Origin of the sequence: Pantoea leporis (assembly GCF_028048155.1) — a bacterium.
Lineage (GTDB): Bacteria > Pseudomonadota > Gammaproteobacteria > Enterobacterales > Enterobacteriaceae > Pantoea > Pantoea leporis.
On record NZ_JALMEU010000002.1, the window covers coordinates 690,254 to 747,505 of the forward strand.

The following is a 57,252-nucleotide window of genomic DNA, read 5'->3' on the forward strand; positions in this document are numbered from 1 at the left end:
GGCGGCGCTAACTGAAGCAGAGAAAAAACAGGCGATAAATAGTACTGCCTGAAGTTTACAGGACATACCTACTCCTTCGTAAATCAATAGGGTTAACTCAGAGTATAGGCATTGTCATTGCGCTGATGAGACATCTGTTGATTTGATGCCTTTTTAACTCAGTGCAATATTTGTGATGCTTCTATCGGGCTGTGAGAAAAATTCCGAACGTCCGCTTCTCACTATGAGTTCAACCGATGGATGCAATACACTTATTGAACCGTTCTGCGGGTGATTTATAGTCTGGCGTTTTTCTCGGCCTTTAAATTAGCTGAGTGGCAACACTGTAGGTCTTTGCTGGCTGTTAACAGACAGGTCAGTTCATTTGGAAAATATTGTCTGAGCAGCCTGTTAGTATTTTCATTTGAGTCACGCTGCCAGGGAGATTGAGGATCACATAAATAAATCTGAATGTCTGTCGCTACAGTAAATCGAGCGTGGCTGGTCATTTCAGCGCCTCGATCCCATGTTAATGCTATATAAAGCTCAATAGGTAATTCGCGCGCTTGTTTGATGAGTGCAGATATAACAATTTTGTTTTTGTTGTCCGTGATTATGGTGAGCATAACAAAGCGGAAACGGCGTTCAACGAGGATGACGAAAGAGGAGTTTTTAGAGCCCTGGATCAGATCACCTCCCCAGTGGCCAGGTATGGTTCTGTCTGCGGCTTCAGCTGGCCTTTGGGTGACAGATATCGCATCCGGGATTGATCCCAATCCTTTCCCTTTAAGTGAAGACTTTGGGGATCAACGTACCGTTCTTCCGCTTCTGAGTCATTGATGCAGTTGTTTTTTAATGCTCCACGGATTTGTATAAAATGCGTTTTTTAAACCATTTTGTGTGACACATGCATTTCCTGATTATCTGGATAACAGGGTTTCAGCCAACCGGCGATTTATTCCGGCGACCAGTCCTGATGCATCTTCTCAGCAATAATTTTACACAATGTGGTGCTTTCATTAGCTTGCAGAGTTTTGGTCTCAGAGCACTTTCCCACGCGGCAGCATTGGCTTTTGCTGCCCGGTATTGTTTTGCACCTCTGTACCTCCTGATCAAGCGGCTGATCGCTGAGGGGGCTCTTGATAAGTTGTTTGCGATCGCCCTGATGGTGATTTTTGCTACCAGCCCTCTGGATATTTCCTCTCTTTCAGCAAGTGAAAAAGATTACCGATACCGTTTTCTCACCAGGGGGCGATACCCACCAGTCTGCTGAATAGTGTGCATAATAGAAAAATGATATCTGTCGAACATTCTGGCGATATCATGCAGGAAATCACCTCGCGATTATCTGGCCCAGACAATCGCTTTCTGTTCTGTCGTGTAAAAAGTGAGCGCTCTTTGTTTCATGGCAACGTCCCCCCATGGTTAAGGATAGCGTTGAACTCACAACCCGAAGCGAACATTGCCTGGCTTCATTGTACTACAGCCTGATAATGGATAAGTGTTACCTGCCTGTGGGGATAGAGGGCTCGAGTACCCATAACAACAAGTTGACCAATTAGTTTCGGCAGCGCCACTCTTTATCTTACTGTGCATTCGGATTTCCTTGTGTGAGCCGGATAAGCTCAGGCAGCCGTATGTACCGCCGGCTGTCTGATTTTGTCAGCACTTAGCCCAGTTGTCGTCGCTACTGTGGAATGTTTCAGACAACGGCTTTTACGTTACCGGCTGCATAACAAGTCTGCTGTTGTGTAGCTTAACTTCTGGTTTAAGGATAGAAACGCCTTCACTAATAGTAAACGCTGAGACCATGCCATTCAGCGCTTCAGCCTGTTCGGTCAGTGAATGGGCAGCGGCGGATGCTTCTTCGACCAGCGAGGCATTCTGTTGCGTCACGTCATCCATCTGATTGATCGCCTGATGCACCTGGCTTATTCCCAGAGACTGTTCCTGCGCGGCAACCGAAATTCCGTCTATCAGCTCATTGACCTGACGAACAGCGTCATCCATCCGCGTCATGTTCTCACCAACTTCGCTGGCCTGTAACGTACCCGCCTCAACAAAAGCAATGGAGGATTCAATCAGCGCCTTGATTTCACGGGCAGAGGCGGAAGAGCGCTGTGCCAGGTTTCTGACTTCGCCAGCCACAACCGCAAAACCACGACCCTGCTCACCGGCGCGGGCGGCCTCGACCGCTGCGTTAAGTGCGAGGATATTGGTCTGGAATGCCACGCCCTCAATCAGGGCTATGATGTCTGTGATTTTGGCCGAGCTGCTCCGGATGTCTGACATAGTACCAATCATGGTGCTGACTTTGACGGAACTGTCATCAGAAATCTCACGGGCATTTTTCGCCAGCTTACTGGCCAGCCGGGTGTTTTCGGCCGTCTGCCGGACCGTCTCGCTGAGCTGATACATGCTGGCTGCGGTTTCCTCCAGGGAGGCAGCCTGCTCTTCGGTCCGCGAGGATAAATCATCATTGCCCGCGGCTATTTCGCCTGAAGAAACGCTGACGGAGTATGCCGCCTGCCCGACGGTCTTAAGTGAAGTGTCAACCTTGCTTACAAGTTGATTAAACGCTTTCGCGGTAAGCCCTATCTCATCGCGACGAGACTCATCTGCCCTAAGGGTTAAATCAAGATTTTCACTTGCGCTCTCCATTACGGTACGCATGCCATTCATATGGCGGCGAATAGACAGAATGGTTCTTACCGTGAAATAACCCAGTATCACGATACCCGCGGCAGAACCCGCGATGAGTGTCCATAAAGTCTTATGATAAGTACGGGTGTTATGCGCGTCGAATGCGTTGCCGATGCCGACGTTAAGCTGACGCTGCTTCAGATAGTCATAAATCAGGCTACGGGTGGTAGCGCCTACACCGTCATTTCCCTGCAGGTCGGGCATCGCCACATCATCATTGTGCGCTCTGGAACCAGCAAAAAAAGCCGGTAACCTGGCACGCATTTGCTGAATAATGGCAAGTTCACGCTCAGTCATCTGTCGATCTTCGTCGTTAGAAACGTTCACCTCAAGATAGTGCCGGGTACCTTCCGTCAGCTGGTCGATATTTTCATTAATCTCTTTTTCAAACTTTGCCTGCTGGCTGAGGATTTTTGAACTCTGATGCCGGTAAAGACTAATGATAATTTTGTTGCTCGTGTCAATCAGGTCGTCAATATCTGTAATGGAAGGGATAGTGTTTTCTTGCACGTACTTAAAACGTGCCTGAAATCCGGTCACCACATTAACGGATGTGGTAACGAGTGCGATCAGTGATATCGCCAGTAGCGAGAAGGTCAGGAAAAGCCGCTGTGAAATGGTCATTACGTGCTCCGATGTTTGCTGTGTTTGGTAAGTTATTGCTTACTTTCATCAACAGTTTCGGGCGAAATAATGCGGGCTTTAGTTACAAGTGTATGCAGATGTGTTAGCTGATTGTTGCTTTCAGAAGAGGCCATCAGCAATGTGCCAGAAGCGGATTTAGCAACCATTATGTTAATTTATCACCGGGAAATAATCGGGCCAATGCCTGTAAGCTTACGTTGAAGAACAGGCCAACCGCCTTTCACTACTTAATCCAGATAGCCTTTTCAGGCTTAAGGAGCGCAGCACAGCCGACGATTTTTTGGCCAGGAAGGTGGTCATGGTTCTTGAAAAAGTTGTGTAATGGCTTACTCTAGTGCACTAGAAGATATCGTTCGAGATAATGATGACTATGTCCCGCAGCGTTGGTATGCAGCTCTCTTTTGCTCTCTATGGGGCAGCTAACCGTATGGCCCGGATGCACAAGCCGTTCCTGGAGCCGTTAGGGCTGACGTTTCCGCAGTACCTGGTAATACTCGAACTCCTGAACGGATCGCCATTATCAGTTGGCACGCTTGGCACCTCTCTCGATATGGACACGGGCACTATCACGCCGCTTGTCAAGCGTCTTGAGACAGCCGGCTTTGTTACTCGTACCCGAGACCCGAACGATGAACGACGTGTGCTGGTCAATCTGACCCCACGTGCCGAGAATATCCGGGAAGAAATCTTGGGCGTTACTAAGAAGATCAAGAGTGCCTGTAAGCTGGACGAAGCTGGACTTATTTTGCTTCGCGAGACTTTGCAGGACCTCTGTAGACCTCGAAACGATTAAAGAGGCCGACTACAGTCTGTTTTTGCTAATTTATCTAGTACGCTAGAGTCTTGCTGACTAGAGATGTTTGGGCGGAATATGACCCGCCATTAAGGTCATCTGATGATCGAAAGAAACTGTCGCCCAGGGCCGTCGTGTCCATGACGTTATGGTTATGGCTACCTGACAGACACTCACCCTAACAAAGGAAGCAGTTATGACTATGAATCTCATTCATTCCAGCGCCGAAACCTCACCAGATGAAACGCTGTCGTTCAGAGAAACTATCCGCACGCGTCGCTCTGTCCGTGGCTTTCTCGATAATCCCGTGCCTTTAAGCATTATCCGGGAGGTGCTGGAAGATGCTCAGTACGCACCTTCTAACTGCAATACGCAGCCCTGGAATACGCACATCGTCCGCGGCGAGAAGCTCAGGCAGCTCTCCAGAATTCTGCACGTCAAAAACGATGCTGGAGAATTCACACCGGACTTTACTTTCGACCAGAACGACTATTACGGCGAATATCGTAAGCGTAACGACGCGCTAGGCAAGGCCTATTATGAAGCCATGAACGTGATGCGCGAGGACAAGGAGGGGCGGCATCGCGTGGGCGCGATGAACTACTCGTTCTTTAATGCTCCCCAGGTCGCGTTCCTGTTCATGCCCTCATTTGGTGACAATGTGCGCGTTGCAGGAGACATCGGTATGTATGGACAGACCTTCCTGTTGTCGCTCGCGGCGCGTGGTCTCGGTGGTATTCCCCAAACTTCGCTTGGTTTTTTTGCCCAGACAATCCGTGAATTCCTCGGCGTGCCTGACGAATTAAAACTGCTCTTTGGCATATCTTTCGGCTACCCGGATGAGGCGGCGCCCGGTAACCGGTTCCGCATGGATCGTGTACCGGTCGACACCAGTGTCACCTTCCACGACTGACAGAGGATGGGGCGTCATTGTTTTATCCGCCCCGTCCTCCACCGCATCGATTACACAGCGATTAATCGTAACGAGGATGAGATCATGAATATTGGCATACTGGGCACCGGCAATATCGGTAAAACGCTGGTTATGAAACTCAGCGCTGCTGGTCATGACGTCAAGGTCGCCAATTCACGCGGTCCTGACACGATCGAAGGCGAAATCCTGACTCATGGCGCCCGTGCCGTCACGGCCACTGAAGCCCTGACGGGCGTCGACGTAGTGATCCTGTCGACACCACTCAGCGCCATTCCGAAGATCGCCCCGCTGTTCGCCAGCGTGCCTGACAGCACCGTTATAATCGACACCTCCAACTACTATCCAAAACGTGACGGTGAAATCGCTGACATCGAAGCCGGCCAAACCGAAAGCGAGTGGGTTGCAGAGCAGCTTGGCCGCCCCATCGCCAAAGCGTGGAACGCCATTACTTCCGCTTCCTTTGCACAGAAAGGCCTCCCTGCAGGGACAGCCGGGCGGATCGCCATTCCCGTTGCTGCCAGCGGCGAGCGTGAACGGGATGTGGCGATAAGGCTGGTCGACGAGACCGGGCTCGACGCTGTTTATGCGGGACCGCTCAGCGAATCATGGCGCCAGCAACCAGGCTCGCCAGGCTACTGCACGGACCTGACGCGCGATGAACTGACGGATGCTCTGACCGCGACAGAGCGGGCCCGCCTGCCGAAACGTCGTGACCTCGCCATCGAGGCGATTATGGAACGGGTTGGCGACAGCACCACTAATCCCGACTCGGACTATGCCGTGCGTCTGACGCGCGCGCTCTTTATGTAGCTCACGCAGCGACCCGGGTATGCAGCCGTTGTGGCCGGTTCAGACATGCCCTTTCCTGAAACGTGTCGACGCTCTGACGCTCTATCAACAAACTGAATAAGGTATTGAACTCATGGCAATGCATCAGAAGCCCGTCGTACTGATTCTGGGCGCTACCGGAACTATCGGTAGCCATATCGTCAAAGAACTCGACGACAAAGAGGTTCATCTTCGTATCGCTTCACGCAAGCAAGACACGGTAGACCAGCTGCGCAGGGATGGAAAAGATGGCGTTTATCTCGATCTTGATAAACCGGAGACCTTCGCGCTCGCGCTGGCGGGCGTAGATCGCGTTTTCCTCTTAACCGGCTACAGCGTTGCCATGCTCACGCAGAGTAAAACCCTGGTGGATGCAGCCAAAAAGGCAGGTGTGAGCCATATCGTGCATGTGGGTGTGTTCGCTGAATGGGATACCACGGATGCCCACTTTGTATGGCATCAGATGATTGAAAAATATATCGAGGCGAGTGGTATTGCCTGGACGCATCTCCATCCAAATATGTTTATGAATGTATTCACCGGCCTTTATATCCCCAAAAATTTCACCTACACGACTTACTGGGGCGATCGGAGAGTCGGCTATATCGCGCCCGAGGACATTGCCGCCGTAGCCGCAAAAGTGCTCTTCGATGGGCCTGCGCGTCATGCCGGTCAGCATTACTGGCTGAGCGTGGAAAGTTTGAACGGTGAAGAAATTGCCGCGCTGATGAGTAAGGTGACCGGGCTTGAAATCAGGTGCGAAGACAAAGGACTGGAAGGATTCCGTCAGTTGATTGATTCACTTATCTCTCAAGGGGCTGACAGCTGGTACGCAAACGCAAACATTGATTTCGTTACCCAGATGCTTGATGGCAGGATGTCCTATATGTCGATGGTGCAAAACGATCTTCCTTATATTCTCGGCAGGCCAGCGAAAACGGTGCGGGAATATTTGACTGAAAATAAAAGTGCGCTAATTGCTTCAGCAAAGAACCTCCAATAAGAAAGAACCGGTGCTCGTAAGATGCTGGCATTTTATTCACGAGCACGTTTTTGCCAGCCTTGTTGAGTTATGATTTTTTGCGGCAGGTTCCCTGCCCGGACGCAGACACGCGTGACTTAGCGCGAGTATAGGCCTCTCAGGCCTCATTTAAAGCGTCTCACTCGACAATAACCAGCGGCTTTATTTTCTCAGGCATTCAACAACGCATCTGTTTTTGCTCATGAACATGGGTAACAAGCGATGCGTAATTTAATGATGCACCGGGACCAATCCAAATGAAAAGTTTTACCCGCGATCTCATTATCTGGATTGAAGAGAATCTTGATAAAAAAATCATCCTCGACGAAGTGGCAGAGAAGTCCGGTTACAGTAAGTGGCATCTCCAGCGATTGTTTCGCCAGGAAACGGGCATGAAGCTGGCCACCTACATTCGCGAACGCAGACTGTCCGAATCGGCCATCCTGTTGAAAATGACCAGCGCACCTGTTATCCATGCGGCTGAAAAGTTCGGCTTTACCAATCAGCAGGCTTTCACCCGGACCTTTACAAAATATTTTTGTCTGCCCCCGGCGCGTTACAGGCAGACCAGGGAGTGGCATTTTCGCGGCCTGCAGCCCAGTCTTTTATCAACCGCTGGCACCATGTCGGAACCGGAAACTACATGGCTTAGCGCGCCCGCGCTTTCTGATGTGACCTTCAGCTACCAGTGTGAAAGCGCCGACCTTTACAGTATTGATTTCCACACGGAGCAGCGTGATCAGGGCCTTAAAAAGGCGGCGCGCCTCCTTCGCGGAGAATCCCCCACCTGGTTCGCAGAACGTTTTGAGCCTGACAGCTCCTCCGGCAATATTCGATTGACACTGACCTTTGGCTGTCGCGAGGATAAAGATGAGCGTGGCGGGAAGAAGACGTCCAGTCCATGCATGTTCCTGCGCTTCCCGTTTGAAGGTAGTGCGGCAGAACTAACTGAAATGCAGATGAATGTTTACCGGCACATTCTGCCGCGCCGTGCTGAAGCCCGGCGGGACGGGCACGACTTATTCATTATGGGGCCGGGCCATGAGGCAAACCTTATGTCATCTCACTTTCAGGGGGATTATTACATACCGGTGACAGCAATCTAAACGCGTTGTGGGCCGGTTTCCTGACTTCTTAAAGGATATTTAACGCAGCTATGAATTAATCTTTCAGATGAAATACTAATAAGCCTTGAAAAATTTATTTCCGGCAAAATACCTGGTGGGAATATTGCACGGGGCACGCATTTTGTTCCAGTAGATACGCAGATTGCATGTCGATTGTTTCTTATAAACGTGCCGGTAGCTGCCTATATACAGTGTAAAAATTGAGTATATGCAAGTTAAAGTTGGTAAACGTCCGCTGTTCGCTCACAGCAGACCTTGCCACGCGAGCATGTCCGCTCAGTGCCAAAAGCGAACGTTAGTATTTGCACTGATCAATGCGGGTAATAGCCTTAATTTGTGTTAGAAAGTTGTTTCAAATTTCAAGGGCGCTGTTTCTAAACTTGATGGAGCAAAAATGAGAACGCAAAAACGATGCATGGGATATGTGGCCATCGTGGTCGATGACTATGACCGAGCAATTGAGTACTACACCGACAAGCTGGGATTTACGCTGGTAGAAGACACGCCGCAACCGGGTAAGCGCTGGGTCGTTGTGACGCCAAATCCCGAAAGCGACTGTAATCTTCTCCTGGCCCGTGCTTCAAATGAACAGCAGGAAAGCTTTATCGGTAACCAGTGCGGCGGGCGTGTATTCATGTTCTTACAGACAGACAACTTCTGGCGCGACTATAACGCTATGAAGGCTAAGGGCGTTCACTTCTGTCAGGAGCCACGTGAGGAAGAGTACGGGATGGTTGTTGTGTTTGAGGACGTCTACGGCAATCGCTGGGATCTCTACCAGAATAAGCAAAATTAAAGCTTTAGGGATCAGGTTACCACGCATAACTGGTTTCAATGCCCGGTCCGCTGTTCGTTTAAAATTGCCTCTAATTTCCAACCGCGCTGAGGAGCGGCGGCGGTTCTGTGAAGAACTCAGGCGTTAAATTTTCAGCGCCACTCCAAGTCATAAAGAGAGAAATAACACCATGACCGAGACGATTCGAATCGCAGCGATTAGTGATGCAGAGGCTGTTACGGCACTTACCAGAATGGCTTACGCCAAGTGGGTGCCTGTGATTGGTCGAGAACCTCTTCCGATGACGTCAGATCATGCTGCATTCATCAAAGAACACAGAGTTGACCTTTTGTTCTGTGGCAAAGATCTGGCCGCGCTCGTTGAAACAATTCAGCGCAAGGAAGATATCCTCATTGAAAACGTAGCAGTTAGCCCGCGTTTTCAGAAACGTGGTTATGGAAGAAAAATGGTGGCTCATGCAGAGCATTTGGCAATTCAGGCCGGTTTAGATATCGTCCGGCTTTATACGAACTCGCTATTTGAAGTGAATCTTCACCTGTACGCATCATTAGGCTATGAATTTGAGCGCAGTGAAGAACGCAACGGCGGAGTCGCTATCCACATGCTCAAGCGCTTGGCCTAGACGATATCGGATGTGGTCAGGCAGGATGTCTGCTGGGAAAACGGCATCACCAGACCATGATGCGCAGCAGGGATTGGCGCGCTCCCTGTTCGATAACACATCGCAACGTTAGTAATACATCCTTCGCGGTAACAACCATTGCGAACATCCGCACCTCGCTCATAGCGGACCGTTCCCGGTCTTAGGTCCGCTTAGTGCCAGAAGCGGACATCGATTAAAATTGCTGTGAATTAAACGCCACGAGATTTCTCTAATTTGATGTCAGTGCCATTGAGATCTGTTTCATTACCCCAACCGAGCTGCATATAAAATTTCGCCGCTCGACTATTTTTATCGGTTTCCAACCAGGCAATCTCATGATGTTGGAATAACTCCTGCTCAGCTAGCCTAACAAGCCTGCGACCTATTCCTTTGCCTTCATATTCAGGCAGAACAAAGGCTGCAAACAGACAGCCTTCATCCGGCAAAATCATGGAGAAGCCAATAATTTTGTTATTTTCAGTCGCAACCCATGCGCAAAGACTTTTTTCAATCATATCGCCTACGACGCCTTCGGTAATACCCATCTGCCGCATCTCTTCACGACTCAGGTGATTCTCCATTACCGATGTTCTGACGTCGAACATACCCTCGATATCAGAGAGTTGAGCTGTTCTTAGGTAGATACTCATTAGTCTAACTCCATGTATGACAGAATAATTTTCATAATAATGTCAAAATAAAATCAACGGAATATAAAGTTTAAGGTAGCTAATTATGTCCGCTGTTCGCTCATAGCGGATTTCCCGAGGTTGCAGCGACCTATGCGCAGCCGTTACGTTGTCTAATTGCATGCGGATGAAGGGATTACAGTGGTGGTGTACAGTTAAATTTTCTTACCGTGACGACTGTTCCTCAACCTCGCCTTTTGCTAGCCTATGCGGCTGGACTGCTTCCAGCCGCATTAGCGTTGCCGGTTAAGGAGTTTCCATGTCGCCTTTCAATAAACACCGCCCCTTCATTTCCCTTTCTCGTCGTCAGCGTCGTAAAAAAGTCATCGAACTTAAAAACCGTATCTATCGTGGACGTCAGCGTTGTGGCGGGTTGTTCTATGATGATTGCGATATCCAATACTACAAAGATAACCCTGACCATATTTGGGCATGGAGTGATATCTATTTTGTCGGCCGCGATCCCGCCGATCTCTGGAATGCTGAAATCATCACGGCTAAGTTGGCGTTTCAAGATGCGGTACATGATCGCGCATTCAATGAAACCTGGGCGATGCTCAGTCAGCAGGAACAAGAAGAAGAGGCGCGATATGAAACAATTCCCAATGTGAATAGCAAAGGCAAAATCGTTAGCCGTACCTTTCTACACCGAGAAAAACAGGCTTATGCGATTTTTGGTGGGCTGACATTTTGGCAGTTTGTTGAGAAGCGTGAGCAGAAATAGGACAAGATGAACAGCAGGATGTATGTTGTAGTTATCAATTTCTGCCGGGGTTCGCTTATGGGCATGGGCTACGGATGGTTGTTGATGCTGAGGCGCTTAGTGTGCCAGTTATTGAGGCTTCGATTGGAGATTTTTTGAAAAGAGTGAGTGATGTGCCTAGGGGACAGCGATTTATAAGTGGGAGGATTTAAGATGCGAGTGTCCATTAATTAGGGAATAGGAGGGAGTTAACCTTTATCACCCTCCCATATTATTATTTCCCAGTGGATTTACTAGGTTTTAATCCTGGAGTATTTCCGGGAGTATCTTTGTTGTCACGCCGACGCTGATCAGGCTTTCCTGTCGATTTAGCTATTGGTTTTGGACCAGGTTTAAGACCCATGATATTTATCCTTCTAATTTAAGAGGGGCTGCCCTCCTATTCGGTTTTATGGCATAGCTCAAAAAATAACAAGTGGATTAATACGTCACATGCCAGTTAAATTATTATTTTTGATCAGTGTCATTTTATGGCATGTAGCGGGCTTTCGAATGGAGCATTATTCACCATTTGCTATGCGGTTCTAACTAATATTGATGAGCCGGGGTTGTTAAGCTGGTTATCCCTCTTAATGCTTTCTTCTTACGTGCATCACAATCTCTTTCTGAATTCATATCACGCTGAAACAATAGGATTTATCATTTTCAAACCATAGTTATCAATGAGGCCATCTATGAATAGCACAGTATACGATGCTTTCCGCTGCCTGAACTTACTTGCGACAGCGACTCGTCCGCATGGAATTCGTGAAATGGGACGGGAGCTTGGACTGGATTCAGCTAAGGTTACGCGATTGATACAGACCTTGCTGACATTGGATATGGTACAGCGCGATGCCAACCGCAAATACAGTTTAGGTATCGGTATCCACCGCTTGTCGGCTCACGCGATTCACAATTCAGCATTTTACAATGCGGTAATGGACTTACTTGAAGAGAGCGGGAATCACGCCATCTCCATCGTGATCGGTGTTCTAAGTGGAAATAAGGTGGTCTATTTGATTCATACCCGCGGCGGAAAGAGTATTGCGCGTGCCATAGGCAATTATGAGTCCTATCCGGTCCATGATTCGGTGATCGGCATTAAGCTTCTATCAGCGATGAGCGACGAAGAGATTATCAGCCAGATTGGTATCCACGATTATCAACTGCTGAGAAATGATATTGACGAGTCGCGTCGGCATCAGGTGTTTGCCAAAAATTTTGGTGCGGGAGATTACCGTCTGGCATGTAATATTCCCGGCATGCAGGCAGCGATCGCACTATCGAATATCAGCAGTGAAAAAATGGATATTGAGAGCTTACGTTTGTACCTTACGTCGGCAGCGAAGAAAATTAGCGGAGAATCACTGCCGATGCTGCAGCAGTAACTCGCAACGAGCAGCTGTCTCAGACACGAGCTGCCCGGTTTTATATAGCGTAGAACCCAGTCCCACACTGTCGTAATAACGCAGGAACTCAGCTGCATTCTCCACCCCTACCCCGCCCACGGCTGAAAAGCTTACGGGCTGAGAGAGTGGACCTTTCACCAGTTGAGGGTAATTTTTCGGTAGCGAACAGGCCGGAAAAACTTTCATCACATCCACTCCCAGATCGATAGCAGTGAATATTTCACTCGGCGAAAACACCCCCGCGTACACTACAAGTCCATATAGTTTAGCCTGCGCAATCACAGCCGGGTTTAAATTAGGAGTCAGAATAAAATCCGCAGCGGCTGCAAAACTGCGCTGCACCTGATCTTCTGTGGTGACAGTTCCCACGCCAAGCTGGATATCATTCCCAAAGCGATGGCGGACTTGTCGCAGGCTGATTTCCCAGTTAGGTGAATTAGTAGTGATTTCTATACGATGAATGCCCTGCTCAACCAGGCAGGCAATATGCGGCACTGCGTCTTCTGGCGTTATCCCGCGGAGGATAGCGATGATTTGCTGATTATCCACCATAACTAAATACCCCATTTAATCCGGCTATGATTGCGTCTTCGGCGGCTAAGAGTTCATAACGACGATGCAAAACCTCACATGCCAACCGATAACGTGGCAAAAGCATTTCACTACCAATAAAGCATACCGTTTTATCGCCGCTGGGATGTCCGCATGCAACTTCGTATCCAATGAGCAATCCGGAAAGCCAGGAAGCGGCCTGTTCCTGTGCCAAAGCACCAAGAATATAACGGCCCCGGCAGCGAAACAGTTCCGTCACCAGTTCAACTTTTTCATGCACCACTGATAGCGCGGTTTCGACTCCCGCCTGAAAAGCGGCCGGTGAGTGAACTTGCTCCGGCAGCCCTTTACCCACCACGGATTGATTGAGTAACAAATGATAAAGTTCGCCAGTCATCAAGGTCTGCATCTCAGTGACCTGCTGCTGCGAGCGTTCAACCCACAGCCATTTGCTGTGGGTGCCGACGGCGGCGAATGTGGAGGCATCAGAAAGCGTGAGCGCACCCGCCAGTTGAATCTCTTCACCACGGCAGATCTCATTCACTCGTTTATCGCAAATACCGGGCCGTATGGTCAGCGGATTTGGCAGGATACCCGGCAGTTCCAGGCCTTTACCCAGCAGTTGCGAAAAACTAAGTGGCATGTTGAGGTAACCGGCGTCAGCAATACCGATATTGCTGCCAATCATGCCGCAGAGCAGCACGGGTATTTGTTCATCGTAAGCATCCTCTAGCCGATGCAGCTGCTGCTTTAAAATCTCAGGCAACGCTGAGCGCTGGCACTTGCCGACGCCGCAGCTGTCTTGCACAGATTTAATCACTACGCCATCGCGCACGCTGAGGGCGCGAAAGTTGCTGGTACCCCAATCCACCGCGATATAGTTCATGGACGTCCTCCTAACACGGCGAGAGGCAGGAAATTCGTGATCTCTTTCAATTCCCGACGCGTGGCGTCATCCAGACTTTTCGCCGGCTCACGTACATAATCGCTGGCAAAAATCCCTGCCTGATGCAGCACTGTTTTATGTATGGCTACCCCGATCCCCGGTTGCACTCCATAGCGCAGGAAAGGTAGATAGCGATAAAACAGCGCCTGCGCTTCCTGACGATCTTGCTGCCATGCCGCCAGGATGGCGTTAATCACGTCCGGGAATTCGCAAGCAGGCATGGTGCCCGTTACACCACGGCATAACTCCTCAAAGAGGAAACCTGCGTTCAAGCCGCCAAACAGGCCTACGCTATCTCCAAGCGCCTGTTTTAACGCAGTGATTTTCAACGTCGTCGGCGGTTGTTCCACTTTGATATACCTGATGGCAGGAAAGTCCTGACACAAACGCACCAGCGTCGAAACGGGAATGTTAACGCCCGTCATCAGAGGCGCGTCCTGGATCATGATATCGATTTCGCAGGCCTGGCATATGTCTCGCCAGAAGTGATAGATCTCCTCCGGACCGGGCTTAACCACCGAAGGCGGATTGACCATCGCCACCTGAGCTCCCCAGCGATGCACCCGGTTGATGTCTTCAATGGCAACAGCGGATGAAGCACCGCCAGCAGCAGCCACCAGCGGTAAATCCCCCACCAGCTTTTTGACGCAAAAGAACAGGATCTGCTTTTCATCCTGCGTTAAGGCGTAGCCTTCGGAAGCATTGCCAAACAATGCAAGACCATCAATGCCTTGTTGCAGCAGAAATTTCACCAGACGTTCAATGGATGCCAAATCCAGCTGGCCCTGCTCATCAAATGCCGTGGCGAGAATGGGTATGTTACCTTTTAACATGCAGCCTCCATCATCACGTCGCGCACGCGATCTTCATCAATTTCAATGCCTAACCCTGCGCCCTGCGGCAGGTGATACTCACCGCGTTCGCAAATCAGTGGCTGCTTGAGCAGTTGATTAGCGATGGCAAAAACTGGCGGCTGATATTCGAGCATAAACAGGTTGGGTATGGCGGCGGCAACATGGATCGACGCGGCGATGCAAGGACCTAGACCCACGCTTAAATGCGGTGCCACACGTAAATTCCATGTTTCGGCCAGCGACGCGATATGCATCAGCTCGCTAATGCCGGTTCTGCCGACATCGGGCTGAAGGATATCTGCAGCGCGCTGTTCAATCACTGCTTTGAATTGATAACGCGTACGCTCGGTTTCACCTAACGCAATGCTGACCGCACTTTTGGCACGTAATTCGCGATGGCCAGCGATATCTTCTGGCAGCAGTGGTGCTTCGAGAAAGCCGACGCCCAGCGTGTGCAGTTGCGCTGCTAAATCAGTAGCGTCTGCCACACCGTAATTCCAGTGCGCATCAATGAAGACTTGCGCCTCATCGCCGAGCGTTTCACGAATGGCTCGAATATTTTTAATGTCTTCTCGCACGCCGTAGCCCAGAGCTAACTTAACGGCATTAAAGCCTTTCTCCTGCCATTGCCTGGCGAGGCGGCTGCGGCTTTCAATATCAGGCTCAGGTAAACCCGAGACATAGCAAGGGATCACATCGCGAAAGGCACCGCCGAGTAGTTGATGGACCGGAAGACCAAGAATTTTGCCCTTGAGATCCCACAATGCGATATCCACTCCTGCAATAGCGTCGATATGATAACCACCGGTATGTCCACGATCGCGCATGGAGTCATACATTTTTGAGTTGAGCACGCCGCCAGAGAATGGTGATTCCCCTATCAACAATGGCGCGAACAGCTGCTTAATCAGTTCTGCGATCACCTGAGGCACCACGGGCGCCAGGGCTTCTCCCCACCCTACATGCCCTTCGCTACTGGTAATTTTCACCAGGCAGGTTTCCATCTTGCGTGAGTAGACGCAGCGGTATTCTGGACGATAGTAATAATCCGGGCCGGTTCCGTCCGGCTTACCGCCGAGGTAGGCATGCTCCGGGGTGATTTTGAGTGGGAAACACTCCACTTTCGTTATGTGCATAAAGGCTCCAGTTTCCGTTAATTCATCACTTTTCCGGCAGTTTCTTTTGCAAACCACACTGCAATGAATGAAATTAGCGCGGTGATCATCACGTACCAGGCGGGTGACAGCGGATCTCCCGTTAAGGAGATCAGGCTGGCCGATGCCAGGGGTGTTACACCGCCAAACACCGCCACAGTCAGGTTGTAGGACATCGCGATGCCGCCATAGCGAATCGCCGTCGGGAACAGTTCGACCATTGCTGCGCCACAGCCACCGTTAAACAACGCAACACACACACCCAATACACTCATTGCCGCGATAGAGCTGCCCACCGATCCCTGTGTCATTAGCAGCATGGCGGGATAGGTCAACAGGATGAAACCAGCGCATGCCACCAGCATCAGCGGCCGTCGTCCCCATCTATCAGACAAGTAGCCCGTGATTGGCATGCAAATAGCGACGCTCAGTAAGCCCAGCGTGGTGATGAGATAAGAATCAGTACGGCTGTAGTGCAGATGCGTAGACAAATAGCCGGGCATAAAGGATTGCAGCACCCAGCTGCTGACCGCTTTGATCACGACGAAACCGGTACAAAACAGCAACGCCGACAATGAGGTTTTCAAGGCAGTGCGCAGTGGCGATTTTTCGATTTTGCCGGTGGCTTTTAACTTGTGAAATTCAGCCGAATCTTCCATGTTGCGGCGCATATATAACCCACCCAATCCGAGCGGTGCTGCGAGCAGGAAAGGAATGCGCCATCCCCAGTCATTCATTGCCGTCTCACCCAACCAATAGGTCAACAGCAGCACCAGTCCAGAGCCGCAAACAAACGCCATGAAACTGAAGTTCTCACTCCAGCAGGTAAGCGTGGCGCGACGATGCGGCTCAGCGCTTTCTGCCAGATAGGTAATTACGCCGGAACTCTCACCACCTGCGGCGAATCCTTGTACTAATCGAGTCACCACCAACAGCACCGGTGCGACAATTCCCACCTGATGCCAGGTCGGCAGAATGCCCATCACAAATGTAGATATTGAGGTGATGACAATTACCGTCACCAACACTTTGCGTCGTCCCAGACGATCGCCCATGGAACCGAAAAAGAAGCCGCCTAGCGGACGCATTAAAAAGCCGGATCCAAATACAGCAAAAGATTTCAGAAGTGCGGTAGCAGGGTCAGAACTGACAAAGAAGTTGCTGGCAATAATCGCCGCCAGGGTGCCGTATAAGCCAAAATCGAACCACTCGATAAAATGACCAACCCCGGCTGCCATCATGATTTTGGCAGTACGCTTTGGCGGATTATTGGTTTTTGTCGCCACGTACTCACCGCCATACTGACGGGTTGAATTCTCCATACGACCTCCAGAGGGTTAATGTCGCGCCATAGGAAGGCGCGTCATGTCTTGGAAGTTAGCGTATGAATTTTGATGAGATATTGCGCCGGCGATGAGAGATAGCGTGAAGCCAATCAAAGAACAAATCCGGCAATTGCTTCACATAGTGAAGCAGAGAAGAGATCCCTTACAAAGCGCCTAATGTAAGCCGGGTTTATAGTTATCAGACCAAGCCATTACCTATAATCCCAAAGCTTTGCCTATGCTGCCGGTGGTTTTATTCAATGCGTATATTTCATGTCCGTCCACCAAAAAACCGAATCGAAACATATGGTGTCAGCACATATCTCCTCGTCATTGAAACAGCGCTAAACGAGCTATCCTTCCATAAGGAGGAACAACCTATGTGCGGAAGATTCACACAGTTCCAGAACAGAGATACCTATTTTGATGCCCTTAGTGTAGCTGATGGTGACTACATCCATGATCCTGAACCTATCGGGAGGCCGGGCTTTTTGATCCTTTTATCCGTCTCATTGTTCGTATTGTAAAAGGCGATCCGCTTAAAGTGATGATCGGCACTGCTATCCTTGGTATCAGCGTGGCGCTCGACGGCGACGGTGCCACCACCTATCTCATCTGTACGGCAGCACTTCTTCCACTGTATCGTCGGCTGGGAATAAAGCTTCAGTACATGGCCACCGTACTGCTGCTTTCAATCGGCGTAATGAACATGCTCCCGTGGGGAGGACCAACAGCGCGCGCTGCCAGCGCCATGAAGGTAGACGTTGGAGAGCTCTTTATGCTGCTTCTGCCCATTATGATCTGTGGCCTTGCCTGGGTAGTGCTGGTTGCCATTATTTTTGGACTGCGCGAACGTCGCCGGCTTGGGGTAATTAAAATCGATCTGAGTGAAGAGACCGGGCAGGTTACATCTGTAACTAATTATCGTTATCTCTTTAATTCAGCGCTGACCATTGCCCTACTGGTTATGTTAATTCTGGGCATGCTTCCTATGGCAACACTGTTTATGATCGCCTTTGCAGTGGCGATGCTAGTGAATTTCCCTAACCTGAAGCATCAGAAGGAGCTCCTTGCCAAACATGCAGAGAACGTGCTTGCCATTGTTTCTCTCATTTTTGCAGCAGGTATTTTTACCGGCATCCTGTCCGGAACAGGTATGGTAGATGCCATGTCTAACAGTCTTGTAAATTCACTGCCAGCCTCAGCCGGCCCCTGGCTCGGCATCCTCACGGCGCTGATCAGCATGCCGTTCACCTTCTTCATGACAAACGATGCGTTCTATTTTGGCGTTTTACCCATTCTTGCGCAGACAGCGACAAGCTACGGAATCTCGCCTATGCAGATGGCCGTTGCTTCATTGATTGGACAACCTGTTCATCTGCTCAGCCCGCTTGTTGCGTCAACTTACCTTCTTGTCGGCATTCTTAATCTGGATTACGGGCTGAATCAGCGCGCAAGCCTTAAATGGGCGGTGGGAACAGTATTGTGCATGCTGTCAGGCGCTATCGTGCTTGGCACATTACCGTTACACAACTGATCTATACACGTTAATTAATTCGCTGTGATTTAACGCTGCCCTTATTATTTATAAGGGCAGCGTTAATGTACGCATTTCGCTAAAACCAGACATTGGGCTCGCGTCGTCCGCTCTTTTCACTAAGCGGGCTTTGCAAACATCACGGTTTTAATTAAAGGATAACAGCTAATAATATGTGGGTCTCATTGGCTGCGTTCCATTAATTCAAGCGTCTGACCATCAGGACTTTGTAAATATATTACTCTGGTACCCTGCATGGGTCCTGACGACACTGTTTGAGGTTTACCCGGCGTCTTCCAACCGTAGTCCGATACTTTGCCTAAGAGCCTATCAAGATCCTCAACCATAAAAGCAAGGTGAGCGTAGCCTGGGATATAGGGCGCTGAAGGTTCTTCTGGCTGCTCAATGTTATTGTATTGGAGTAATTCAATTCGGATATCAGCCAGTTCAAGCAAAGCCATCCGTACATCAGCTCCCCTTGCACCTGTAACCTCATCGATTATAGGCCCAGACATTTTTCCTTCACGTAATAATTTACCGCCAAGAATCTGAGTCCAGAATAATAATGAGTCTTCAATATTTTTAACTGAAAAACCAACGTGATTGACACTTAAGATCATGTGATTACCTACTGATTTTTGAAAGTCCATCAGCCAACTATATAAAAAGAATGCTTTATTTCTACACCATAAATGCGCGAACGTTTTACAAGCCTGCATCCTTTATCGATAAATTGCGAATATCCTCTTTTCGCTCAAAGCGGTCTCTAATTTCCGATCGCGCAAAGGGGCTGCAGCGATTCAGTGAAGCACTTTTATGTTGAAAGAGAGCATACGGTAGGAACATTTGAGGATAAGCAGAATGCTACTGGAAAAGCTCAGGTTGCTTTAAGTTTGGAGGAAGGACAGTGAACTCTGGTTTTTCACCAGGGAACGCCAGCAGCACAGGGTGCTTAGGTTCAAGATGCGGTGTTATGTTTGATGTGACAGAACTACCTAAGCCGTCATCATTTTGACGTCCGCTTTTGGCTGTATTATCAGCCGAAAATCTCATCCTAACCAGCTACTGATAACGGCATTTCGCCGTTAAGAGATGCGCTTTCATGCAGCAAGCCCCAACGCAACTGCACCTAAACAATGCATTCGGCAAAAAGCTGATCGGCACTTTTCACAACTGTCCTCCTTTTTAAAACCACATGAATATCTATGATCGGCCACACATTTTACAATCTGTTTACCTGACAGCGGCGAAAATCTGTGCAAAGTAGTGTCCAGCGGCAAACGAGATTTATGCCCTGGCACGTCAATTGCTTTAGCTAACCAATGTCAGCCGCAGCAACCTGACAACCTGTGCGCGTTATTAAATCCATCAAATTGATTTAATAAAACACCCTCTTTTTGCATCAAGGCGGAAAACACCATGAAAATCCGATTCAACCCAGTCATAAAAGGTTGTTTTGCAGCAGTTCTGTTAGCCAGCGTAGGCAGCGCGGTAGCGGCAACCACGTTGAATGCATTGTTTATGACGCAGGCGGCGTATAGCGAAAATGATATCCGCGCCATGACGCAGGCGTTTCAGAAAACGCACCCAGAGGTGCAGGTTAATCTTGAGTTTGTGCCGTACGAAGCGCTGCATGACAAAATTGTTGCGGCGCGTGGCGCGGGCGGTAACGGCTACGATGTGGTGCTGTTCGATGCCATCTGGCCGGCAGAATTCACTAAGTTCGATCTGTTGCAGGACGTCAGCAGCCGCATCAGCGCTGATGAAAAAGGGCAGATTTTCCCCGGCGCAATGAACACCGTTGAGTTCAAAGGCAAAACCCTCGGCATGCCGTGGATCCTCGATACCAAATATCTCTATTACAACAAAGCGATGCTGGAAAAAGCCGGTATCACCACGCCGCCGCAAACCTGGCAGCAGGTGATGGATGACGCGCGCATCATCAAGCAGAAAAACATCGTGAAATATCCGCTGGTGTGGAGCTGGTCGCAGGCGGAAGCGCTGGTGTGCGATTACACCACGCTGGTATCAGGTTTCGGTGGCAAGTTCTATAACAACGACAAACTCGATTTCTCCTCCCCGGCCTCGTTGCAAGCGGTGAAGCTGATGAAAAGCTCGCTGGATGAAGGCTTGAGCAATCCGGCGTCACGCGAATATCTGGAAGAGGATGTGCGTAAAGCCTTCTCCAATGGCGATGCGGCTTTCGCGCTCAACTGGACCTACATGTACAACATGGCCAACGATCCTAAACAAAGTAAGGTCGCCGGCCAGGTGGGCATCGTTCCCGCGCCAGGCGATGCGCCGGGCAAATTCGGTGCGGTAAACGGTTCGATGGGCCTTGGCATCACTAAAGGCAGCACGCATGCGGATCAGGCATGGCAATACATCCGCTACATGACTTCACAGCCGGTACAGAACCAATACGCCACGCTGAGTCTGCCGATCTGGAAAAGCTCGTATCAGGATCCGGCGGTGCTGAAAAACCAGGAAAGCCTCATCGCGGCGGCGGATAAATCGCTTAACGTGATGCTGTCGCGTCCGGAAACGGCTGACTATTCGCGTCTCTCCAACACGCTGCAGCAGCAGTTGCAGCAGGTGCTGGTGGGCAGCGCAACGCCAGATGCCGCGCTGCAAGCGGTGGATAAGAGTGCGGCGCGTCTGCGCTAAGGGGCAACAATGCTGAGTTTGCGTCAACGCGAACAACGGCAGGCATGGGTGCTGCTGGCACCCATGTTGTTGGTGATGCTGTTGCTCACCGCATGGCCGCTGTTACGCACCATCTGGCTGAGTTTCACCGATGCCGCCCTGATCGGCAGCGGTGAAGCGCCGGGCTGGATTGGCTTTGAAAATTATCTGTTCGCCATCACCGATGCGGATTTCCGCAGTTCGCTGTGGCGCACGCTCTATTTCACCGTGGTGTCGGTGGCGATTGAAGGCGTGATCGGCGTGCTGGTGGCGCTGTTGCTGAACCAGAAATTCGCCGGTCGCAACGTGCTGCGCGTGCTGGTGATTTTGCCGTGGGCGCTGCCGACCATCGTTAACGCCATGATGTGGCGTCTGAATTTCAACCCGGATTACGGCAGCATCAACGCCCTGCTGACGCAGTTAGGGGTCATTGATGGCTATCGCAGCTGGCTGGGTTCGCCGGATTCGGCGCTCAACGCGGTGATGTTCGCCGATATCTGGAAAAACTATCCGCTGGTGACCTTACTGGTGCTGGCGGCGCTGCAATCGATCCCCGACGATCTGTTTGAAGCCGCACGATTGGATGGCGCATCGGCGTGGCGGCGTTTTCGTGCTATCACCTTCCCGGCGATTGTTGGCCCGCTCAGCGTGGCGCTGGTACTGCGCACCATCGACGCCTTCAAAATTTTCGACATTATCTACGTAATGACGCGCGGCGGTCCGGTCGATAGCACCAAAACCCTGAGTTTCTACGTGTATCAGGAGTCGTTTAGCTACCTGCGTGCCGGCAGTGGCGCGGCCTACGCGATGTTGATGACCTTACTGTGCGCGGTGCTGATCACGCTTTACATGTTGTTACTGTGGCGCCAGCGCCGCAAAGGAAGCGCTTATGAAGGTTAAATTGCGCCATGTCGGTAAATACGCCGCCGCGCTGCTGGTGGCGTTCTCAGTGTTAGCGCCGATGGGCTGGCTGTTTTTGATGAGCGTCAGCGCCGCCAGCGATCTCACCCGCGTACCGCTGGAGTGGCTGCCGCGCCAGTGGGATTTCACCCGCTACGGCAAGCTGCTGTCGCTGGAGCCGGGCCAGCCTGGCGTACTGTTTCTGCATGCACTCGGCAACAGCCTTTTAGTGGCCACCGGCGCGACAATCATCTGCTTACTGCTGGCCATTCCTGCAGCGTTCAGCTTCTCGCGCTACCGCGGGCGCGACGGCTGGCTGTTTGCCTCGCTTGCCATCTATATGGTGCCGCCGGTGGCATTCGTGTTGCCGCTCTACTTCCTGTTGCAGCAGTTCGATCTGCTCAACACGCGGCCCGGATTGATCATCGTTTACTGCTCGCTGATTCTGCCGTTCCTCACCTGGATGCTGAAAAACCAGTTCGATACGCTGCCGCAGGATATTGAGCAGGCGGCGCGGCTCGACGGCCTGCGCGTCTGGCAAGTGCTGTTACGCATTACGCTGCCGCTGGCGAAGCCGGTGTTGGGGGCCGCCGCACTGTTTGGCTGGCTGCTGGCGTGGGACGAATTTTTCTATGCGCTGCTGTTTACCAGCAATATCGCCGCACAAACCTTACCGGTCACCATTGCCGGATTTACCGCCGGACGCGCCACCGATGATGGCTTGATCGCTGCCGTTGGCATTCTGGCGTCGGTGCCACCGCTGTTTATTGCCATCTGGCTGCAGAAGACGCTGGTTAGCGGCCTTGCCAGTGGCGGGAGCAAAGGATGATGGAGCAGAAACTCACCGCCACGCTGTATGTGGTGGGTAACATTAATGTCGATTTGATCATGGGCACGCTGGATAACTGGCCGCAGCGCGGTACTGAAGTGATGCTGAATCACAGCGAACTGCGTCCTGGCGGCTCGGCGGGCAACTGCGCGCTGGCGCTGGAAGCGATGCAGGTGCGCCATCGCGCGGTCGCCAATCAGGGCAATGATGGCCTGAGCCCCTGGCTGGCGAGTCATTTTCCGCACAGCGCTGCGCACTGGACGCGCTACAGCTGCGAAACCTCGCTTACCGTTGGCGTGACGCATTCGGATCACGAACGCTCTTTCCTGAGTAATCTCGGCCATATCGTGCAACTCACCGCGCAGGATGTGCTGGATCAGCTGCCGGCTACCGCGTCTGACGGCGATATCGTGCTGCTGTGCGGCACCTTTTTGTGTCTGCATCTGTATGACGATTATCCGGCGCTGCTCGCCGAGCTACAGCAGCGAGGCTTTGTCACCGCCGTCGATACCGGCTGGCCGCCGCAGGGCTGGACAAACGAAGTGCGTCAGCAGGTCACGCATTGGCTGCCGCTGTGCGACTGGCTGCTGCTCAATGAAGTGGAAACGCTGGGATTAGCGGCGTCAGACGACTTGCCCACCAGCGCGCAAATGCTGGCGCAACAGCTAAGCGGACGCGGCGGCTGCGTGGTGAAATGCGGCCCGCAGGGCGCCCGCTGCTGGCAGGCAGATAACTCAGTAAGTCAGCCTGCACGTCCGGTCACGGTGGTGGATACCATCGGCGCGGGCGACAGTTTCAACGCCGGATTTCTCACCGCCCTGCTGCATCAGCAAGATCTCACCACGGCTTTGCAATGGGGGATTTCGGTGGCGTCACTGGCTATCAGCACCTTGCCGCGTCGTTACCCCGACTGGCATCAACTGCAACTTTCCCAGGAGTTTTAAATTATGGCCAGTGTTGAACTCGTAAAAGTGGCCAAACGCTACGCAAAACAGTCGGTGCTGCATCCGCTCGATCTCACCATTCCTGACGGCAGTTTTACCGTGCTGGTTGGCCCATCCGGCTGCGGAAAATCGACGCTGTTGCGCTTGCTGGCCGGGTTGGAGAGCTTGTCGGATGGCGCGATCCTGATGGACAAAGTACAAATCAACGACCGCGATCCAGCCGATCGCGATATCGCCATGGTGTTTCAGAGCTATGCGCTCTATCCGCACTTAACCGTGGCGGAGAATCTGGCGTTCCACATGCAGGTGAAGAAGGTGAAGCGCGAGGAGCAGCACACTAAAATTGCGCGCATCGCCGGGATTCTTGGCATCGATAAGCTGCTGCAACGCTATCCGCGTGCACTGTCAGGCGGACAGCGTCAACGCGTGGCGATGGGCCGCGCGATGGTGCGAAATCCCAAAGTGTTCCTGTTCGATGAGCCGCTGTCGAACCTCGATGCGCAGCTGCGTATGGAGCTACGCGCCGAGATCAAATCGCTGCATCAGCGTTTCAAAACCACCATGGTTTATGTGACGCACGATCAGATTGAGGCGATGACGCTGGCCGATCAAATTGTGGTGATGAAGGATGGCCGCATCGTGCAGCAAGGCGCGCCGCTTTCGATTTACGACCGTCCGGCGGATACCTTTGTCGCACGCTTTATCGGCTCACCGCCGATGAACCTGTTACCGGCACAGCTGATTGCCCGCGATGGCGTGCCCGGCGTGCAGTGCCAGGATCTGTGGCAGCCGTTGCCCGCGCGTTGGCAAGCGGCGGCGCGCGAACGTGCTGGCGCAGTCGTGACGCTCGGGGTGCGCCCGCACGATCTGCTAGAAGCCAGCAACAACGCCGCAGCGTTGGTGAGAGTGGTGGAGATCACCGGCGAATCCACCTTGTTGCATCTGGAATGGCACGGTCAGCCGTTGCATATGCAGATCGCAGGCCGTCATGCGGCTGTCAGCGGCGAGAGCATTATGCTGGGCTTCAACCCCGAGAAAATTCATCTGTTTGATGCCGAGACGGGGCTGAGGTTGGCTGAGTCGCTCTAGGTTGGTGCTCAGGCCAGAAAAGGCCAACCCGTTGAGATGAACATCGCTGTTGATGGTGCGATTTGGAAAACCGCAATGAATCGCCATCAAGGAGGAAAAGGTGGACAGTGGAGTAAAGCGTCCGCCGCAAGGATGCGGCGGCCGAGGCTACAGGGATGTATTCACGCCGTCTTTACGCAACGCCCGCCTTTTCCGACTGAAACGCACGTTTTTACCTAACAAATAAAAAAGCCACCCAAACCTGGGTGGCGAAATACAATTTATCACATGCATAACAACGATATTGGCGAACACTCATTCCTTAAGCATTTCACAACGGCTATTGTACTCTGCTGGCTATTTTATTCCGTCTTCGCCGTTTAAAGATAATGTAAAACCCCTCTCAACCTTTAACGAATTAAATACATCTACCAGGTTTTACCAATATTAAACTGGAACTGCTCCGACTTATCGCCCTCATATTTTTTAATCGGCAACGCATACGAAAACACCAGCGGACCCAGCGGTGACTGCCATTGCAAGGCCACGCCACTCGACACGCGAATCTGGCTGGGATCGCCATAATCGGGAATCCCCGCCGCTTTAGTGGCTGCGGTATTCTGCCAGCCGGTATCCCATACGGTGCCGGCATCAACAAACAATGAAGTGCGCAGCGCATCGGCATAGCGCTCGCTGATAAACGGCGTAGGGACAATCAGCTCCGCGCTCACCACCGCCATCGCATTACCGCCCACCGCATCATCCGATTTCTCCACCGGGCAAGCACCGTAACTGCTTTCGCTGCCGCTGCAGCGGTAATAGGCGGCTTTTGGCCCGATGGTGTTGGAGGAGAATCCGCGTACCGAACTGGAGCCGCCGGCATAGAAGTTATCGTAGAACGGCACTTCTTTGCCGCCTAAACCGTCGGCGTAACCGGCTTTACTGCGGCCCATTAGCACCCAGCGATGGTCGCTGCTCAGCGGCACGTAGCCGTTTGCGGTCAACGTGCTTTTGTAATAACTGTTGGTGGAACCTGGAATGGTCACTTTGGTGTTGAAACCTGCGCTCACGCCCGAGGTAGGGAAGAAGCCGCGATCCAGCGAGTTGTAGCTCCAGCCTATGTTCCAGAAGAAATCGTTGGCGGTAAATTTGTCCGCCACGGTGGCGTCGTCATCGTCGTCATCGCTGGTGATGACTTTTGGATGAATGCCCTGCGAACCCAGATAGCGCCACATTGCTAACTGCGGTGCCATATTGCTGACGCGGTTATAGACGTAATCCAGCCCGCTGTTCACGCTGCTGTTTTCGCCGATTGGGAAGCTTAACGTGCTACTCGCGCCGAAGCTTTTCAGCGTGTATTCGGAAAGATCGTTATCTTCCGCGCTGTAATCGTTGTAGAACAGTTTGCCGCCAAGACTCACGCCATCCACGGTGAAATAGGGATCGGTAGCGGCGATTTCGACATAGGTTTGATAGCTGTTTTTCGTGCCGCTAAAACTCACGGTATTGCCGGTACCCATCCAGTTATCCTGGCTGACACCAAGCTGATAACTGATGCCGCTGTCGGTGCCGTAACCCAGTCCAACGTTGAAGGTGCCGGTATTGCGCTCCTTCACTTTGTACACCACGTCCACCTGATCCGGGCTGCCCGGCACGCGCTGCGTATCAACATCTACGCTTTCGAAATAACCGGTACGATTAAGGCGCGCCTTGCCCTGCTCCACCTGATTGCTCGCCAGCCATGCGCCTTCCATCTGACGCATTTCACGACGCAGCACCGCATCTTTCGAGGTGTCATTGCCCGAGAAACGCACCTGTCGCACTGAGAAGCGCCGCCCGGCATCGACATTCACGTGTAGCTGCACGGTTTTATCGCTGTCGTCTATTTCCGATTGCGTATTCACCTGCGGGAACGCATAGCCGTAACGACCGAGCAGGCTTTTAATCGCCTCTTCGTTTTGGCTGATTTTTGCCCCGCTGTATAAGCTGCCCGCCGGCATGTGCGCCAGTTTTTCAATTTCGGCGGAATAGCCGGCCATATTTCCGCTCAGCGTTACGCCGCTAACATGATAAACATCGCCTTCATGAATATTTATCGTGACGTAAATATGCTTTTTATCCGGCGTTAAACTGACTTGTGTGGAATCGAGGTTAAAGCGTGCGTAACCGCGATCGAGATAATAACTGCGTAGCGTCTCTAAATCGCCTGAGAGTTTCTGTTTCTGGTATTTCTGATCGGCGATCAAATTCCACCACGGCACATCGTCGCGCAGCTGGAAATGCGAGATCAGTTCATCAGCGGAAAAAGCGTGGTTGCCGACAATGTTGATCTGCTGAATTTTCGCCGACACGCCTTCGGTGAAAATGAACTTCAGATCGACACGGTTGCGCGGCAACGGCGTGACGACCGCTTTGACGCTGGCGGTATATTTCCCGGCGCTGAAGTAGAAATCTTCCAGCCCTTTTTCCATATCCGATAGCGTGGTGCGGTCCAGCGCTTCACCCACGCGCACGCCCGAGGCATCAAGGTTTTGCTTGAGCTGATCCTCTTTAATCGCTTTGTTACCAGAGAATGAGATGCTGGCAATCGCCGGGCGCTCTTTGACTTTGATCAGCAGCGCATCCCCGTCACGCAGCACCTGCACATCGTCAAAATTGCCGGTGGCGAACAGCGCGCGGATGCTGTGGCGAATATCATCATCATTGACGCGATCGCCAACACGCAGCGGCATATGCAGCAACGCCGCGCCGGGTGCGACGCGCTGAAGCCCAGCAAAGTAAATATCCTTTAGGGTGAAATCATCTGCACCAAAGGCAGTGGTGGTTACCATTAAAAGTAACCCGGTTAACATCTTCTTCATCTGTTGTGAGCCTGCCGTTTTTCCTGTGCCTGATTCAAGCGCCTTGCTTCCGCACCACATAAAAACGGGCTGAACACGAGGTTCAGCCCGTTAACTGCGGCGATATGTTCCGGAAAAAAGACCGCCGAGCCAAAGGTAAATTCATCGCGACCCGCGGATTTTCGGTTGTTTTACAATAAGCTGCATCGCTCCTGCCAAAATCCCCGCATAAGAATTACCCTTCTGCCGTTACCGGCTGAAACGTACGGCGATTGAGGCTGGTGAAGATCACCAGCAATGCCATCATCACCAACTCAACGCCGAGCGTACCGGTGATTGCCGCCAGATGATTGCCGTGCGTATAGATCTGCGTGAATACACCGCCCAGCAGCATCGGGCCTAAACCTAACGCCGATTGCTGAACCGTCGACAGCACCGCGCTGCCCGCGCCCGCCTGATGATGCGGCACGCCGCTCATGCCAATGCGGTAGAAGGTGCTGACGATAAACGACTGACCAAAGCCAATCAGCACCGTGGCGGGAATTAGGGTGAAAATACCGACCTGCGGCCAGGCGAGTTGCAGCGTGGCGATAAGGGCCACCAATCCAACCATCTGAATACCGCAGCCCATCAATAAGGCGCCGCGCTTACCTAAACGCTCGACGATGCGCGTGGATTGCATCGCCCCGATAAAATAGGCCACGCCAAGCGCGATAAACGCATTCCCGGATTGAAACGCCGTCAGCCCTAAACCGGCCTGCAGCGTCAGTGCCACAGAGAACATAAAGCCGCTCCAGCAGGAGAAGAACAGCACCGCCAGCGTCAGGCCAAAACGCACGCTCGGCAGACGCAGTAGTGAAGGCGGCAACAGCGGCGCGCCGTTGGCCGCTTCCAAACGCAGCGAACTCTGGCGCAGACGATGCAGAAACAGCGGGAACAGCACCAGCAGCAAGATGCACGGCCACGACCAATGCAGCAGCGGACCGAGCGCCAGTGCCAGCATCAGGCAACCAATCGCGCCCGCCAGCAGCAAGGTTCCGCTAATATCCACCGGTACGCGCTGCGTGTTCTGCGTCTCCGGCACAAAGCGGCGCGCGGTGATCAGCACAAACAGGCAAATTGGCAGGTTAATCAGGAAAACGCTGCGCCAGCCGTAGCCGCCGATATCCGCTTTGATGAGAAATCCGCCCAACACCTGACCGATGATAAAGGCCAGCCCGCCAATGCCGCCATACAAACCGATGGCGCGCGCATGCGCTCTGCCCTTCAGCGTGATGTGCAGCGTGGCGAGGATTTGCGGCACGATAAAGGCCGCGCCCACGCCTTGCAGCGCGCGGGCAAACATCAACAGGCCAACGCTGTTGGCGATGCCGCATAATAAAGATGCAATACCGAAGATCCCTACTCCGGCAAGGAACACGCGACGGCGACCGTAGTTATCGCCGAGCCGTCCGCCCATCGCCAGGCAGATGGCAAAGGCGATGCCGTAGACCGCGACGATCAGCGCCAGCTCAATCGCCGTGGCCTGCAGCGTGTGGGCCATCGCGTCTAACGCTACGTTAACGATAGAAAAATCAATCATGGGCAGCAGTTGCCCGGCAAGCAGGACCATCAATCCTGTGCGTTGAAGTTGCGATGTCTGCATCGGTTTTACCTTGTTTTTGCTGTCAGTACGGCATAGCATCACCTAACCGTTAAACGGGTACCAGTTCTTGATTATCATGGTATAAACACTACCCGTCTTGTCGAAGGATCTGCTTATGAACCTGGCATCCGCGCCTGTTACCACCGAACAAAACAACCGTAAATTACTCGGCACCTTTCTGCGCACGCGCCGGGAAAATCTCGATCCCAATCGACTCGGTTTACCCCGCATGCGCCATCGTCGCACGCCGGGTTTACGCCGTGAAGAAGTCGCGCAGTTAGCGGATGTTGGCGTGACCTGGTATACGTGGCTGGAACAGGGACGCGATATCAAAGCCTCGCCGAAAACCCTGACGGCGATCGCTAGCGCGTTGCAGTGCAACGATGTGGAAACGCAGCACCTGTTTTCGCTCGCCGGGCACGCATTGCCCTCGGTGCGCGTGGTAGCCGCCTGCTGCAAAATTGCCGCGCACAATCAGCAGATGCTCGATGCGATCCAGTTACCGGCGATTATTGAGACGCCGCGCTTTGATATTATCGGTTACAACGCCGCGTGGTGTGCCTTGATGGGCGTGGATTTAGCCGAAATCGCGCCAGAAGATCGCAACTGCATCTGGCTGGCCTTCAATCACCCAACCTGGCGCAAAGCACTGAATGACTGGGATGAAGTGATGCCGCAGATGGTGGCGATGTTTCGCGGGCAGATGGGCGAGCACCTTGGCGATCCACACTGGGAAAGCTTTCTTGCCCGCTTGCTGAACAGTTCAGATGAGTTTGCGCACACCTGGCAGCGCTATGAATTGGGCCAGGTGGAGAATCGTTTAAAACGATTTTACCGCGACGAAGTGGGTGAAATGACGCTGCGGCAAAATAACTGGTGGTCGGCGTCACGCAACGGCGATCGCCTGCTGGTGTATGTACCGGACGATGAAATCAGCGCCGCGGCACTCCAGCAGTTGATCAATCCGTGATGCGTTATGCCTTGCTCGTCAGTGCCGGAACCGGTGTTTGCGGGCGGGCGCCCTTCTGGCTGTTTAACAGAATCTGACCCAACAAGCTGTCTTTGTTCACCACGCCATATTTCAGGTTGGTGTCGAGATATTTACGATCAAATCCCGTCAGTTTGGTCAGCGGCGGCAAGACGGCCGGCAGACGATCGACCATCAGCATGCGGCTCAGCTTCACCGGACGCCACTCCACCAGGCTTTGATACAGCAACGCGCTGGCTTCGCATTTACGCAGATAGAAGTTGTACTGATTGTTCTCACGCAGCGCCTGCTGCTGCGCGAGATACACCACCAAATAATCCGGTGGCGTGATGCCCTGCACAATGGTTTCGTAATTGGGCAGCGCGAGCAAACGACGGAAAAACTCGTCGGCGCCCACTTCAACAATCGGGCGGAAAAAATGCAGCCAGCGCGCAATAAAGGCGTTATTTCTCGGCGCGGCCAGGAACCAGGATTCAATCACCGGATAGTCTTTATCCAGCGTCGAACTGTCGCGATAAAAGGCGATCAGGTCATAACCATCGTCAACGTTCACCGCCAACAATTCGTCCATCGTGCGGTTGAGAATGATGGTGGCATCCATCCAGATTCCGCCATAACGATGCAGCAGTTCCAGCCGGATTACGTCACTTTTATGTGAAGGGCGCATATCCTGATGCACGAAGTGCAGATCGGGCAGATAGTGCTGAATATTCAGGTTATTGATGACGGTTACGAGATAGCCGGGATTTTCGCGCACGATTTTATCAACAAAAATCTGCACTTCTTCCGGTAGCGTTTCACTTTCCCAGTACATCCAAATCTGACGCGGAATGGCAGCGGGCGCGGTCTGGCGTGCAACTAAATTGATATCCTGCTCTGCGGCAGGATTGTAATCGGGCAGCGTTCTGCGTTTGGTCAGCTTTTTTTCCGCCAGTAAACCTAGTGAAACCAAATGGGTTTTAATTTTATTCTTTTTCATCGTTTCTCCAGCAGCACAGCCGCCAGTTAACTACTTATTGCTGTTAAAAAAGGCACACATCAGCCCTGCACCTAATGCTGCAGAAAGCCGACAAAAGCCCGGAAAATTGGCTCAAAATTATCAAACAGCACTCAGCGCGACAATTTAATAAACCGCTAAAACCTCACTTTAAGAGAATACGTAGAGCGCAGGGTTTGCGGAATCTGGCTTTGTGAAACGTTACGCAAAGCCGAACATCTTAGGTGAACGGTTAAAAATAATACTGGATATATAAACAGTATTGCGTATACTTATTCAACAGCCACGAGGCTGAGTAAGTCTTCAAGAGGTGATAATGATGATGATCTCAACGGAAAGTCTGTCTGCTTTGAATGCATCAATGATGATGAGCAGCCGCGAAATTGCCCATGTCACGGGCATTACGCACGGCGAAGTGAAGCGCCTGGTGAAAAGCCTGGAAACTGCACAGCGTCTTTCCCAGCCTTTGACGGTGAATCTCTATGAGCATCAGGGTGAAGTGCGTCAGGAGTTTCATCTTAACAAGCGCGATTCATTACTTGCCGTTGCCCGGCTTTCGCCTGGCTTCACTGCGGAATTACTCGATCTCTGGCAGCAGCGTGAACAGTTTACTCATCTGCCTGATTTCACCAATCCGGCGGAAGCGGCCCGCGCCTGGGCGGAGCAATTTGAGCAGCGCCGTGCGGCTGAGCAGCAACTTGCGTTGTCGGCCCCTAAGGCTGAATTTTTTGATCGCTTTGTCGAGATCGAAGATTCGCTCGGCTTTCGTCAGCTGTGCAAGATGTTGAAGGTAAAGGAAACTGAGTTTCGTGAGTTTTTGTTAGAACGCAACATCATGTATCGCGAAAAAGGCATGCTGGCACCGCAGCAGCACCATATACAGGCGGGATATTTCACCCTGCGCTCCGGACGTGGCGAGAATCAGCATGCTTTCTCCCAAGCGCGTTTCACCGCCAAAGGCGTGAAATGGGTGGCCAGTTTATGGGCGGGACATCTGTCGGCTCAGCCGAAAGGTGTGGCTGCATAAAGTGTGCGCATGTGTCCTAGCGGCGTAATTTATTGCGCGATAAATCGCGCCGCCAGGGAATGTGCGATCATTGAATGCTTAGCGTTATATTTACCTGTTGAATTACAGTTTCATCAGCATCTCATGCCACGCCATGCCACCGTGGTCTGACTCAGACGGCTTGATGTATTGATAGCCCCATTTTTTATACAGCTCAAGGTGCTGGGTTTTGCACATCAGATGAATGGTTCGCTTATCCATTCTCTTCATCAGCTCGATAAACTGGCGCATCAGCAGCGATGCATAACCTTTGCCCTGATAAGCGGGATCAAGCACCACCGACATAATCACGGCGTTGGGTGCTGCCGGATCGTGGCCGATTAACTCTTTGAACGCTTCATCCGACATCACCACCTCCCACGCACAACCGGCGTTGATAAAACCAATCACCTTGCCATCGGTTTCCATACATAAAAATCCCTGTGGATACTGCGCAATGCGGGTAGCAATTTTTTCACGCGTGGCGGCTTCATCACCTTCGTAAGCCTCAATTTCAATCGCGTAACAGCGATCCACATCTGCCAGCCTGGCTTCTCTAAATACTAACGTTGACACGATTAAACCTCTTAGATTCCTCTATGAACGGCGGTCATTCTAACAGGCCGAATGTGTCTTTGCGCATAAGTACTCCCCTCAAACCATTAAAGTCGCCATCTAAAGTGATCAAAAAAATTAACGCCAACATTTATCCTGGTTGTAAATAAAATCTATTAAATTTTTATAACTCTCAGCGTCTTTTTTACGACATTTTTACGGGTTGGTCGGTTAGATTAATTTCATCGACAGCCCTGAAGGATTCGGAGAGGTAGCGCGAGATGAAAAGTATCGAACTCACTAATAGCGGTTCATCCGCATAACGTCAGCGGTCAACACGCACCGGTCCATTAACGCCTGTGAGCGTAAATCATGAGCGGCATGCTGCAATTTATACTGCGCCAACCTTTTTTAAATTCTCTGCCAATGATTCATGGGCAGATTAAGCAACGGGTCAAAACTATGTCAGGCTTGATTTTGGTATCACACAATCAAAATAATCACTCAACGCTTTCTAACATTTATGAAAGCATATTGACGCGTCGCGGTGGCATGTGGGTGAAATGGAGTGGCGAGTTTGAATCATTTACCACTGAACCTCATCGTGAGCTGAATTTTACTAGCGGCAAAGCATTCGACACGCTGACATTTCGCTTAACCAAAGCAGAATATGAAGAAGGTTATCATCAATATATTCATCAGGGATTGTGGCCGGTATTTCATCAGCGCCCCGACATGGCGCGTTTTTCCACCAGCAGCCAAATCGGTTATATGAAACTGAATGAAACCTATACGCGCGCCATCAGTGAATATGCCATGCCCGATGATGATATTTGGTTGCAGGATTATCACCTGATTCCCAGCATTAAAATGCTGCGCGATGCCGGCCTGATAAATCGTATCGGCTTCTTTTTCCATCAGCCTTTCCCAGCAGGACAATCTTTTGAATCGGTGCCGAACTGGCGCTATCTGGCCGATGCATTATTGTGCGCCGACTTAATTGGCTTTCAGACCACCCAAGACATGAACAATTTCACCGCCTGGATTGAATCCCGCTTCCGTTGCGAGCGTCTAACGCCTTACACGCTGCGTATCCACGGCCGTCAGATTCGCGTAGGCGTATTCCCGGTAGGCATTGATACCGTGGAAACCAGCGCGCTAGCTGAAAGCAACAGCTGCCAGTATATGGAGCAGCAATGTCGCGCAACCTTACCGGAGAATCTGATCCTCAGCGGTGGCCATTTTGACGACAGCACCGGCACGCCCTACCGCATCAGCGCCATAGAAGTTTTACTGCGTCAACACGAGGAGTATCACCACAAGTTTTCCATGGTGCAACTGGCTTCAGCGGCGTCAGGTTATAGCCATCGCATTAAAGAGTTATCGCGCGATTTGGAAACCCGCTGTGGCGAAATGAACGGCGTGCATGGCGAGCTGAACTGGTATCCGGTGCGTTATTTGAGCAACCATTATTCACATGAAGAACTGTGCGGATTTTACCGTGCAGCGCGTGTGGCGTTGGTCACACCGCTGATAGCCGGGATGAGTTTGATGGCGAAAACCTATGTGGCGGTGCAGGATCATGCTAATCCCGGCGTGCTGATTCTGTCGCAGTTTGCCGGCGCCGCCGAACAGATGCAGGGCGCACTGTTGGTCAATCCTTACGATCCCGATGCCATCGCCGATGCCATTCATACCGCGCTTATCATGCCGCTTTCGGTGCGTCGCGAACGTCACGCCAGCCTGCTAAAAAACCTGCATCTGCATGATTGCCACAAATGGGCCGATAGCTTCATTAACGCGCTGCAGCCGCGAGAACAGGAATGCGATTTAACCCTGAAATCGGGGGCGATAATTTCGAATGGTTTCAGTGGCCGACTGCGTTATTAATCAAAAAGGAATGAGGCCGCCTGCGGGCGGCAATCATCCCCCGTTATTGCGCCGCCGGGAAATTACGCTTGATGGGCGCAAACGCTTCCACGCTTTTGCCCAGCAGACGCTGCGGACGGAAATCGCTCAGCAGCTCACTTGCCACATCGCCGATCAGCTCTTCAGCCACCAGCTTGCCAATCAATGGCGAAAGGGTGATACCGCTGTGTGTCACCGCCACATACACGCGCTGATGCGCGGTGACATAACCCAGCGCCGGTAAACCATCGGCAGGTCTTGCACGTTGCCCCACCACAATTTGTTCAATCTGCAACTCGCCCGCATCCGCAAACAGCGCGTGGTAACGCGCGCGGAACTGCGCGGCGATATCGCTGGTGATTGAGGGTGGCGCAGCAGAATCGGCCAGATGATCCAACTCTAAAGCTTGCAGCAGCAAACGTCCGCCGCCGTCCGGGCGTACGTTAAGTTGCGGAGAGATGAGATTGGCATTGAGCGATAACGGCTGCGGCGCGGTACGCACCAGGAAACTACAAGCCACCGCGTTCGGTTTGCTGGTATCCAGCAACGCCAGATTAAGTCCCAGTGAATTTAGCAGCTGATTGGCCCAGCGTCCGGTGGCTAACACAATACGATCGCCCTGCCACTGCTCACCATTTTCCAGCTGCAGCGTAACCCGATCGGCACTTTCACTGATGCTATTGATGCGCTGATGCTGGTACAGCACCGCACCGCGCGCTTTGGCTTCTGACCATAAGCGCGCCAGATAGAGCGCCGGATGCAGCACCGATTCTGTCGGGAAATGCCACACGCTGCCGCTGATGGCCTGCGCCCGCAGCTCCGGAATATCGCGCAGCACATCTGCTGGCGACACTTCACGTGCCGCATAACCCGCCGATTGCAACGACGTGGCACGCTGCAGCAAACGTTGCTGCGCATCGCCCTCGGCGGCCCACTCCCATGTACCGCCAGTTTCCAGCCAGCGCAATCCGTTCGGCTGCGCTTGCTGCAGTTTGAGGTGCTCTTCCATCGAGAGCGCATTAAGCAGGTGATAACTGCGCGGCTGTTTGCCATTGGAGTTTACCCAGGCAAACGTCGTGCTGCTGGTGCCCGCGCCAATGTGCTGTTGTTCGAAAACGGTGACTTTAACGCCCTGCAACGCTAAGGCGCGCGCCACCGCTAATCCGATAACGCCGCCGCCAATAATTGCAATTTTCTGTGCTGTCATAATGGGCTCCTGAATTAAGTGCCGATATCATAACAGCCTGGCTGAACGAAAATTGCTATCGCTAAATAGGGATTATTACGCAGGATATAAGAATTTCGTCTTAATCCGGATGCTTAAATTATACCGATGTCAGAATCTTCCCATCGGCAAAATAGGCCCGTAAATTCTCCAGCACATTATTGGTCATTTGCGCACGCGTTTCGTGAGTTGCGCTGGCAATATGCGGCGTTAATAGCACATTATTTAGTTTACGCAGCGCGGGATTAATTTTTGGCTCATCCGGATAAACATCCAGCGCCGCCCCTTTAATGATTCCCTGCTGCAGTGCAGCGATCAGATCGGGTTCATTGATTACTGTGCCACGCGCAATATTGATCACTACGCCCTCTTTGCCGAGCGCCGCCAGCACCTTCGCGTTGACCAGTTGCACATTCTCTTTGCTGCCCGGCAGTGCCAGCACCAGAAAATCGCTAAAGGTGGCGAGTTGTTCGATCGTATCGCAGCGCTTATAGCTGACGTCTTTCGCCGAACGCGCGGTATACGCCACTTCCATACCAAAGGCTTCGGCACGGCGCGCGATGGCTAAGCCAATCGCGCCTAACCCGGCAATGCCAATTCTTTTTCCGCTGGCGCGGCTGGAGAGTTCGACGCCGTTATTTTCCCATGCCCCGGATTTCGCAAACTGATGGTAAGCCACCAAATTACGCGAGAACGCCAGCGTCATTGTCATTGCCAAATCGGCAACATCGTCAGTCAGAATGTCGCGGGTAATGCTGACCTGAATATCGTTTTCGGCAGTGTATTTCAGGTCAATACGATCGGTGCCGACACCGAATACAGCAATGACTTTACACTCCGGCAGTTGCTCCAGCAATGACGTTTCCACCCCGACATCGCCGCGCGTAACGATGGCATTGATCGCTTTGCCATGCTGCTGGATAAATAGCATTGCGTCATGCTGCTCATATAAACGATGGCAATGGAAATGTTGCGTGAGCTTTTCATCTAACTGCGGCATTAGCGGCTGAATAATCAGCACGGCAGGTTTGGTATTCGTCATTTTATTTCCGTAAGCGGTATTTATTGACCACCAGCCTAACGGAGTTATTTATGTTACGGCGTTGCTGTTACTTTTTTCGCTGATAAGATCACGCATAGTATTATTACGATGTTTACCTGGTGCGTATGAAGGCGCACGCTACAAAGTCAAGGCCCTCGCTGGCAAACTTACCTTACGCAGTCTACGGTTAATCAAAAAGCATAATAATTTCATCAACCATGGATAGCCATTATGACCACCCATGTCGATAGCACAGCGCATCAGACAAGCGAACTGCTTCAGCTGCAGCAAATTTTACAGGCGCATCTCGAACATTTACTGCCTGCAGGACAGCAAAGCGATCGCGTGCGTGCCGCGATGCGTGCCGGTACGCTGGCGCAGGGCAAGCGCATCCGTCCTTTATTACTGATGCTGGCAGCGCGCGATATGGGTTGCGAGCTGACGCAAAATGGCATTCTCGATCTCGCCTGTGCCGTGGAAATGGTGCACGCGGCATCGCTGATTTTGGATGACATCCCGTCAATGGATAACGCGCAAATGCGCCGTGGTCGTCCCACCGTGCATCGCGAGTTTGGTGAAAACGTGGCGATTCTCGCCGCCGTCGCGCTGCTGAGCCGCGCATTTGAAGTGATTGCCATCGCACCCGATTTGCCTGCGGTGCACAAATCTGAAGCGATTGCCGAACTCTCCGCCGCCGTCGGCCTGCAGGGATTAGTGCAAGGGCAGTTTCAGGATCTGCACGACGGCACGCAGAGCCGCAGTCCGGAAGCGATCGCCTTGACCAATGAACTGAAAACCAGCGTGCTGTTTCGCGCCACGCTGCAAATGGCGGCGATTGCCGCTGACGCTTCACCGCAGGTGCGGCAACGTCTTAGCTTCTTTGCTCAGGATCTGGGCCAGGCGTTTCAGCTGCTCGACGACCTCGCCGACGGCTGCAAACACACCGGCAAAGATGTGCATCAGGATCAGGGTAAATCCACGCTGGTACAGATGCTCGGGGCTGACGGCGCAGAACGTCGTCTGCGCGATCATCTGCGCAGTGCCGATGCACACCTTGCCTGCGCCTGCCATCGCGGCATCGCCACTCGCCAATACATGCACGCGCTGTTTAATCAACAGCTAGCGATGTTCAACTGAGCGCGGCTAAGCCGTTGGGCCACTTTGCGGTGATCGCGCCGCCGCTTTATAGCCACTTTCACGCGTTGCAGGCGTTAGCACAAACGCTGCTGGCGCGTGGCCATCGCATCACCTTCATCCAGCAAGCCGACGCCCGCACTTTACTCAGCGACGAACGCATTAATTTCGTTGCAGTAGGCCAGCAAACGCATCCGGCCGGTTCGCTGGCGCCCGTGCTGCATCGGCTGGCTTCGCCGGGCGGCCTGTCGCTGTTTCGCGTAATCAACGATCTCGCCTCCTGCACCGATATGCTGTGCCGAGAACTACCAGCGGTACTGAAATCGTTGAACATTGATGGTGTGATCGCTGATGAAATGGAAGCAGCAGGCGGATTAGTCGCTGAAGCGCTGCATCTGCCGTTTGTTTCGGTGGCCTGCGCCCTACCGGTCAACCGTGAAGCCGGCATTCCGCTGGCGGTGATGCCCTTCCGTTATGCTCAGGATGAAAAAGCGCTGAAACGTTTTCAGGCCAGCAGCGATATCTATGATCGCATCATGCGTCGCCACGGCGACGTCATCCTCAAACACGCGCGGGCGTTCAATTTGACGGAGCGGCGCGGATTGCATCAGTGCCTTTCGCCGCTGGCACAAATCAGCCAGATGGTGCCCGCCTTTGATTTTCCGCGTCAGCAACTGCCGGCCTGCTATCACGCCGTCGGACAACTGCGCGCGCCGGTTGCGGCAGCGCCGCTCAATGCGCCCTGGCCGGCGCTGCGCCAGCCGGTGGTTTACGCCTCGCTGGGTACGCTGCAAGGCCATCGCTTCCGCCTGTTTTTGCATCTGGCACAGGCGTGCCGCCGCCAGCAACTTTCTCTGGTGATCGCTCATTGTGGGGGATTGAACGCCGATCAGGTGCACAAGTTGCAACTGGCTGGTGCAGCGTGGGTGACGGATTTTGTCGATCAACGTGCCGCCCTGCAACACGCGCAGCTTTTTATTACTCATGCCGGATTAAACAGCGCGCTGGAAGCGCTGGAATGCGGTACGCCGATGCTGGCGCTGCCCATTGCCTTTGATCAACCCGGCGTGGCAGCGCGCATTGAGTGGCATGGCATTGGACGGCGCGCATCGCGCTTTAACCGCATTCATCAACTGGAGCAGCATCTGCGACAATTACTTACCGACGATCGCTACGCGTTACGGATGTCAGCGATACAGGCACAGTTGCAGCGCGCAGGCGGTTGCCAGCGTGCGGCCGACATCGTCGAACAAGCGCTGTGCCAGCAACAAGTTGTGCTGGCGGAGGCCACCTGATGCGTGCGCACTACGATGTGATTCTGGTCGGTGCCGGACTGGCAAACGGTTTGATTGCGCTACGTCTGCGCCAACTGAAGCCGCAGCTCAAATGCCTGTTGCTGGAGAGCGACGCACATCCGGCAGGCAATCATACCTGGTCATTTCATCAGAGCGATCTTAGCGCCGATCAGCTGCGCTGGCTGCAGCCGCTGATCACGGCGCGTTGGCCTGGCTATCAGGTGCGTTTTCCCGCGTTGCGCCGCAACCTGGACGGGGATTATTGTTCCATCGCGTCAGGCGATTTTGCCCGGCATCTACTCGCGGCGATGGGTGACGATCTGTGGACAGATGCTGCCGTTAAACAGGTAAAACCCACACAGGTGACGCTGGCGGATGGGCGTGAACTTGATGCGCAGGTGGTGATTGATGGCCGCGGCCTGCAGCCAACGCCGCATCTGCAACTGGGTTATCAGGTGTTTCTTGGACAAGAGTGGCAGCTGGCGCAGCCGCACGGCCTGCAGCAGCCGATTCTGATGGATGCCACCGTCGATCAACAAGCGGGCTATCGTTTTGTTTACACGCTGCCGCTCAGCGCCGATCGGTTACTGATTGAAGATACGCATTACGTTAATCAACCTACGCTGGCGGAGAACTCCGCTCGTCAGCACATCGCTGACTACGCCAAACAGCAAGGTTGGCGGCCTGGCACACTGCTGCGTGAAGAGCACGGCATATTACCGATTACCCTGAGCGGCAATATTGATCGATTCTGGCAACAGCAGCGCGGCCAGCCATGCAGCGGCCTGCGCGCCGGACTGTTTCATGCGACAACCGGTTATTCTTTGCCGTCCGCCGTGGCGCTGGCGGAGTTGGTAGCCACGCTGTTGCCCACCGATGCCCGCACGCTCAGTCAACACATCGAACGCTTTGCCCGTCAGCAGTGGCGCGAGCAGCGATTTTTCCGCCTGCTGAACCGCATGCTGTTTTTGGCCGGTAAGCCGCAGCAGCGCTGGCGTGTAATGCAACGTTTTTACCGGCTCAATGCCGGGTTAATCAGCCGTTTTTACGCCGGACAACTTCGTCTGCATGATAAAGCGCGGATTCTGTGCGGCAAGCCGCCGGTGCCCATCGGTGAAGCGCTGCACGCGCTGTTGAATTCTGTCGAACCAGGGAAGAAAAAATGAAACGCACTTATGTGATTGGCGCAGGCTTTGGCGGCCTGGCGCTGGCGATTCGCCTGCAAGCGGCGGGCATACCAACCACCTTACTCGAGCAGCGCGACAAACCGGGCGGACGCGCCTATGTGTTTGAAGATAGCGGCTTTACCTTTGATGCCGGACCTACGGTGATCACCGATCCCAGCGCCATCGAAGAGTTGTTCACGCTGGCGGGAAAATCGCTAAGCGATTACGTCGAGCTGATGCCGGTCACGCCCTTCTATCGCCTGTGTTGGGAAGATGGCAAACAGCTCGACTATGACAACAATCAGCCGTTGCTGGAGCAGCAGATCGCTACCTTCAATCCACAGGATGTCGCCGGTTATCGTCAGTTCCTCGCCTATTCGCGCGAGGTATTCAAAGAGGGTTATCTGAAACTCGGCACGGTGCCGTTTCTGCAGGTGCGTGACATGCTGCGTGTTGCACCGCAGCTGGGACGTTTGCAGGCGTGGCGCAGCGTCTACAGCATGGTGGCGAAATTTATTCAGGACGATCACCTGCGGCAGGCGTTTTCCTTCCACTCATTGCTGGTGGGCGGTAATCCTTTTGCAACGTCATCAATCTATACCTTAATTCATGCGCTGGAACGTGAATGGGGCGTGTGGTTTCCGCGCGGCGGCACCGGCGCGCTGGTGAAGGGCATGGCGCGACTGTTTGAGGATCTGGGTGGCGAGCTGTTACTGAATGCCGAAGTGAGCCAGCTGGAAACCAATGAAAATCGTATTAGCGGCGTCCAGTTAAAGGATGGACGACGCTTTGATGCCGCAGCCGTAGCCTCCAATGCCGACGTGGTGCATACCTACGACAAGCTGCTACGCCATCATCCGAAAGCTAAGAAACGTGCGACATCGCTGAAGCGTAAGCGCATGAGCAACTCGCTGTTTGTGCTCTATTTTGGCCTCAATCAGCCGCATGAACAGCTCGCGCATCACACCGTCTGTTTTGGTCCGCGCTATCGCGAATTGATTGATGAGATTTTTAATAGCAGCCAACTGGCAGAGGATTTTTCACTCTACCTGCACGCGCCCTGCAGCAGCGATCCGTCGCTGGCACCACCCGGCTGCGGCAGCTTTTATGTGTTAGCGCCGGTGCCGCATCTCGGCACCGCTGACATCGACTGGCAACAGGAAGGACCGCGCTTGCGCGATCGAATTTTTGCTTATCTGGAGCAGCACTACATGCCGGGATTACGTCAGCAATTAGTGACACACAGAATGTTTACGCCGTTTGATTTTCGCGACACGCTGCATGCCCATCACGGCTCGGCGTTTTCGCTGGAGCCAATTTTGACGCAAAGCGCCTGGTTCCGACCGCATAACCGCGATGCCGATATCAGCAATCTCTATCTGGTGGGTGCGGGTACGCATCCAGGCGCGGGCGTGCCCGGCGTAATTGGTTCCGCCAAGGCCACCGCTCAGCTGATGCTGGAGGATCGCGCTGAATGAATCGACAGCCTTTACTCGAGCAAGTGACACAAACCATGGCGGTGGGCTCTAAGAGTTTCGCCACCGCCGCCAAGCTGTTTGATGCACCGACACGCCGCAGCACGCTGATGCTGTATGCATGGTGTCGTCATTGCGACGATGTGATTGATGGGCAAACGCTGGGCGAAGGCGGCACGCAGCATGCCGTCGAAGATGCACAGGCACGCATGCAGCATCTGCAGATTGAAACCCGCCGCGCCTACAGCGGCGCGCACATGGATGAACCGGCGTTTAGGGCGTTTCAGGAAGTGGCGCTTATTCATCAACTGCCGCAACAGCTGGCGTTTGATCATCTGGAAGGCTTCGCCATGGATGCGCGCGATGAACACTATACGAGTTTCGACGACACGCTGCGTTACTGCTATCACGTCGCGGGCGTAGTCGGTTTGATGATGGCGCGCGTAATGGGCGTGCGCGACGAAGCGGTGCTCGATCACGCCTGCGATTTAGGGCTGGCGTTCCAGCTTACTAACATTGCGCGCGATATCGTCGAAGATGCCGAAAATGGTCGCTGCTATCTGCCGCAAGCCTGGCTCGATCAGGCGGGATTACGCGCCGATACGCTGACAGCACCGCAACATCGTGCGGCGCTGGCCACGCTGGCTGCGCGTTTAGTGTCGGAAGCGGAACCCTATTATCACTCGGCGCGGTTCGGCTTGCCGGGTTTGCCGCTGCGCTCGGCGTGGGCCATCGCGACGGCACGCGGTGTTTATCGCGAAATCGGGGTGAAAGTTCAGCACGCCGGTGTTCACGCCTGGGATTCACGACAGCGCACCAGCCGCGGCGAAAAACTGGCGCTGCTGGTGAAAGGGGCCGGCCTGGCGATCACTTCGCGTGTGGCTCGTCCGACGCCACGTCCGGCTGGTCTGTGGCAGCGTCCTCGTTGATTTTTCTCCCGTGGCGCTGACGCAGCGTGGCTTGCAGCTTATTGAGCGGTGGCGCGTAGAGGAAACCAAACGACACGCAGCCTTCACGCCCGCGCACTGCATGATGCATGCGGTGCGCCATGTATAAGCGCTTGAGATAGCCTTTGCGCGGGATATAGCGAAACGGCCAGCGTTGATGCACCAGGCCATCGTGCACCATGAAGTAAAGCGCGCCGTAGGTCGTCATCCCGGCACCAATCCACTGCAGCGGCCACATGCCTTGCACGCCGACATAGATCAGCACGATCGCCAGCACCGCAAACACCACCGCATACAGATCGTTAAGTTCAAACTTGCCGCTGTGCGGTTCGTGATGCGACAAATGCCAGCCCCAACCCCAACCGTGCATGATGTATTTATGCGACAGCGCCGCGACGATTTCCATCACCACCACGGTTGCCAGCAAGATAAGCACGTTCCATAACCAGATCATTGTTCGTCCATTTGTGGAAAAGGGAAATACTAAAGGTGGACGCGGATGAGCGATGGCGCAAGGTTTACCATGTTTAGAAATTTTAAAAGTCCACAACACGTTAGAAAGCTGCATTGCAGAAAGCGCAGATTTCACCCATACTCACCACACTGATTTATACACGTGTTAACTACACGGGGGATTTATGCCTTCTACAGCCGTAAGACAAAAAAAAACTGTCAGCGTGACACTTGAACCTGCATTACTCGAGCAGGCTAGAGAAGCAGGGCTCAATTTATCCGCCATCCTATCTAAAGCTTTACATTATGAAATTCGCACAACCGAAGCGGAAAGATGGAAGCGTGAAAACAGTGAAGGTTTGCAGGAACTCAATCGCATAACCGAAGAACACGGTTTATTGTCGGATGAATACAGGACGTTTTAGACATGCAATATTTTATTTATCGCAATACCAATAGGAACAGCGAGTACCCTTATCTGGTAGACGTTCAAAGTGAGATTATCGGCGAACTGGCGTCACGAATCGTTATCCCGCTCTACCCTCTAAACCAGTTTAAAAAAAAGCAAGTTGAACGACTTAATCCGGTAATCAAGGTTGAAGGCGAGGAATTTCTGGTCATGACTCACGAAATGGCCAGTGTGCGCGTGTCGCTTCTAGGCGATCAGGTGATGGATGCACGTGTGTATCGCCAGCGGATTAAAGACTCGGTTGATTTTGTCTTTGATGGGTTTTGATACTTTACATCCTAAAAGCCCCTCGTTAGTATTGCCCTCCTTTCAGCAGTTAATCGCCGCTGCGTAAGCGTTAACGTCAACCAACGCACCATAAGCAGACTCGCTCTGCCTCATTGCTATGGTGCGAAAATATGACCCATACCGTTTTATCTGCGAATCCTGCTCTGCGTCGTTCTGGTTTTTTCCTGTTCTTACTGCTGCTGACAGCGGCCAACTTGCGCACGCCTATTACCGCGGTTGGCCCGGTGCTGGAAAACATCCGTCTGACGTTTGGCTTGAGCGCCAGTGCGGCGGGCGTGATCAACTTCTTGCCGCTATTGATGTTCGCTACCTTAGCGCCACCCGCAGCATGGTTCGGCAACCGTTTTGGTCTTGAGCGCAGTTTATGGGGCGCATTGCTGCTCATCACGCTGGGATCGATTCTGCGTATCAGCGGCAGTGAAAATGCGTTGTGGGTGGGAACGATCATCCTGAGCTCGGGGATTGCGGCGGCCAACGTGCTGCTGCCGCCGCTGATTAAGCGTGATTTCACCGAACACACCGCGCGATATGTTGGCTTGTACGCGATGACCATGGCGATCACCGCCAGCATTGCATCGGGCGTGGTGGTGCCGCTGGCAGAGCTGAGTCGCGCGGGTTGGCGACTCTCATTAGCGGTGTGGCTGATTCCGGCGATTATCGCTCTGTTGGCCTGGCTGCCGTACCTGAAAAAACCTGCGCCTCAGACCAAAAACAGCGCCAACGGCGCATCAACGCGCTCACCGTGGCGCGCGGCCTTAGGCTGGCAGGTTTCGCTGTTTATGGCCTGCCAGTCGTTGGTGTTCTACACCTTGATCGGCTGGTTTACGCCTTTTGCGCAAGACAGCGGCATTAGCCAGCTGGAAGCGGGTGGCATGCTGTTTGTCTATCAGATTGTGGCCATCGTTTCGAACCTGGCCTGCATGAGCGCACTGAAAAAAATGCACGACCAGCGGATGATTGGTTTTCTCGCATCGCTATCGATTTTTATCGCCGTCGCGGGACTGTTAATGGCACCGCAATACACGCTGCCGTGGCTGATTCTGGCGGGACTGGGCGCCGGTGCATCAATGGTGATTTGCCTGTCGCTGTTTAATCTGCGCACCCATGATCATTTGCAGGCTTCGAAATTGTCGGGCATGGCACAGTGCGTCGGTTACGGATTAGCGGCGCTGGGCCCGCTCTGTTTTGGCCTGCTGCATGATGTCAGCGGCAACTGGCAGTGGCCGCTGATGCTGCTGTTGGTGATTGCGGGGTTGCAGATGATTGTGGCTACGCTGGCTGGGCGTGCGCGGGTTATTTAATCTGGAAATCATCCAGCGTGGTGCGGGTCAGGGGATCTTGCTGGGTGGCGCTTAGCAGTGAATCAAGCAGACCCGGGAAACGGGCATCGAGATCGTCGCGTCGCAATGACAGCAGGTTTTCACGTCCAGAGGGTTTCTGCCAGATAATGCCGCCCTCGCGCAGCACGCGCCAGTGATGGGTCAACGTGGATTTGGAGACGCCTTTCAGCAGCGATCCGCAAGTATGTTCGCCGCCGTCCGCCAGAATGCTGATTACCGTCATGCGCATCGGATTGCCCAACGCCGCCAGCACATTCTCCAGCCTGATTTCGTCGCGCTGTGGATGGTTTTCCAGCATGGCGTGCCTCTTAATAGTGGGTGAACCACGGATTATCAGGCAGGCAAGGCTCGATGTACAGAACACGGCGAGCGGTTGCCCGCCGTGAATTTGACATTACTGGCTAAGGGTTTGCTTGAGTGCCGCAATTGAGGAGGTTACGCCCGCTTCCACCGACATGGTGAGATCTTCCATTTCCAGCGATACCCAGTCGTTGTAGCCCATCATGCGTACCACCGAGAAGAACTCTTTCCACCACTGCAGATCCTGGCCGCAACCAACGGCAACATAGTTCCAGGCGCGATTGGCGACATCTTCTACCGGTTTGGTTTCCAACAGACCATTGATATCCACCAGCCCGCGCTCCAGACGCACATCTTTGCCGTGACAGTGATGAATTGCCGGGCCGAGCGCGCGTGCTGCTGCAATCGGGTCCGCGCCCATCCACAGCAGATGGCTGGGATCGAGGTTGAGTCCCACCATCTCACCCACCGCGTCGCGCAGACGGAACAAGGTTTCCGGATTCCACACCAGCATCGAACTGAAATTCTCCAGCGCGAATTTCTCCACACCGCTCTCTTTAGCGCGTTGCACCAGCCCTAGCCAGTAAGGGATCGCCACTTCATTCCACTGATAATCGAGGCAGTTTTTCAGCGTCGGCGGCCAGCTTACGGTGTAAGTGATCCAGTTTGGAATGGTGTCGTGCGGGCTGGCGGGCGGCAAGCCGCTCATCATGACGATTTTCTTCACCCCCAGTTCTCCGGCCAGCGCCAGCGCGTTTTCCGTATCGCGCTTATGTTTGTTGCCTAATTCGCCTGGATCGAGCGGATTACCCGACACATTCAGCGCCGCAATCGACATGCCGCGGCTCTCCAGCGCCTGCAACAACTGTTGACGCTGCGTGGCGCTGCCAAGCAACGCTTCGGTACGCAGATGCGGCGCTGGTGACCAGCCGCCGGTCGTCATCTCAACGCCGTAAACACCTAGCTCCAGCAACTTATCCAGCATCTGTTCAAACGGCAGATGACCCAGGCTATCGGTACAAAACGAAAGTTTCATGGCAATCCTTATTCGTAGTTAACCCAGCTCGCGCCGTTGTCCGCAGAACGCACGCAGTTTTCAATCCAGCGCACACCTTCAATTCCGGCGTTAATATCGGGATAGATCAGGTTATCAAGCGTGGTTTGGTCGCCCTGTTGGGTGGCGTGGATGGCGATAGCAAATTTCAGATAGATATTGGCCCAGGATTCCGCCAGGCCTTCAGTGTGCAGCGCGCCCAGGCGTTCATCGGCCAGGGCGCTTTCATGCAGGTACGGCATGCCGTGATGCATAATCTGATTCGGCTGGCCTTGCACTTCATATTTCAGCTCGCCTGGGTTGTAGTCGCTCCACTCCAGACTGGCGCGCGAACCAATCACGCGAATACTTTGGCTGTCCATCGAACCGGCATTAATTGATGAGGCCCACATGCGCCCTACCGCGCCGTTGTCGTAATGCATCAGCACCATGGCGTTATCTTCCAACGGCGCGCGCGACGGAATGAAGCTTTGGCGATCGCACAGCAGCGATTTCACTTTCAGTTCTGGCAACACCAGCTGGGAGATGTAGAAGGTGTGCGTCGAGATATCGCCGAGCACAAAAGACGGACCGGCAATCTTAGGATCGACGCGCCATTTTTGCGCTTCGCTAAATTTGTCGGCGCTGTCATTGGCGCTGAAGCCGTGGGTGTATTGCAGCTCCACCATGCGCACATCACCAATTTCGCCGTTGGCGATCATCGCCCGCATCTGCATCAGCAGCGGATGGCCGGAGAAACCGTAGGTCACGCCAACGATCAGCCCTTTTTTCGCCGCTAATGCTTTAATTTCCAGCGCTTCGGCGGTAGTGAAGAACAGCGGCTTTTCACAAATGACGTGAATACCGGCATTTAATGCCGCTTTGGTGATCTCAAAATGGGTGCCGTTTGGCGTGGCAATGGACACCACTTCAACGCCATCTTCACGCTTCGCCTCTTCGGCCAGCAGCTGCTGATAAGTGGCGTAGCAGCGATCCGCATCGAGCCCTAAGTTGACACCGAAATCGCGGCCACGCTCGGCATCGATATCAAAGGCGCTGGCCACCATCTGATACGCCGTGTTATCACGCAGCGCACCGCAACGGTGTTTATAACCCACCTGGCTGAGACGGCCGCCACCGATCATGGCCCAGCGCAGTGGGCGTGGAATACTCTTTTCACCGATGAGCATAACAACTCCTGTTTATTTTGCACTCGGGTGCAAAATGGTTTGAGGTAAGAGGTCAGAGATTAAATTTTAGCTGTTTTACTATTTGCTACCGGGTGCAAATTAAGCGACACACGTTAGATAAAAATGAGATTTGCTTTGTAGTGGTGAGCAAAATGTCAGCTAAGACGACTTTTTAGTCAATCTGGCAAAGTGCAAATCAGCGAAATCGATCACAAAAAGTTAATGAAATGCACCCGATTGCAAAAAACGTTGCAATCGGGTGCAAAGATCAAACATAATCGCAACATCCTAAAAATAGGGTTATTTGTCGCGCTTTACGCCAATTGCGTGCGCTTAGGTGTTTATTTTCCGTTGGGTTTCACGTTCAATGCTGGGGGTCTCCGCTTTTTCCCCTATGCAGGTGCTATGAGTAAACCAACCGCAAAATCTCACAAAGCCACCGCCAGCGATGTGGCAAGACTGGCTGGCGTCTCGAAATGGACGGTATCGCGTGCCTTTACGCCCGGCGCGTCAATTTCCGAGAAAGCGCGCGAACGCGTAATCGCGATTGCCACCGAGCTGGGTTATCGCCCTAACCTGCTGGCCCGCAGCCTGTCGCAGAAGAAGACACAGATTATTGGCGTGGTGATCGACGAGCTGAAAAATCCGCACTCGATGCTGATGCTCGACACCGTCACCCGCCAGCTACAGCAGCGCGGCTACATGGCGCTGCTGCTGAATATTGGTAGCGGTGAAAACTACCGCGCGGTGCTGTCGCTGGCCGATCAGCTGCAGGTCGATGGCATGCTGTTTCTCGGCACGGTGCTGAGTGATGAGCTGGTCGCCGTGGCGCGTGAAATGCACCACATTCCGCTGGTGCAGGTGTGCCGTAACAATGACGAGCCGGATATTGAAGTGGTCAATATCGACGGCTTGCAGGCGGGCAAACAGCTGGGCGAACTGCTGCTGGCGCAAGGTTATACGCGCATCGGGTACATGATGGGCCCGGCCACCAGCAGCCATCACACGCTGCGTTTGGAAGGTCTGCAACTTGCGCTGAACCAAGCTGGCCTGGCGCTGGAAGTGCTGCTCACCGCCGGTGAATACGCCCGCGAACGCAGCTACGCAGCGTTGACTGAATATCTCAACGCGCACGCGCCCGATCAGCGGGTTGAAGCGCTGTTTTGCGAAAACGATGTGCTGGCGCTCGGCGCGCTGGCGGCCTTACGCGAAGGTGCAGGCAACAAATTCATGGCGGTGGTGGGTTTCGATGACATCGATGAAGCCAGCTTGCCCAGCTGGCAGCTCACCACCTTCAGCCAGCGTATTGATTTGATCATCACTGAAGCCCTGAACCGGCTGATTGATGAACGTGCCACTCCGGGTGGCGTTTGGTCTCAGGGAGAATTGCGTATTCGACGCTCTCACCTGAAGCCGTAAGGTAACAAGGAGGAGAGATGAAGTTGTCGTTGCATGGCGTGTCTGTTTGGTACAGCAATGCCGTCACTCAGTTACGCATCGCCCATGAGACTGGCTTTAGCGGGCTGGAGATCCTGCCAGAACATCTGTATCGCTATCTGGATAACGGTGGCAGCTATGCTGCCTACCGCGATCTGATGGCGAAATACAGCGTCGATATTACCTGCATCAATGCGCTGAAACGTATTGGCCGCCATGAGCCGGAAGCGCGAGCTGAGCTGCTGCGCGAAGCGGAAAAAATCTGCCAGGCCGCGGTGGAACTGCGTTGTCCGGTGGTGCAAATCATGGCGCTGACCGAACTCGATCATCTTTCCGCCGCCGAGCGTGATGCCATCCTGCTGGAGAATATCTCCGCCATCGCCGATATCGGCGCACCACACGGCATTAAATTCCAGATTGAAGTCGTCGCCTTCACCGCGTTCAATTCGCTGCAACACGCACTGGAGCTGATTAAACAGAGCGGCAAAGACAATCTTGGCGTGGTGGTGGATTTCTGGCACCTGCATGCCGGCGGCGGCACCACGCCTGCTGAAGTGGCGCGCATGGATAAAGATCTGATTTACGGCGTGCATTTCTGCGATGGCCGCGCGGCCAAGCCGGGTGAAGCCTGGGATGAGTGGGTACAGCGCGACTACGCACCAGGCCAGGGCGATGTGGATATTGCCGCCTGGGTGGCGGCGGTAAAAGCTACCGGCTACGACGGTGTTTGGTCACCGGAACTATTAAGCCCGCAAAACTGGGAAGACGATTTGTGGGATATTTCCCGTCACTGCTATGAAGATATGAATAAATATATTCATTAACATAAAGGGAGCCCGATAAACGGGTTTCCCGTAAATACGGTCACCGTAAATGGAGACCGTATATTTACCCTACCTCTGAAAAAAACAATAACGAACGCAGATTCGTCGCTAGCGCCTGCGCGCTATTTGCGCACGGTCATTGCGTCTGAAATATCTGAACGTCGTGCTCTGTCAATATTCATCTATTGAAGTTTAAGGGATAAAAAGTATGAACCGAAGAGAAGCGCTCTTTTCGCTCAGTGGAATTGTGGCATCCCTCGCTGTCGCGCCGCAGCTACGGGCGAAAGAGCTGCACAATGTCCCGCTGGAAACCCAACTCAGCACCGATCACCTGCCGCAACCGGCATGGCAAGATGGTTATCAGGTGCTCACCAATCCGCTGGATCGCCAGAATCTGGCAGCCATCTTTGACCGCCTAATCCCCGCCGATGACCTTGGCCCGTCCGCCAGTGAAGCGGGCGCGATTGAGTTCCTCGATAATCAGTTAGCCGGTGATTATGGCTCTGGCGCGGCGCTCTATTTGCAGGCGCCGCTGCATCCGGAAAATGAAGCGGCATTGATGGGCAGCCCGCAATTTCTTACCCCGCCAAAAGCGCGCTATTTAACCGGCTTAGCCGCGCTGGAAAAGTGGGCGCAGCAACAGTATCAGGCTTCATTACATACCTTATCAGCTGAACAGATCGATACATTCCTGACAGCAATGGAAGACGGCAAGATCGATTTAGGAAAAGACGTGAATAGCCAGGCGCTGTTTGAATTAATGCTGCAAAACGCGCGCGAAAGCTATTTAGCGGATCCGATTTATGGCGGAAATAAAAATATGGTGGGTTGGAAGATGATCGGTTTTCCCGGCGCACGCTATGACTATCGCCCTTATATCGAACGCCGCAACGAAAATCTGGCGCTTATTCCCGTCAGCCTCATTCCTAACGATTAAATAGCCGGAGCTGAGTCAATGTCATTAGTTAGAAATAAAGCTGACGTGGTCATCGTCGGCTTAGGTTGGGCCGGTTCGGTAATGGCGGAAGAGCTTACCCGCGCGGGACTTAACGTGGTCGCCATTGAACGCGGTGCCTGGCGCGATACTTCGACCGATTTCCCGGTCGCCATTGATGCCGATGAACTGCGTTTCCACACGCGCCGCAAAATCCTGCAGCCGATGAGCGTGGAAACCACCACCTTCCGCAACCGCAGCGATCAGCTGGCAGCGCCGGTACGTAACTGGTCAGCGTTTCAGTTTGGCTGGAACGTTGGCGGTGCAGGCACGCACTGGGCCGGCATGTCATGGCGCTTTACGCCGTGGGATTTTGAAGTGGCGAAGCAAACCCGCGAACGTTACGGCGCGAAAAAGATGCAGGGTTTGCAGCTGCAGGATTGGGGCGTGACCTACGACGAAATGGCGCCGTTCTACGATCGCTTCGAGCGTATTGCGGGCACTTCCGGTATCGCGGGCAATCTTAACGGCCAGCCACAAAAAGGCGGCAATATCTTCGAAGGCCCGCGTTCGCGCGACTATCCAACCCCGCCGCTGAAAGATACGCACTGGATGAGCAAGTATCGCAAAACCACCGAAAGCATGGGGTATCACCCGTTCACGGTGCCGGCCGGTAATCTGTCGCAAGCTTATGTCAATCCGCTCGGCGTCAGCATGGGTCCGTGCACCTATTGCGGCTTCTGCGACTTCCACGGCTGCGGCAACTTCTCCAAGTCATCGCCACAAGCGTGCATTTTGCCGGTGCTGATGCGCCGTCCAAATTTCACGCTGCTGACCGAAACCGAGGTGTTGCACGCCGTAAAGCATGACGACCGTAAAACGGTAAAAGGCGTGAAATTTATCACCCAGGATGGCGTCGAAGGCTTCCAGCCGGCGGATATCGTCTGTATCACCGCTTATCAAATGGATAACGTGCGTCTGATGCTGCTCTCCGGCGTGGGTGAACAATACGATCCGCTGACCGGTCGCGGCACCATTGGCCGTAACTACAACTATCAAACCTGCTCCAGCGTCACCGGCTTCTTCGATAACGAATACATGAACCCGTTCATCGGCGGCGGCGCATTGGCGGTGCAGATTGATGACTTCAACGGCGATAACTTCGACCACAGCGATCTCGATTTCATCGGCGGCGCGGGCATCATGGGCTTCTCCACCAACGGTCGTCCAATTCAGAACATGAACGGCCTGCGTCCCGGCACCAAACGCTGGGGCAGCGAGTGGAAAGCGGGCTACAAGCGCGATTACCAAACCGCCGGTACCATCTTCTGTCAGGGCACCTCGATGCCGATGCGCGAAGCCTATCTCGATCTCGATCCCAACTACAAAGATCGTCACGGCCAGCCGCTGATCCGCACCACATTCGACTGGAACCAGAACGATGTGCGCATGGCGAAATTCGTTACCGATCGCGCCATCGACATCATGAAAGAGACCGGCGGCCAGCATATCGTGGTGGATAACCAGGCGGAGAAGAGCTGGAATCCGTACCAGCAGCACAGCTCGCACACCATTGGTGGCGCGGTGATGGGCAGCGATCCCAGCACCTCCGCACTCAATCCCTATCTGCAAAGCTGGGATGCGCACAACCTGTTTGTGGTCGGCGCATCCGCCTTCCCGAACAACGGTGGTTATAACCCGACCATCACCATTGGTGCGCTGGCGGTGCGTGCTGCGCAGGCGATCCACCAGAAGTACATCCATAATCCGGCACCGCTGGTGGGGGCGTAATCATGGCGAAAGCAAAGAAAATTACCTACACGCTCGCCGCATTGGCGGTGATTGCGGGCATCGCGGCGTCGGGCCGTTTGTGGGTGGTGTTAGACAGCGCGCGCTCAAACGTTGCCGACGACAACGTGCAGTTGGCCGATTTCCACAGCAATGACGATGCCGCTATTAAACGCGGTGAGTACGTGATGCGCCTCGCCGACTGTGCCGCCTGTCACAATGCGGACTTCTCCGGCGGCTACACAATCGATACGCCTTTTGGCGCGCTGCAAACCTCGAACATTTCACCAGACCGTGAAACCGGCATCGGCAACATGACCGAGCGCGATTTCTTTAACGCGGTGCGTCAGGGACGCGGCGAACACGGCTTCCTCTATCCGGCGATGCCGTACACCGCTTATACACAGATGAGCGATGATGATATGCACGATCTTTGGGCCTATTTTTCGGCACAAAAACCGGTGCACAACGCCATCGATGAAAATGCGGGCATGAATTTCCCCTACAACATTCGCCTGGCAATGGCTGGCTGGAACCTGTTGTTCTTCGATAACAACGCGTTCAAGCCGCAAACCGCGCAGAATGATGAGTGGAATCGCGGTAAGTATATTGTTGATGGTCCGGCGCACTGTAGCGTTTGTCACACCGCGCGCAACGCGCTGGGCGGCGAAATCAGTAGCCACTATCTGCAAGGTGGCAATCTGGGAAGCTGGTACGCGCCGGATATCTCGCCGAATCCTCATGCTGGCATTGGCAAATGGAGCGACGCGCAGCTCGCTGACTACCTGAAAACCGGTTCGAACGGTGCAAGCGTGGCGGCGGGTCCAATGGCCGAAGCGGTCGAGCACTCGACGCAGTATTTTAACGATCGTGATTTGCACGCTATCGCCACTTATCTGCGCAGCTTACCGGCTTCTTCCACGCCGCAAGCCGCCGGATTCGTGATGGATAAAACGCGTCACGATCGGGCCGCACTGCGCTATGAAGTGGATTGCTCGGCGTGTCACGGGTTGTCGGGTGAAGGTATCACCGGCATGGTGCCCGCTTTTGCCGGCAATGGCGCGATGCAGAACGATCCCACCAACATGATCCACGCATTGCTGGACGGTGCCCGCGCGCCTCACACCGCAGACCGACCAACGTCCGCGGGCATGCCGGCATTCTCCTGGAAACTTAACGATCAGGAGATGGCCGATGTGCTGAACTACGTGAGGAATTCGTGGGGTAATCAGGCTGCCGAGGTGAAAGCCAGCCAGGTCGCCGATCTGCGCAAAGCCACCGGCGCAAGCGCTAAGCTGAAAGTACCGGTGATGAAATAGCGTTTCTTCACCGAGCTTCTGGTTACCGTTCAGAGTCGTTGCTGGTCGCTAACCAGCAACACTTTCAGGATACAAGGGTTGCCATTTATGGCGACCTTTTTATCGATGCATCAGCGCAGCAGCTGAGTAATCCCCCACAGCGCTAACGCATGATCGTCTGCAGACGGTAAACCGCTGATGGTGACTGCACCAATGATCGCGCCCTGAGCAGTGAGCAGCGGGAAAGAACCACCGTGATCGGTGTAATCTTCCTGGCGGATATTGCGCTGCTGCGCCATACGCTCGCCCTTCTGTTCATTCATAAGCCCCACATACATCGAAGAGTGGCCGGTCAACAGCACGGTATTACGCTTACGACGCATCCATTCCAGATTTTCTGGGGCGGATCCTGGCAACGCCGCCAGAAACAGCACCTGACCAAACGCATAGACTTCGATAGCCACAGGCGCATTGTCTTCACGCGCGCGCTGCTGGATGCTTTGGCCGATTTGCCACGCTAAATCGAAATCAAACTGCGGTAAACGATGCTCGGCTTCCTGCTGCTGCAAGGTTTCTAAGGACGGCAGCGATGACATGATAGAATCCTCTCAATTTGAAATAAATTTTCCATATTTTATATCATGGAATGAATTTTTCGCATGTGATGAGGTTCTCACTTCAGATTGTGCTAACCGGAATCGCACCGTAATGCACCGCGAGCCACACCGTTGGGCCCTTGTTGTCGGTCCAGTTGACGCGATGGCGGCAGCCAGCTGGGATCTCGACAAAATCACCGACCTGCAAGTGACGCTCCTGCGTTTCCCCTTCCAGCTGCAATCCTGCCGATCCTTGTAACACCAGCACCCATTCCCCTTGCCTCTGGCAGTACCAGAAATCGGGCGGACTGGCTTGTCCGGTAGAAACGATGCGTTCAATATGCAGATTGGGCTGCGTCAGCAGCGCTTCAAACGTCTCTGCGTTGCCGTTCTGTGCGGCGGCGGGGAAATCGCGAAACAGGTTAGTTATCATCGCGCGGGCTCGACATTTAATGAAATCAGCCCGCACTGTAACGCAGGCTTCACCCAGAAGGCTCACAGAATTTTGCGCCGCCGATTGACGCGCTGCGCGCAAATCACCATCATCCTGGCCAATATTGGTTACACGGAGTGTGAAGGTGTCGGAACTCAGTAATGCATTGCTAGAAGAGATTGTCAGCGAAGTTCGTCCGCTCACCCAGCAGGGAAAGGTGGCGGATTACATTCCGGCGCTGGCCGACGTGGATGCCGATCAGCTCGGCATCGCCATTTGCACGCCCGACGGACGCTGTTTTCAGGCGGGCGATGCCGCGACGCGCTTCTCCATTCAGTCGATCTCCAAAGTGCTGTCGCTCAGCGTGGCGCTTACCTTGTATGAAGAGGGTGAAATCTGGCAACGCGTCGGCAAAGAGCCGTCGGGACAGGCATTTAACTCGCTGGTGCAGCTGGAGCTGGAACAGGGCAAACCGCGTAATCCGTTTATCAATGCCGGTGCGCTGGTGATGTGCGATCTGCTGGAAAGCCGCCTGACAGCACCACGCCAGCGCATGCTGGAAATTGTGCGCCGTCTGGCGCAGCAAAATGACATCCATTACGACCGCGTCGTTGCGCGCTCCGAATACGAACATTCGGCACGCAACGCTGCAATCGCCTGGCTGATGAAATCCTTCGGCAACTTCCATAACGATGTCAGCAAAGTGATGGAAACCTATTTTCACTACTGCTCGCTGGCGATGAGTTGCGAAGAACTGGCGCGCACCTTTCTCTATCTCGCCAATCATGGCCGCACGCAGGATGATGAATCGGCGGTGATCTCACCGCGTCAGGCACGTCAGGTGAACGCGCTGATGATGACCAGCGGCATGTACGATGGTGCCGGGGAATTCGCCTGGCGCGTGGGCATGCCGGCGAAGTCGGGCGTCGGCGGCGGCATTGTTGCGGTGATCCCCGGTGACATGAGTATCGCCGTCTGGTCGCCGGCGCTGGATCATTCGGGCAACTCTTTAGCGGGCACCGCGCTGCTGGAGAAACTTACCGAGCGATTGGGAAGATCGATTTTTTAGACAATGTGGTTAGTGTGATCCGAAGAATGCACGCAATTGGTTTGCCAGATAAGGCACTCCGGCTTCGCCAGTTGCTGCCATGACCGTCAATTCGACTAATTCAGGCCGGTCATGTACGCGTATTCCATTACGCTTTAAAAACAACATGGTTACGTTAAGCGAGGTTCTCTTATTCGCATCGGCAAAAATATGCCCGCGTGAGATTGCCACCCAATAGGTTGCTGCAAGCTCAAAAATATCCTGAATCCCTTCGTAATATTCACGATTAATAACGCGGGCAACAATAGCTTCTGCTCTTCCGGGATCGGACATTCCTGCAACACCGGCATAACGCTTTAAAAGGTAATCGTGAAGTGCGATAACCTCTTCAGCAGAAACGTGAATCATCTATCTGTTAACGCTTTATTAGATGCATCAAACTCACCCATTAAC

General features: G+C 53.3%; 55 protein-coding genes and 1 pseudogene (2 of these 56 only partly in view). 32 read left to right on the forward strand and 24 right to left on the reverse strand.

What is annotated here, in order from left to right; translation table 11 throughout:
* The 3 genes and pseudogenes from MWH02_RS10430 to MWH02_RS10440 form a co-directional block, all read right to left on the reverse strand.
* Positions 1–66 carry the 5' portion of an amidohydrolase family protein gene (locus tag MWH02_RS10430; RefSeq protein WP_271460559.1) on the reverse strand. The gene continues 1,290 nt to the left of window position 1, outside the view, so the window shows 66 of its 1,356 coding nt (coding positions 1–66); its start codon is at positions 64–66; its stop codon lies beyond the left edge, outside the window.
* A 163-nt stretch (positions 67–229) separates the two neighbouring features.
* Positions 230–1,386, reverse strand: a pseudogene (locus MWH02_RS10435) (IS30 family transposase).
* Between the two features lie 309 nt (positions 1,387–1,695).
* Entirely contained in the window at positions 1,696–3,306 is a 1,611-nt protein-coding gene (locus MWH02_RS10440; RefSeq protein WP_271460560.1) for a methyl-accepting chemotaxis protein, read from the reverse strand.
* A 391-nt stretch (positions 3,307–3,697) separates the two neighbouring features.
* Between MWH02_RS10440 and MWH02_RS10445 the strand changes: the two genes are divergently transcribed.
* The 7 genes from MWH02_RS10445 (at position 3,698) to MWH02_RS10475 (ending at position 9,448) form a co-directional block, all read left to right on the forward strand.
* Entirely contained in the window at positions 3,698–4,120 is a 423-nt protein-coding gene (locus tag MWH02_RS10445) for a MarR family winged helix-turn-helix transcriptional regulator (RefSeq protein ID WP_225608267.1), read from the forward strand.
* A gap of 196 nt (positions 4,121–4,316) precedes the next feature.
* Positions 4,317–5,033, forward strand: a complete 717-nt coding sequence (locus MWH02_RS10450; protein WP_271460561.1) for a nitroreductase — start codon at positions 4,317–4,319, stop codon at positions 5,031–5,033.
* 84 nt (positions 5,034–5,117) lie between these two features.
* Positions 5,118–5,864, forward strand: coding sequence for an NADPH-dependent F420 reductase (locus MWH02_RS10455; RefSeq protein WP_271460562.1), 747 nt, complete (start codon positions 5,118–5,120; stop codon positions 5,862–5,864).
* A gap of 112 nt (positions 5,865–5,976) precedes the next feature.
* On the forward strand, positions 5,977–6,885 hold the full coding sequence (locus tag MWH02_RS10460; RefSeq protein ID WP_271460563.1) for an NmrA family NAD(P)-binding protein: 909 nt from the start codon (positions 5,977–5,979) through the stop codon (positions 6,883–6,885).
* Positions 6,886–7,160: 275 nt separating this feature from the next.
* Positions 7,161–8,009, forward strand: a complete 849-nt coding sequence (locus MWH02_RS10465) for a helix-turn-helix domain-containing protein (protein ID WP_271460564.1) — start codon at positions 7,161–7,163, stop codon at positions 8,007–8,009.
* Between the two features lie 415 nt (positions 8,010–8,424).
* Positions 8,425–8,826, forward strand: a complete 402-nt coding sequence (locus MWH02_RS10470; RefSeq protein ID WP_271460565.1) for a VOC family protein — start codon at positions 8,425–8,427, stop codon at positions 8,824–8,826.
* Between the two features lie 169 nt (positions 8,827–8,995).
* On the forward strand, positions 8,996–9,448 hold the full coding sequence (locus tag MWH02_RS10475) for a GNAT family N-acetyltransferase (protein ID WP_271460566.1): 453 nt from the start codon (positions 8,996–8,998) through the stop codon (positions 9,446–9,448).
* 230 nt (positions 9,449–9,678) lie between these two features.
* Here MWH02_RS10475 and MWH02_RS10480 read toward each other — a convergent pair whose 3' ends face one another.
* Positions 9,679–10,119: a GNAT family N-acetyltransferase gene (locus MWH02_RS10480; RefSeq protein WP_271460567.1), complete on the reverse strand. Its 441-nt coding sequence runs from the start codon at positions 10,117–10,119 to the stop codon at positions 9,679–9,681.
* A gap of 298 nt (positions 10,120–10,417) precedes the next feature.
* On the opposite strand from MWH02_RS10480, the gene MWH02_RS10485 reads away from it, so the two are divergent.
* Both MWH02_RS10485 and MWH02_RS10490 read left to right on the forward strand, forming a co-directional pair.
* Positions 10,418–10,882, forward strand: coding sequence for a hypothetical protein (locus MWH02_RS10485; RefSeq protein ID WP_271460568.1), 465 nt, complete (start codon positions 10,418–10,420; stop codon positions 10,880–10,882).
* A gap of 713 nt (positions 10,883–11,595) precedes the next feature.
* Entirely contained in the window at positions 11,596–12,291 is a 696-nt protein-coding gene (locus MWH02_RS10490; RefSeq protein WP_101761095.1) for a helix-turn-helix domain-containing protein, read from the forward strand.
* Here the strand turns inward: MWH02_RS10490 and MWH02_RS10495 are convergent.
* The 5 genes from MWH02_RS10495 to MWH02_RS10515 form a co-directional block, all read right to left on the reverse strand.
* On the reverse strand, positions 12,268–12,864 hold the full coding sequence (locus tag MWH02_RS10495) for a beta/alpha barrel domain-containing protein (protein WP_101761096.1): 597 nt from the start codon (positions 12,862–12,864) through the stop codon (positions 12,268–12,270). The two genes, MWH02_RS10490 and MWH02_RS10495, sit on opposite strands and share 24 nt — an antisense overlap.
* Complete coding sequence (locus tag MWH02_RS10500; RefSeq protein WP_271460569.1) at positions 12,854–13,750, reverse strand: 2-dehydro-3-deoxygalactonokinase; 897 nt, start codon at positions 13,748–13,750, stop codon at positions 12,854–12,856. The genes MWH02_RS10495 and MWH02_RS10500 overlap by 11 nt, the downstream gene beginning before the upstream one ends.
* Positions 13,747–14,643 (reverse strand): dihydrodipicolinate synthase family protein, encoded by an 897-nt coding sequence (locus MWH02_RS10505; RefSeq protein ID WP_271460570.1) that lies wholly within the window; start codon positions 14,641–14,643, stop codon positions 13,747–13,749. The genes MWH02_RS10500 and MWH02_RS10505 overlap by 4 nt, the downstream gene beginning before the upstream one ends.
* Positions 14,637–15,653 (reverse strand): mandelate racemase/muconate lactonizing enzyme family protein, encoded by a 1,017-nt coding sequence (locus MWH02_RS10510; RefSeq protein ID WP_271460571.1) that lies wholly within the window; start codon positions 15,651–15,653, stop codon positions 14,637–14,639. Before MWH02_RS10510 ends, MWH02_RS10505 begins: the two co-directional genes overlap by 7 nt.
* Positions 15,654–15,817: 164 nt before the next feature.
* Positions 15,818–17,059: an MFS transporter gene (locus MWH02_RS10515; RefSeq protein ID WP_271460629.1), complete on the reverse strand. Its 1,242-nt coding sequence runs from the start codon at positions 17,057–17,059 to the stop codon at positions 15,818–15,820.
* A gap of 604 nt (positions 17,060–17,663) precedes the next feature.
* Here MWH02_RS10515 and MWH02_RS10520 point away from each other — a divergent pair.
* Positions 17,664–18,680 carry a CitMHS family transporter gene (locus MWH02_RS10520; RefSeq protein WP_271460630.1) on the forward strand — a complete coding sequence of 339 codons (1,017 nt, stop codon included), beginning with the start codon at positions 17,664–17,666 and terminating at the stop codon, positions 18,678–18,680.
* A 182-nt stretch (positions 18,681–18,862) separates the two neighbouring features.
* Here the strand turns inward: MWH02_RS10520 and MWH02_RS10525 are convergent, their stop codons facing one another.
* Positions 18,863–19,300, reverse strand: a complete 438-nt coding sequence (locus MWH02_RS10525) for a VOC family protein (RefSeq protein WP_271460572.1) — start codon at positions 19,298–19,300, stop codon at positions 18,863–18,865.
* A gap of 799 nt (positions 19,301–20,099) precedes the next feature.
* On the opposite strand from MWH02_RS10525, the gene MWH02_RS10530 reads away from it, so the two are divergent.
* The 5 genes from MWH02_RS10530 to MWH02_RS10550 are packed head-to-tail and all read left to right on the forward strand — an operon-like array spanning position 20,100 to position 25,127.
* A complete protein-coding gene (locus MWH02_RS10530) occupies positions 20,100–21,347 on the forward strand; it encodes an extracellular solute-binding protein (protein WP_222234213.1) in 1,248 nt (415 codons plus the stop codon).
* A 9-nt stretch (positions 21,348–21,356) separates the two neighbouring features.
* Positions 21,357–22,265 carry a carbohydrate ABC transporter permease gene (locus tag MWH02_RS10535; RefSeq protein WP_271460573.1) on the forward strand — a complete coding sequence of 303 codons (909 nt, stop codon included), beginning with the start codon at positions 21,357–21,359 and terminating at the stop codon, positions 22,263–22,265.
* A complete protein-coding gene (locus MWH02_RS10540) occupies positions 22,255–23,094 on the forward strand; it encodes a carbohydrate ABC transporter permease (RefSeq protein ID WP_064739810.1) in 840 nt (279 codons plus the stop codon). The genes MWH02_RS10535 and MWH02_RS10540 overlap by 11 nt, the downstream gene beginning before the upstream one ends.
* On the forward strand, positions 23,094–24,038 hold the full coding sequence (locus MWH02_RS10545; protein WP_271460631.1) for a carbohydrate kinase family protein: 945 nt from the start codon (positions 23,094–23,096) through the stop codon (positions 24,036–24,038). The genes MWH02_RS10540 and MWH02_RS10545 overlap by 1 nt, the downstream gene beginning before the upstream one ends.
* A 3-nt stretch (positions 24,039–24,041) precedes the next feature.
* Positions 24,042–25,127, forward strand: a complete 1,086-nt coding sequence (locus MWH02_RS10550; RefSeq protein ID WP_271460574.1) for an ABC transporter ATP-binding protein — start codon at positions 24,042–24,044, stop codon at positions 25,125–25,127.
* A 407-nt stretch (positions 25,128–25,534) separates the two neighbouring features.
* Here MWH02_RS10550 and bamA read toward each other — a convergent pair whose 3' ends face one another.
* Positions 25,535–27,967 carry an outer membrane protein assembly factor BamA gene (gene bamA, locus MWH02_RS10555; RefSeq protein ID WP_271460575.1) on the reverse strand — a complete coding sequence of 811 codons (2,433 nt, stop codon included), beginning with the start codon at positions 27,965–27,967 and terminating at the stop codon, positions 25,535–25,537.
* Between the two features lie 214 nt (positions 27,968–28,181).
* Positions 28,182–29,591, reverse strand: a complete 1,410-nt coding sequence (locus tag MWH02_RS10560) for an MFS transporter (RefSeq protein WP_110867003.1) — start codon at positions 29,589–29,591, stop codon at positions 28,182–28,184.
* A gap of 115 nt (positions 29,592–29,706) precedes the next feature.
* On the opposite strand from MWH02_RS10560, the gene MWH02_RS10565 reads away from it, so the two are divergent.
* The gene (locus tag MWH02_RS10565) at positions 29,707–30,561 is read left to right on the forward strand and encodes a helix-turn-helix transcriptional regulator (protein ID WP_271460576.1); all 855 of its coding nucleotides are present in this window, start codon (positions 29,707–29,709) and stop codon (positions 30,559–30,561) included.
* Between the two features lie 4 nt (positions 30,562–30,565).
* Here the strand turns inward: MWH02_RS10565 and MWH02_RS10570 are convergent, their stop codons facing one another.
* Positions 30,566–31,558, reverse strand: a complete 993-nt coding sequence (locus MWH02_RS10570) for a glycosyltransferase family 32 protein (RefSeq protein ID WP_271460577.1) — start codon at positions 31,556–31,558, stop codon at positions 30,566–30,568.
* 337 nt (positions 31,559–31,895) lie between these two features.
* Between MWH02_RS10570 and MWH02_RS10575 the strand changes: the two genes are divergently transcribed.
* The gene (locus MWH02_RS10575; RefSeq protein ID WP_222212720.1) at positions 31,896–32,603 is read left to right on the forward strand and encodes a phage antirepressor KilAC domain-containing protein; all 708 of its coding nucleotides are present in this window, start codon (positions 31,896–31,898) and stop codon (positions 32,601–32,603) included.
* A 102-nt stretch (positions 32,604–32,705) separates the two neighbouring features.
* Here the strand turns inward: MWH02_RS10575 and MWH02_RS10580 are convergent, their stop codons facing one another.
* A complete protein-coding gene (locus tag MWH02_RS10580) occupies positions 32,706–33,197 on the reverse strand; it encodes a GNAT family N-acetyltransferase (protein ID WP_271460578.1) in 492 nt (163 codons plus the stop codon).
* 441 nt (positions 33,198–33,638) lie between these two features.
* Here MWH02_RS10580 and MWH02_RS10585 point away from each other — a divergent pair, with 441 nt between their 5' ends.
* Positions 33,639–35,066: an alpha,alpha-trehalose-phosphate synthase (UDP-forming) gene (locus tag MWH02_RS10585; protein WP_225608264.1), complete on the forward strand. Its 1,428-nt coding sequence runs from the start codon at positions 33,639–33,641 to the stop codon at positions 35,064–35,066.
* 43 nt (positions 35,067–35,109) lie between these two features.
* On the opposite strand, the gene MWH02_RS10590 is transcribed toward MWH02_RS10585, so the two are convergent.
* Complete coding sequence (locus MWH02_RS10590) at positions 35,110–36,291, reverse strand: NAD(P)/FAD-dependent oxidoreductase (protein ID WP_271460579.1); 1,182 nt, start codon at positions 36,289–36,291, stop codon at positions 35,110–35,112.
* Positions 36,292–36,409: 118 nt separating this feature from the next.
* Positions 36,410–37,351 carry a 2-hydroxyacid dehydrogenase gene (locus tag MWH02_RS10595; protein WP_271460580.1) on the reverse strand — a complete coding sequence of 314 codons (942 nt, stop codon included), beginning with the start codon at positions 37,349–37,351 and terminating at the stop codon, positions 36,410–36,412.
* Positions 37,352–37,582: 231 nt separating this feature from the next.
* Between MWH02_RS10595 and MWH02_RS10600 the strand changes: the two genes are divergently transcribed.
* The 5 genes from MWH02_RS10600 to crtB are packed head-to-tail and all read left to right on the forward strand — an operon-like array spanning position 37,583 to position 43,350.
* A complete protein-coding gene (locus MWH02_RS10600) occupies positions 37,583–38,488 on the forward strand; it encodes a polyprenyl synthetase family protein (protein WP_101761112.1) in 906 nt (301 codons plus the stop codon).
* 14 nt (positions 38,489–38,502) lie between these two features.
* Positions 38,503–39,780: a glycosyltransferase gene (locus MWH02_RS10605; RefSeq protein WP_271460581.1), complete on the forward strand. Its 1,278-nt coding sequence runs from the start codon at positions 38,503–38,505 to the stop codon at positions 39,778–39,780.
* Positions 39,780–40,946 carry a lycopene beta-cyclase CrtY gene (crtY, locus tag MWH02_RS10610; RefSeq protein WP_217547666.1) on the forward strand — a complete coding sequence of 389 codons (1,167 nt, stop codon included), beginning with the start codon at positions 39,780–39,782 and terminating at the stop codon, positions 40,944–40,946. The genes MWH02_RS10605 and crtY overlap by 1 nt, the downstream gene beginning before the upstream one ends.
* Positions 40,943–42,424 (forward strand): phytoene desaturase, encoded by a 1,482-nt coding sequence (locus MWH02_RS10615; protein ID WP_137387192.1) that lies wholly within the window; start codon positions 40,943–40,945, stop codon positions 42,422–42,424. Before crtY ends, MWH02_RS10615 begins: the two co-directional genes overlap by 4 nt.
* Positions 42,421–43,350 (forward strand): 15-cis-phytoene synthase CrtB, encoded by a 930-nt coding sequence (crtB, locus tag MWH02_RS10620; RefSeq protein ID WP_271460582.1) that lies wholly within the window; start codon positions 42,421–42,423, stop codon positions 43,348–43,350. Before MWH02_RS10615 ends, crtB begins: the two co-directional genes overlap by 4 nt.
* Here the strand turns inward: crtB and MWH02_RS10625 are convergent.
* Positions 43,289–43,822, reverse strand: coding sequence for a sterol desaturase family protein (locus tag MWH02_RS10625; protein ID WP_271460583.1), 534 nt, complete (start codon positions 43,820–43,822; stop codon positions 43,289–43,291). The two genes, crtB and MWH02_RS10625, sit on opposite strands and share 62 nt — an antisense overlap.
* A gap of 184 nt (positions 43,823–44,006) precedes the next feature.
* Between MWH02_RS10625 and MWH02_RS10630 the strand changes: the two genes are divergently transcribed.
* From MWH02_RS10630 to MWH02_RS10640, 3 genes are all read left to right on the forward strand, one after another.
* Entirely contained in the window at positions 44,007–44,246 is a 240-nt protein-coding gene (locus MWH02_RS10630) for a type II toxin-antitoxin system CcdA family antitoxin (protein WP_137387190.1), read from the forward strand.
* Positions 44,247–44,248: 2 nt separating this feature from the next.
* Positions 44,249–44,557, forward strand: a complete 309-nt coding sequence (locus tag MWH02_RS10635) for a CcdB family protein (protein ID WP_137387189.1) — start codon at positions 44,249–44,251, stop codon at positions 44,555–44,557.
* A gap of 131 nt (positions 44,558–44,688) precedes the next feature.
* Positions 44,689–45,879 (forward strand): CynX/NimT family MFS transporter, encoded by a 1,191-nt coding sequence (locus tag MWH02_RS10640; protein WP_271460584.1) that lies wholly within the window; start codon positions 44,689–44,691, stop codon positions 45,877–45,879.
* Here the strand turns inward: MWH02_RS10640 and MWH02_RS10645 are convergent.
* The 3 genes from MWH02_RS10645 to MWH02_RS10655 all read right to left on the reverse strand — a co-directional run bounded on the left by MWH02_RS10645 (position 45,872) and on the right by MWH02_RS10655 (position 48,441).
* Positions 45,872–46,216: an ArsR/SmtB family transcription factor gene (locus tag MWH02_RS10645; RefSeq protein ID WP_101761121.1), complete on the reverse strand. Its 345-nt coding sequence runs from the start codon at positions 46,214–46,216 to the stop codon at positions 45,872–45,874. The two genes, MWH02_RS10640 and MWH02_RS10645, sit on opposite strands and share 8 nt — an antisense overlap.
* 96 nt (positions 46,217–46,312) lie before the next feature.
* On the reverse strand, positions 46,313–47,254 hold the full coding sequence (locus MWH02_RS10650; RefSeq protein WP_101761122.1) for a sugar phosphate isomerase/epimerase family protein: 942 nt from the start codon (positions 47,252–47,254) through the stop codon (positions 46,313–46,315).
* 8 nt (positions 47,255–47,262) lie between these two features.
* Complete coding sequence (locus tag MWH02_RS10655; RefSeq protein WP_101761123.1) at positions 47,263–48,441, reverse strand: Gfo/Idh/MocA family protein; 1,179 nt, start codon at positions 48,439–48,441, stop codon at positions 47,263–47,265.
* Positions 48,442–48,846: 405 nt separating this feature from the next.
* Between MWH02_RS10655 and MWH02_RS10660 the strand changes: the two genes are divergently transcribed.
* The 5 genes from MWH02_RS10660 (at position 48,847) to MWH02_RS10680 (ending at position 54,743) form a co-directional block, all read left to right on the forward strand.
* Positions 48,847–49,860: a LacI family DNA-binding transcriptional regulator gene (locus MWH02_RS10660; RefSeq protein WP_110867234.1), complete on the forward strand. Its 1,014-nt coding sequence runs from the start codon at positions 48,847–48,849 to the stop codon at positions 49,858–49,860.
* A 17-nt stretch (positions 49,861–49,877) separates the two neighbouring features.
* Entirely contained in the window at positions 49,878–50,702 is an 825-nt protein-coding gene (locus MWH02_RS10665) for a sugar phosphate isomerase/epimerase family protein (RefSeq protein WP_271460585.1), read from the forward strand.
* 208 nt (positions 50,703–50,910) lie between these two features.
* Entirely contained in the window at positions 50,911–51,639 is a 729-nt protein-coding gene (locus MWH02_RS10670; RefSeq protein ID WP_271460586.1) for a gluconate 2-dehydrogenase subunit 3 family protein, read from the forward strand.
* 18 nt (positions 51,640–51,657) lie between these two features.
* Entirely contained in the window at positions 51,658–53,427 is a 1,770-nt protein-coding gene (locus MWH02_RS10675; protein ID WP_271460587.1) for a GMC family oxidoreductase, read from the forward strand.
* A 2-nt stretch (positions 53,428–53,429) separates the two neighbouring features.
* Positions 53,430–54,743, forward strand: coding sequence for a cytochrome c (locus MWH02_RS10680; RefSeq protein WP_271460588.1), 1,314 nt, complete (start codon positions 53,430–53,432; stop codon positions 54,741–54,743).
* 110 nt (positions 54,744–54,853) lie between these two features.
* Here the strand turns inward: MWH02_RS10680 and MWH02_RS10685 are convergent, their stop codons facing one another.
* Both MWH02_RS10685 and MWH02_RS10690 read right to left on the reverse strand, forming a co-directional pair.
* Positions 54,854–55,318 carry a heme-degrading domain-containing protein gene (locus MWH02_RS10685; protein ID WP_210080080.1) on the reverse strand — a complete coding sequence of 155 codons (465 nt, stop codon included), beginning with the start codon at positions 55,316–55,318 and terminating at the stop codon, positions 54,854–54,856.
* An 82-nt stretch (positions 55,319–55,400) separates the two neighbouring features.
* A complete protein-coding gene (locus MWH02_RS10690) occupies positions 55,401–55,751 on the reverse strand; it encodes a cupin domain-containing protein (protein ID WP_271460589.1) in 351 nt (116 codons plus the stop codon).
* A 145-nt stretch (positions 55,752–55,896) separates the two neighbouring features.
* On the opposite strand from MWH02_RS10690, the gene glsB reads away from it, so the two are divergent.
* On the forward strand, positions 55,897–56,820 hold the full coding sequence (gene glsB, locus MWH02_RS10695) for a glutaminase B (RefSeq protein WP_210080081.1): 924 nt from the start codon (positions 55,897–55,899) through the stop codon (positions 56,818–56,820).
* A gap of 9 nt (positions 56,821–56,829) precedes the next feature.
* On the opposite strand, the gene MWH02_RS10700 is transcribed toward glsB, so the two are convergent.
* Both MWH02_RS10700 and MWH02_RS10705 read right to left on the reverse strand, forming a co-directional pair.
* Entirely contained in the window at positions 56,830–57,207 is a 378-nt protein-coding gene (locus tag MWH02_RS10700; protein ID WP_271460590.1) for a type II toxin-antitoxin system death-on-curing family toxin, read from the reverse strand.
* A protein-coding gene (locus tag MWH02_RS10705; RefSeq protein ID WP_110867236.1) for a type II toxin-antitoxin system Phd/YefM family antitoxin crosses the window boundary here: on the reverse strand, positions 57,204–57,252 show its final stretch. It continues 173 nt past the right edge of the window; only the last 49 of its 222 coding nucleotides appear in the window; the start codon falls outside the window, past its right edge; the stop codon is at positions 57,204–57,206. The genes MWH02_RS10700 and MWH02_RS10705 overlap by 4 nt, the downstream gene beginning before the upstream one ends.

Excerpts from the sequence above, each read along its gene's own strand:
- MWH02_RS10440 (WP_271460560.1), bottom strand. The coding sequence starts at position 3,306 with ATGACCATTTCACAGCGGCTTTTCCTGACCTTCTCGCTACTGGCGATA.
- MWH02_RS10445 (WP_225608267.1), top strand. The coding sequence starts at position 3,698 with ATGTCCCGCAGCGTTGGTATGCAGCTCTCTTTTGCTCTCTATGGGGCA.
- MWH02_RS10450 (WP_271460561.1), top strand. The coding sequence starts at position 4,317 with ATGACTATGAATCTCATTCATTCCAGCGCCGAAACCTCACCAGATGAA.
- MWH02_RS10455 (WP_271460562.1), top strand. The coding sequence starts at position 5,118 with ATGAATATTGGCATACTGGGCACCGGCAATATCGGTAAAACGCTGGTT.
- MWH02_RS10460 (WP_271460563.1), top strand. The coding sequence starts at position 5,977 with ATGGCAATGCATCAGAAGCCCGTCGTACTGATTCTGGGCGCTACCGGA.
- MWH02_RS10465 (WP_271460564.1), top strand. The coding sequence starts at position 7,161 with ATGAAAAGTTTTACCCGCGATCTCATTATCTGGATTGAAGAGAATCTT.
- MWH02_RS10470 (WP_271460565.1), top strand. The coding sequence starts at position 8,425 with ATGAGAACGCAAAAACGATGCATGGGATATGTGGCCATCGTGGTCGAT.
- MWH02_RS10475 (WP_271460566.1), top strand. The coding sequence starts at position 8,996 with ATGACCGAGACGATTCGAATCGCAGCGATTAGTGATGCAGAGGCTGTT.
- MWH02_RS10480 (WP_271460567.1), bottom strand. The coding sequence starts at position 10,119 with ATGAGTATCTACCTAAGAACAGCTCAACTCTCTGATATCGAGGGTATG.
- MWH02_RS10485 (WP_271460568.1), top strand. The coding sequence starts at position 10,418 with ATGTCGCCTTTCAATAAACACCGCCCCTTCATTTCCCTTTCTCGTCGT.
- MWH02_RS10490 (WP_101761095.1), top strand. The coding sequence starts at position 11,596 with ATGAATAGCACAGTATACGATGCTTTCCGCTGCCTGAACTTACTTGCG.
- MWH02_RS10495 (WP_101761096.1), bottom strand. The coding sequence starts at position 12,864 with ATGGTGGATAATCAGCAAATCATCGCTATCCTCCGCGGGATAACGCCA.
- MWH02_RS10500 (WP_271460569.1), bottom strand. The coding sequence starts at position 13,750 with ATGAACTATATCGCGGTGGATTGGGGTACCAGCAACTTTCGCGCCCTC.
- MWH02_RS10505 (WP_271460570.1), bottom strand. The coding sequence starts at position 14,643 with ATGTTAAAAGGTAACATACCCATTCTCGCCACGGCATTTGATGAGCAG.
- MWH02_RS10515 (WP_271460629.1), bottom strand. The coding sequence starts at position 17,059 with ATGATGGCAGCCGGGGTTGGTCATTTTATCGAGTGGTTCGATTTTGGC.
- MWH02_RS10525 (WP_271460572.1), bottom strand. The coding sequence starts at position 19,300 with ATGATCTTAAGTGTCAATCACGTTGGTTTTTCAGTTAAAAATATTGAA.
- MWH02_RS10530 (WP_222234213.1), top strand. The coding sequence starts at position 20,100 with ATGAAAATCCGATTCAACCCAGTCATAAAAGGTTGTTTTGCAGCAGTT.
- MWH02_RS10535 (WP_271460573.1), top strand. The coding sequence starts at position 21,357 with ATGCTGAGTTTGCGTCAACGCGAACAACGGCAGGCATGGGTGCTGCTG.
- MWH02_RS10540 (WP_064739810.1), top strand. The coding sequence starts at position 22,255 with ATGAAGGTTAAATTGCGCCATGTCGGTAAATACGCCGCCGCGCTGCTG.
- MWH02_RS10545 (WP_271460631.1), top strand. The coding sequence starts at position 23,094 with ATGGAGCAGAAACTCACCGCCACGCTGTATGTGGTGGGTAACATTAAT.
- MWH02_RS10550 (WP_271460574.1), top strand. The coding sequence starts at position 24,042 with ATGGCCAGTGTTGAACTCGTAAAAGTGGCCAAACGCTACGCAAAACAG.
- bamA (WP_271460575.1), bottom strand. The coding sequence starts at position 27,967 with ATGAAGAAGATGTTAACCGGGTTACTTTTAATGGTAACCACCACTGCC.
- MWH02_RS10560 (WP_110867003.1), bottom strand. The coding sequence starts at position 29,591 with ATGCAGACATCGCAACTTCAACGCACAGGATTGATGGTCCTGCTTGCC.
- MWH02_RS10565 (WP_271460576.1), top strand. The coding sequence starts at position 29,707 with ATGAACCTGGCATCCGCGCCTGTTACCACCGAACAAAACAACCGTAAA.
- MWH02_RS10570 (WP_271460577.1), bottom strand. The coding sequence starts at position 31,558 with ATGAAAAAGAATAAAATTAAAACCCATTTGGTTTCACTAGGTTTACTG.
- MWH02_RS10575 (WP_222212720.1), top strand. The coding sequence starts at position 31,896 with ATGATGATCTCAACGGAAAGTCTGTCTGCTTTGAATGCATCAATGATG.
- MWH02_RS10585 (WP_225608264.1), top strand. The coding sequence starts at position 33,639 with ATGTCAGGCTTGATTTTGGTATCACACAATCAAAATAATCACTCAACG.
- MWH02_RS10590 (WP_271460579.1), bottom strand. The coding sequence starts at position 36,291 with ATGACAGCACAGAAAATTGCAATTATTGGCGGCGGCGTTATCGGATTA.
- MWH02_RS10595 (WP_271460580.1), bottom strand. The coding sequence starts at position 37,351 with ATGACGAATACCAAACCTGCCGTGCTGATTATTCAGCCGCTAATGCCG.
- MWH02_RS10600 (WP_101761112.1), top strand. The coding sequence starts at position 37,583 with ATGACCACCCATGTCGATAGCACAGCGCATCAGACAAGCGAACTGCTT.
- crtY (WP_217547666.1), top strand. The coding sequence starts at position 39,780 with ATGCGTGCGCACTACGATGTGATTCTGGTCGGTGCCGGACTGGCAAAC.
- MWH02_RS10615 (WP_137387192.1), top strand. The coding sequence starts at position 40,943 with ATGAAACGCACTTATGTGATTGGCGCAGGCTTTGGCGGCCTGGCGCTG.
- crtB (WP_271460582.1), top strand. The coding sequence starts at position 42,421 with ATGAATCGACAGCCTTTACTCGAGCAAGTGACACAAACCATGGCGGTG.
- MWH02_RS10625 (WP_271460583.1), bottom strand. The coding sequence starts at position 43,822 with ATGATCTGGTTATGGAACGTGCTTATCTTGCTGGCAACCGTGGTGGTG.
- MWH02_RS10630 (WP_137387190.1), top strand. The coding sequence starts at position 44,007 with ATGCCTTCTACAGCCGTAAGACAAAAAAAAACTGTCAGCGTGACACTT.
- MWH02_RS10635 (WP_137387189.1), top strand. The coding sequence starts at position 44,249 with ATGCAATATTTTATTTATCGCAATACCAATAGGAACAGCGAGTACCCT.
- MWH02_RS10640 (WP_271460584.1), top strand. The coding sequence starts at position 44,689 with ATGACCCATACCGTTTTATCTGCGAATCCTGCTCTGCGTCGTTCTGGT.
- MWH02_RS10645 (WP_101761121.1), bottom strand. The coding sequence starts at position 46,216 with ATGCTGGAAAACCATCCACAGCGCGACGAAATCAGGCTGGAGAATGTG.
- MWH02_RS10650 (WP_101761122.1), bottom strand. The coding sequence starts at position 47,254 with ATGAAACTTTCGTTTTGTACCGATAGCCTGGGTCATCTGCCGTTTGAA.
- MWH02_RS10655 (WP_101761123.1), bottom strand. The coding sequence starts at position 48,441 with ATGCTCATCGGTGAAAAGAGTATTCCACGCCCACTGCGCTGGGCCATG.
- MWH02_RS10660 (WP_110867234.1), top strand. The coding sequence starts at position 48,847 with ATGAGTAAACCAACCGCAAAATCTCACAAAGCCACCGCCAGCGATGTG.
- MWH02_RS10665 (WP_271460585.1), top strand. The coding sequence starts at position 49,878 with ATGAAGTTGTCGTTGCATGGCGTGTCTGTTTGGTACAGCAATGCCGTC.
- MWH02_RS10670 (WP_271460586.1), top strand. The coding sequence starts at position 50,911 with ATGAACCGAAGAGAAGCGCTCTTTTCGCTCAGTGGAATTGTGGCATCC.
- MWH02_RS10675 (WP_271460587.1), top strand. The coding sequence starts at position 51,658 with ATGTCATTAGTTAGAAATAAAGCTGACGTGGTCATCGTCGGCTTAGGT.
- MWH02_RS10680 (WP_271460588.1), top strand. The coding sequence starts at position 53,430 with ATGGCGAAAGCAAAGAAAATTACCTACACGCTCGCCGCATTGGCGGTG.
- MWH02_RS10685 (WP_210080080.1), bottom strand. The coding sequence starts at position 55,318 with ATGTCATCGCTGCCGTCCTTAGAAACCTTGCAGCAGCAGGAAGCCGAG.
- MWH02_RS10690 (WP_271460589.1), bottom strand. The coding sequence starts at position 55,751 with ATGATAACTAACCTGTTTCGCGATTTCCCCGCCGCCGCACAGAACGGC.
- MWH02_RS10700 (WP_271460590.1), bottom strand. The coding sequence starts at position 57,207 with ATGATTCACGTTTCTGCTGAAGAGGTTATCGCACTTCACGATTACCTT.